A 47879-nucleotide genomic window follows, 5' to 3' on the forward strand; every position below is an offset into this window, starting at 1 on the left:
CCAACCGCAGCCGAACCCGAAGCCACACCAACCCCAGCCCGGCCGGCAGCCAGCGGCCAGCCGACGAACGGAACCACAACAACTCCAGCCCGGCCGGCGTTTGAGGCCACTCGGCCGAAGGCCGGCCCGTCAGCCAAACCAACCGCAGCCAAAACCCGAAGCCACACCAACTCCAGCCCGGCCGGCGTTTGAGGCCACCTCGGCCGGAGGCCGGTTCGGTCAAGGGGCGGGCGGGCGGGCAAACCCAACCCGCCCCGGCCAAGCCGATATTCGATGGCCCACCACCTCGCCGCCTCCTACAGTGACCAAGGCTCCCCGCACCAGCCACCAACCCCGACAACCGTCAACCCGAGCCCACCAGGGCCCGGCGGCCCCGAGCCATCGCCGACCCAAGCCACCACGGCCCTCGGCCCGGCACCGAAGCCCGAGGCCCCCGGAGGGGACATGCGAACGCACTACCCCCGCACACCACACCTCCCGTGGTCCCCCGGCGCCTCCCCCGACGACATCCGCACCGCCAACCTCACCCCCCTCCACGGCCTCGAGGTCGTCGTCACCGAAAAACTCGACGGCGAGAACACCACGCTCTATCGCGACGGCCTACACGCCCGCTCCCTCGACTCCCGGCACCACCCCTCCCGCACGTGGGTCAAGGGCCTCCAGGGCCGAATCGCCGCGCAGATCCCGCCCAACTGGCGAATCTGCGGCGAGAACATGTACGCCCGCCACTCGATCGCCTACCCCGAACTCGCCAGCTGGTTCTACGCCTTCTCGGTCTGGGCCGACGATCACTGCCTCCCGTGGGACGACACCACCCGCTTCCTGCGCCGCGTGGGCATCCCCACCCCACCGGTCCTGTGGCGCGGCCCGTTCGACGAACGCGCCCTACGCACGATCCGGCTCGATCCGGCCCGCCAGGAAGGCTTCGTGGTCCGCTCCGTCGACGGCTTCGAACGCGCCGAGTTCGCCCGCCGAGTCGCCAAATGGGTGCGCCGCGGACACGTACAGACCGACACCCACTGGATGCACGCCGCCGTCGTCCCGAACGACCTGGGCCCCGAAGCCGCCCTGTGGGCCGTACGTTCCGGCGCACCACCCGACCCACCCGCACTACTCGCCGCCATCGGCCGAAACCGACCCGAATCCCAACCCGAGCCCAAATCCCAACCCGAGCCCGCGCCCCACCCCCAACCCGAGCCCGAAACCCAACGCCAACCCGCCACCCGCATCGCCGAGGACACCCACACCGCCGAGGCGATGTCCGACGCGGCAGCCCGCCTCGACATCCTCGGCCGCACCGGCGACGCACGCCTCACCGGCATCCTGGCCGCCGCGCTGCACACCGAGCACCGCGCCGGCCTCGCCGCCGACCTGGCCGCGACCCTCGGCATGCCGACCGCGCGTCGCATCGCCGACCTGGTCGGCCTCCAGGCCCGCCTGCGCCGACCCTTCCCGGATCAGGAACGCCCGCTCGGCCTGGCCCGATTGGCGGTCGCCGCCGACCTCGGCGCCCTGCACGCCGTGGCCGCCGCGACGCTGGTCGGCCGTACCGACCCCGAGGCCGCCGCCGAACGCGAACTGGTCGAGTGGTCGGCCCTGATCGCCGCCGACGCGGGCCTGCTCGACGAAGCCCCGCTCGCCCGACTGCGCACCCGGGCCCGCGAGGCGTTCGCCGGTCTCGACCCGGACGCCGCCGACCGCTGCTGGGCCGAACTACGGGACGCACGGGCCAAGGGCTGGTCGATGCCGCCCGAGGCGACCCGCCGGCACTGGACCGGCGACTTCCCCCGCCTGATCCACCTGATCGGCCGCTCGGGCAGCGGGAAGAGTACCTTCGCCCACCAACTCCCGGACGTAGCGACCCACATCAGCCTGGACGCGCTCCGCGAGGCCCGCGGCGCCCGGTCCGACCAGTCCGCCAACGGCGACGTGCTGCGCGAGGCCCTGGCCGACCTCGACAAAGCCCTCGCCACCGGCGGCACGGTGGTGTGGGACGCCACGTCCCTCAACAACCACCAGCGCACCCCGATCACCACGATCGCCGAGCGCCGCAACGCGCTGCTCACCCACGCCGTACTCCTGGTCCCCGAGGCCGAGTTGGCCCACCGCAACACCACCCGCGAGCACCCGATCCCGGCGGCCGTGCTGCGCGCTCAGGCCCGCCGCTTCACCCCGCCCTACCCGGGCCGGGCGCACCGGACCTGGTACATCGGCGGCACCGGCACGGTCGAGGACATCGCCGGCTCGTTGACCGCGGCGGACGCGTGATGCGTACCAGCGAGGAGATCTACCACCGGGTGCGCTGGGATATCCGCTTCGACCCCGCGCGGTTCGTCGTCGAGGTCAGCCGCCGCGGCGCACCGCCCAAACGAATCCCGCTGCCCGCGTTCGTCCCGGGTGGCGAGATCCCCTGGCATCGGGTGTTGCGGATCGAGGCGGACGGCGAGGTGGTGTGGGACCGGGCCACCCGCCTGGACCGGATCGACACCTGCGCGGTCGGGCGGGCCCACGATCCCCGTCGCCTGCGCCCGCCGTTCTTCACCGCGCGCGAACCCCACACGTACGACCCGGCCCGCGCCGCCTGGCGCCCCGCACCGCCGCCGGGCGCCGGCGTCACGGTCGGCAACATCCGCGTGCTGACCTGGAACACGCTGTGGGACCGCTACGACGGCGAGCGGATCGACACCGCGCGCCGCCGTCCGTTGTTGCTCGCCGCGCTCGCCGCCGCCGATGCCGACGTGATCGCGCTCCAGGAGGTCGAGTCCGACCTGGTCGCGCTGCTCGCGGCCGAGCCGTGGGTGCGCGCGGCCTACACGATGGACACCGACCCCGCCGGCCACGACATCGCCGACAGCGGGCTGTTGTTGCTGAGCCGACTGCCGGTACGGGAGGCCGCGCGGCATGCGTTGGGGCCGTACAAGGCGCTCGCCGCGATCACCGTGACCACCGGCGCCGAGCCGCTCGTGCTCGCCGTCACACACCTGACCAGCGACCACGCAGCGGACGGACCGGGTCGCCGACGGGTCGAACTCGCGGCATTGGCCGACGGGTTGGCGGGTGTACCGGGCGACCTGGTCGTGGTCGGCGACTTCAACGACGGCACCAACGGCCCGTCGGGACCGGCCGCGGCGCTCGGCCTCGCCGACGCCTGGACGCACATCCACGGCGCCGCCGACGAAACGCCCACCTTCGACCCCACGGTCAACCCGCTGGCCGCGATCGGCTCCCGCACCGGTCGCGCCGCCCGACTGGATCGAATCCTGCTCCGCACCGGCGCCTGGCGCTCGAACACGGCAACGCTGTACGGCGACACCCCAACCCCCGACGGCCTATACATATCGGACCACTTCGGCGTGCAAACCGACCTGGTCCCGAGTACCGACCCGGCACCGGACACCGTCCTGGACGTAGCCCCCACCGCCCGCACCGCACTGGCCTGGCTGCCCCCGAAGCGGCTGTGGCCCGCACTCCAGGCGCTCCGCCACGCCCACGATCCCCAGGTCGACCGCTGGCCACCACACGTCAACATCCTCTTCGGCTTCGTCCCCGAGGCCGACTTCGACCGGGCCGCCCCACTGCTGGCCGCCGCGGCGACCCGGGCAACTGCGTTCACCGCCAGGCTCGATGGTGTACACACCTTCGGCCATCGCGAGGACGCCACCGTCTGGCTCGACCCCGCCGCCGCCGACCACAATGCCTGGGCCCGACTCCACCAGACCTTCGCCGACCACTTCCCCAACTGCGCCCGCCCGGACGGCTACACCCCCCACCTGACCCTGGGCCGCAGCAGCAACCCCCAGCACACCGCCGGCGACTGCGCCGCGCACCTGACCCCGATGTCCGCCCGGGTCAGCGAACTGACCCTGCTGTCCCGCCGCGCCGATGAACCCATGCGCCCCCGAGCCACGATCGACCTCACCACCGGCACGATCCACTGGCTCCGGGACCCATCGACCCACCTCGCCGACTCGGCGTGCGCAGCGGGCACTTCCCCGGACCGGGCGGCGCGAGCCGACACCGAGCCGGCGGCCGATGCGATCGGGCGGACCTCGGCTCGGTCCGAACTCGGGCCGAGCCGGGGGGAGATCGGCGCTGCGGGCCTCGTCCCCGCCGCCGAGGAGGAGGTCCTGGCCCGGCGAATCGCTCGGCGGATCGCCGGGGCGCTGGGCGACGGAGTCGTGTCGGTGGTCGGCTCGCGGCGGATGGGGTGCGCGCTCGCCGGCGCCGATCTCGACCTCGTGGCGGCACTGCCCGGAACGATCGACCTCGCCGATGTCGCGGCGCGCGTGGGCGCGGCATTGCCGGAGGCGGTCGGCCTGCGGCCGGTACTCGGGGCGCGGGTACCGGGGTTGCGGCTGGCCGTCGGCGAACTGGGCGTCGATCTTGTCCTCGTCGGCACCGGGCGGATCGCCCCGGCCGACGCGATGGCCCGGCGAACCGAGTCGACCGAGCCGGCCGCGATCGCGTTGAGCGCCGTCACCGACGCGGACACGATCCGGGCCGCGGTCGGCGCCGAGCACGAGCGGTTCGCCACGCTGGCCCGACAGGTCAAGGCCTGGGCCCGGGCGCGCGGCCTGGACTCCGCCCCGTTCGGCCAACTCCCCGGCGTGGCCTGGTCGATACTGGCCGCCCGCAGCACGATCGCGGCCACCGAACCAACCGACGCCGACCTGCTCCGCGACTTCTTCGCCACCTGGGCCGCCTGGGACTGGCGCAAGCCGGTGACCCTGGACCCACATGGCGGCCGGCCGATCGCGACCACCGGCACACCGGTGTCGATCCTGACCCCGACCACCCCGATGCGCTTGTGCACCGAACAGGTCGGCCCCGGCTCCCGCGACCTGCTGACCGAAGAGCTGTACCGCGCCTGGGAGATCCTGACCGTCGCCGAGGAAGCCGGCACCGACCCATGGCCCGACCTGGTCGCACCGCCTCCGCTGCACCGCCGCCACGCGGCCTGGGCCGTGCTGACCGTACTACCCGCCCCGGCCCAGGAGTTCGAGGCGACCATCGGCCGCCTCCGCGGTCGAATCCGGGCCCTGCTCACCCTCCTCCACGAGGCCGGCATCCCGGACGCCCACGCCTGGCCGCGCCCCTTCGAATCGGGCTCCCACGCACGCTACGCAATCGGCCTGGGCCAAACCCCACCATCCGCCGACACCCTCGAATCCCTCACCACCCGCTGGACCAAATCCCTCCCAGGCACCACCCTCACCCGAACCGAAGGCGGCGCGGTACCAACCCTGCGCTGAACCCACCCACCCACCCACCAAGCAAGCCAGTCCGGCGCGCCGACCGGACGACCCGCCGCACCGAGCCCGCAACCGTCGCCACCGCGAACGTCGGGATCAGCCCCGCGCGCCCGAGCCATCCTCGACCCCGAACCGCTCCCGAATCACCCACCGACGGCGACCGGACTCGGCTCAGCCCGGCCCGACGCACACCGGCAACAGCCCGACGCCGCATGCCCGTTCCGGGCGCGGGCCGCATCCCCCGCATCAGGCGTGCCGCCCGGCCCCACTCGCGCCACGCCCCCGACGCGCCACACCGAATCCGCGCCGAATCCGCGCCGACGCCGCCCCCGACACTGTTGTCTTGTTCCCGGTCGAGGCGTAGAAGGGAGAGGCACCGCCGCGCCACGCGCCACCCCCGCACGTTTCTCTCGACGGGAGTCAGGATGTCGGCGAACCCCGATCATCGGTGCCCGGTTCTCGATCCCACCGCGCGGGCCGCGCACGCCGAGGCCGCCGGGTTGCGGGCGCGGGGGCCGGCCGTGTGGGTCGAACTCCCGGGCGGCGTCCGGGCCTGGTCGATCACCCGGCACGCGGTGATCCGGGCGCTGACCACCGATCCCCGGGTCTCCCGGGACTTCCGGCGGCACTGGCCCGGGTTCGCCGACCTGCCGGAGGGCTGGCCGCCGGCCCCGGTCGCGTTCCAGCAGGGTTTCGTGAACACCTACGGCGAGGAGCACCGGCGGCGGCGCGCCCGGGTGGCGCCGTCCTTCGCGCCCAGGCGGGTCGAGCGGATGCGTCCGCAGGTACAGGCGACGGCGGATCGGCTGATCGACGTGCTGGCCGCCGTACCGCCGGGCGAACCCGTCGACATCCGGGCAGCCCTCGCCCTGCCGCTGACCATGACCGTCATCTGCGACCTGCTCGGCGTACCCGAACCACTGCGCCCGCGCCTCGGCCACGCGATCGACGCGATCGTCGACACCGGGGTCGAGCCCGCCGAGGCCGTCGCCCGAGGGCTCGAACTCCGGGCCCGGCTCGTCGAGTTGCTGCACCACAAGCAGCAATATCCGGGCGCCGACCTGACCAGCGACCTGCTCGCCCCGGTCGAGCCGGACCGGGAGCACGGCGCGGCACCCGCCACCGAACAGGAGCTCCTCGACGCGCTCTTCCTGATGCTCGGCGCCGGCTACGAAACCTCGGTCAATCTGATCACCAACGCGCTGTCCGAACTGCTGGCCCGTCCCGAGCACATCGAGCGACTCCGGACCACGGCCGTCGACTGGGACGACATCATCGAGGAGGCCCTTCGCCACCAGGGCCCGGTGACGTATCTGCCGTTGCGCTACGCGATCGAGGACATCGACCTGGGCGAGGGTGTGGTCATCCGTCGAGGCGAGCCGATCATGATCGCCTTCGGCGCGGCCGGTCGGGATCCCGAGTTGCACCCGGACGATCCGGACCTGTTCGACCCGACCCGCGCCGACAAGGCTCATCTCGCGTTCGGCTACGGTCCGCACTTCTGCCTGGGTGCGCATCTCGCCCGGCTGGAGACCCGGATCGCGCTGACCACCCTGTTCGACCGCCTCCCCCACCTGGCCCTCGCGCACCCCGAACAACCGCCGCCCCCGATCGCGTCGTTGATGATCAACGGGCTGACCCGGCTCGACATCGTCCCGACGCCGCTCGCCGTCGCCGGCTGACCGGTCCGGGGTCGGGAGTACCGCCAGCTACTTCACCCGAAGCAGTGGAACTGCCGAGGTTTACGCCCACGAGCTGATGACGTCATGTCAACGGCCGGTTACGGTGGGCTACATGTCGAACAGCCTCTCGCGGCGAGCCGCCGCCTCATTCGCCCTGTCGTTGTCGTTGTCCCTGCTCGCCCCGCAGTCGCAGATAGCAGCCGCCGAATCGGTCGCACCGGCACCGCCCATCGCCCCGGACGCCCCCACGCCCACGGGACATCGACCCATCGGCGGCAGGACGCTGCACCTGGTGGATTCCGGCCGCCACGACCCCTGGCACCCGCAGCCACCCGGGCCGCGCGAACTCATGGTCTCCGTGCGCTATCCGGCGCTGTCCGCCAGGGGCCCGAAGGCGCCATACGCGTCCGAGACGCTGTCCACCGCCCTGTTCGGCGATCCCGCGCCGGCCCGGCTCGGCACCCACACGATCCCCGACGCCTGGCCCGCCCCCGGCGCCCGGCCGTTGCTCCTGTTGTCCCCGGGCTTCGGCGCGAGCCGTGTCACGCTCACCGCGCTCGCCGAGGACCTGGCCTCGCGCGGCTATGTCGTGGCTGCCGTCGACCATACCCACGAGACCGCCGTGGAGTTCCCCGACGGGCGGATCGAGCCGTGCCTGCCGGGCGCGAGTCGGGATTGCCCGTCGATCCTGGACACCCGCTCGGCGGATCTGCGGTTCGTCCTCGACCGCTTGACCGGCCCCGACACCGGCTTGTTCGTCGACCGCGCCCGAATCGGCGTGGCGGGCCACTCGATCGGCGGCACGAGCGCGATCCGCACCATGCGCGACGACCCACGCATCACCGCCGCCGCAAACCTGGACGGCTCGTTCCACACCGAGTCCTACTCCGACTCCGACTCCGATACCGACGCCCCCGGCACCGGCACCAGCCCCGGCCGCGCCCCCGCCCCCGGCCCCGAACTCGACCGCCCCGTACTGCTCCTCGGCACCCGACAACTCCCCGGTACCGAGGGCGGCATCGACTGGGATCACGCCTGGCCGGGCTTCACGGGCTGGAAGCGCCGCCTGAACGTGACCGGCGCCGGCCACCTGTCCTTCGAGGACAAACCGTGGATCATCGACGGCTTCGGCGTCCGCGACCACATCCCACCGGATGAGGCCGCCCTCCAATACGGCACCCTCACCGGAGTCCGAGCCGCCACCATCACCCGCGCCTACGTCGCCGCCTTCTTCGACCGCCACCTACGCGCCACCCCCGACCCCCTCCTCGACGGCCCGAGCCCGATCTACCCGGAGGTCACCTTCGCGGCCTGACCCGAACCACCCCGCTCGCGGGAAAACACGCCGGCCGGCGGACGGCGGCCCGACCCTCGACCTCAGCCGCCGTCGCCGCGCCGGTCGTCGGCGGCGAAGTCGAAGCTCAGCCACCGATCCGGGCGGGCGGTGAACAGGGTGAACGTCCCCGTCGGGTCGGCGAGTTCGGCCTGCGCGAAGGCGTGCGCGTCGGCCTCGGGGAGGAAGCGGCCGGCGATCGTGGTCACCTCCTCGAACGTGGGCGAACGATCGGCCCGGAGCAGCGTGCACTCGACGGTGACGTACTTGTACGGGTAGTCGGTCTGCTGGACGCACAGGCTGAACGCGCGCGCCCGTTCGAGCAGTCGGGTCTTGCGCGCGGTACGCCCCTGCGTACCGGTGAAGAAGGTGACCTCACCGCCCGGTCGGTAGGCGTACCAGACCGGGACGGTGAGCGGCGGCCGAGCGCCGTCGGTGGCGACGCTCAACACGGCAACACGTGTCTCGGCCAGGAAGGACTCGGCTTCGACTGCGGTCAGCGTGCGGGCCATGGCTACTCCAAAGGGTCGAAGGAGGACGAACGACAAAGGGTTGGGGAAGTCGAACGGCCGGTCGGGCGACGGATCGAATCGACTCGACTCGACTCGAACAGCAGGGAGGTCGAGCAGACAGGGAACATCGGACAGAGGACATCGGACTTCGGACATCGGCCAAGCGCGCGGCTACCCGCACCCGACGCACCCGGCGCCGCCGCCCACCGGTGCGTACTCGTCGCGGACTCGCAGCCAACTCATCGTCGGGTCCTGCGGCCATCCCGTCGGCGAGTCCTCCCACGCCTCCTGCCGCCCGTACGGAGTCAGATCGAGGAGGTTGAAGTCCAAGCGCAGCCGGTCCACACCACGACCGTCGGTGTAGTACGTCCGAAACACCTCGTCACCGTCGCGCAGGAACACGCTCAATCCGAAGCCGTGCCCGAAGCCCAGTTCGTCCTCGAAGCCATTGCCTCCGGACGAGTACCACGGCACCGTCCAGCCCATCCGTCGCCGCACCGGCTCGATGTCCGCCTGCGGGGCACGCGCCAGCAGGATCAGCGTCGTGTCCCGGGCGTTCAGGTGCGACCGGTCGGCGATGTTGTCGGTGAAGGACGCACAACCCGGACACAACCGGGACTGCCCGGCGGCCAACATGAAGTGGTACACCACAAGTTGGCGCCGCCCGTCGAACAGGCCCGGCAGATCGGTCGCCGTGCCGTCGGGCGCCTCGAACCGATACGCGCCGTCGATCCGCACCATCGGCAACCGGCGGCGCTCGGCCGCGAGCGCGTCCAGTGCGCGGGTGAGCGCTTTCTCCCTGACGAGCAACGTTGCCCGCGCGTCCTGCCACTCCCCTGCCGAGACGACCTCGGGACGACTCATCACGACCTCCACACATCCATGCAGCCACACATCCATGCAGTCATGCAGGCACGCACCGCGCATCCGGGCATCCGGGCATCCGAGCGCCCCTACATTCCCTAAAGGAACTGACTCGTCAGACGCTAGCAGCACCCCGTTCCCTCAGGGAACCCTCTGGTCTAGACTCGTCCGATGCAACGCACGCAATTCGGTGGCATGGCCTGCTCGATCGCCCGCACCCTCGATGTCATCGGCGAACCCTGGTCGCCGCTGATCCTGCGCGACATCTACGTCGGCCTGACCCGCTTCGAGCAGCTCCAGCAGGACCTCGGCATCTCCCGCAAGGTGCTCGCCGAGCGCCTCAAGTGGCTGGTCGAGAGCGCCGTCCTGGAGCGCCGCGTCTACTCGGATCGACCGCTGCGCCACGAATACGTACTGACCGCCAAGGGCCTGGAACTGTGCGACCTGCTCCTGGTGATGGTGCGCTGGGGCGATCGCTGGACGGCGGGCGCGGCCGGCCCGCCGGTGCTCTATCGGCACCACGCCTGCGGCGAGATCGCCCAGGTCGACCTGCACTGCTCGCACTGCGACCGCCCGATGCACGCGGGCGACGTCGACGTCCTGCCCGGCCCGGGCTCGACCCCGCCACCGCCGACGCCGACGCCGACGCCCCCGACCTGAGCACCCCCGCCCCGTCCCGGGAACCGCCGGCACCGCCGACCACCACCCGCCACCACCCGCCACCCGCCACCCGCCACCCGCAGCGACGACCCTCGACGGCTACCGAAGCTCGTTCAGCACGACCTTCGGGTCCGCCACCGCCCCTGCCCCCGCCACCGCGCCCGTCCCCGCCGGGGTTCGGTGGTCGACCGCGATCAGCGGATCGCCCGTCAGCGGATGCTCCAGCACCACCGCGCGGATCCCGAAGACCTCGGCGAGCAGGTCCGGGGTCAGCACCTCGCGCGGTGTGCCGGATGCGCACAACCGGCCCTCGTGCAGGACGTGCAGCCGATCACACACCGACGCCGCCGCGTTGAGGTCGTGCAGCGCGATCAACGTGGTCCGATCCTGGGCGCGCAGCAGCGCCAGCAGCTCGACCTGATGCCGGACGTCGAGGTGGTTCGTCGGCTCGTCCAGCACCAGGACATCCGGCTCCTGGGCCAACGCCCGGGCCAGCAACACCCGTTGCCGCTCGCCGCCGGACAGCGTGGCGAACCGCCGCCCCTGGTGCGCCGCCACCCCGGCCTGGACCAGTGCGATCAGCACCGCCTCCCGGTCGGCCGCACTGTCCCCGGCGAACGCCTTCTGGTACGGCGTACGTCCCATCGCCACGACCTCGCGCACCGTGAAGTCGAAGTCGTTCTCCCGCTCCTGCGGCAACGCCGCCACATGCCGCGCCGCCGCCGCAGGCGTCATCGACCGCAGGTCCCGATCGCCGAGCAGGACCCGACCCGCCTGCGGCTTGAGGTGTCGGTACACCGTGCGCAGCAGCGTCGACTTGCCGCTGCCGTTCGGCCCGACCAGGCCGGTGATCTCGCCGCCGGCCGCGATCAGTTCGACCCCGGCCAGCACATCCCGACCGGACAGGGTGACCCGCAGCTCCTCGATGGTGATCCGGGTCGGATCCGCCGCCGACCCGCCCCGGCCGCTCATCGGGTCTCCAGTCGTCGGTCGAGCAGGAGCAGCAACACCGGTGCGCCGATCACCGCGGTGACCACGCCGATCGGCAGTTCCTGGGTGCTCACCGCGGTCCGGGCCACGGTATCCACCGCGACCAGCAACACCGCGCCGAACAGCGCGGACACCGGCAGCAGTCGGCGGTGATCGCCGCCGATCAGCAGCCGGCAGACATGCGGGACCATCAACCCGACGAACCCGATCGCCCCGGACACCGCGACCAGGACGCCGGTCAACACGCTGGTGACCGCGAACAGTTCGCGGCGCAGCCGGGCCACGTCCACCCCAAGGCCGGCGGCCGTCTCGTCGCCCATCAGCAGCGCGTTGAGCGCGCGCGCCCGGGCCTGCAAGCCGAGCAACCCGAGTACGACGGCGGCGGTGGGCAGCGCCAGTTGGTCCCACTGGGCCCCGCTGAGGCTGCCCATCAGCCAGAACAACACCCCGCGCGTCTGCTGCGCGTCGCCCGCCTGTAGGACCAGGAAGCTGGTGAACCCGGACAGGAACTGGCCCACCCCGATCCCGGCGAGCACCAGGCGCAGCGGCGAGAACCCGCCGCCGCGCCGGGCCATCGCCCACACCAGCGCGAAGGCCGCCAGCGCGCCGGCGAACGCCGACGCGGACAGGCCCAGGCCGAGCAGCCCGCCGGTGCTCGCGCCCAGCACGATCACCGCGATCGCACCGAGCGAGGCGCCGTGGGAGATGCCGAGCAGGTAGGGGTCGGCGAGCGGATTGCGTACCAGCGCCTGTACCGCGGTGCCGACCAGCCCGAGCCCGGCCCCCACCACCGCGGCCAACAGCGCGCGGGGCAGCCGCAGTTGCCAGACGATCAGGTCCCGCGTACCGGCCTCCGGCGGTGCACCGGTCAGCCGTCGCCCGACCACCGACCAGACCTCGCCGATCGGGATGTCCACCGACCCCAGCGACACCGCCGAGGTCAACGCGACGACCAGGAGCACGATCAGTACGGCGACCACCCAAGCGGTACGCACCGCACGCGGGCCGTGGACACCGTCCCCGCCGGCCGCAGCCGCCTCGGCGCCGCGCCGCCCGCTCCCCGGCTCGGATCGCTCGGATACCGAAACCATCCGGATCTACCCCGCCGCCGGCGTGGGCTTGACCAGGTCCGGGTGGATCGTACCGGCGATCTGCCGGACCGTATCGGCGTTGCGCACCCCGGCGATGGTGGTCCGCTCGGAGCCGATCCGGACGAACTTGCCGTCCTTGACCGCATTCAGCCCTTTGGTCGCGTCGAACGAACGCAGGAACTTCTCGGCCTCGTCGAACGCCTTCGCGTTGGCCTCCACGCTGCCCTTGTCCCGCACGCCTACCTGGATCCAGTCCGGGTTCTTGGCGACCACGTCCTCCCAGGGCACCGGCTTGTAGTCGCCGTCGCAGTCGGCGAACACGTTGCGCGCACCGGCCTGGGTGATCACCGCGTTGGCGACCTGCTTGCCGCAGATCGCGATCGGTTGTTTGGTACCGGCGTCGAAGTCGAAGAAGAAGTACGTCGGCCGCCGATCCTGCGGCACCCCGGCCAGCGCGGTCCGCACCGTACCCAGGGTCTGCTCCATGCCCGCGACCAGTTCCTCGGCCTTGGCGGAGGTCCCGGTCACCGCGCCGAGCTGCTTGATGTCCGCCTCGACCTCGGCCAGGTCCTGCCGGGCCCCGGAGCGTTTACTCGCGCACGCGGTCGACTTGAGGTAGATGTGCTTGATCCCGGCGGCGGCGAACTCCTTCGGCGAGGGACCCGCGCCCATCGCACCCATGCCGCCCATGTCGGCGAAGGTGTCGATGTACAGGTCGGCGCCCGAGCCGAGCAGCTGCTCCTTGGGGATCACCATGTCGCCCAGGACCTTGACCTTCTCCGCCTGGGCCGCGAACTGCGCGGGCATCGTGCCCTTGCCCGGCGGGAAGCCGGTGCCGATCACCCGGTCGCCGGCGCCGAGCCAGAACAACATCTCCAGGCTGGAGGCGTTGCTGGTGACCACCTTCTTCGGTGCCTGGGTGAACGTGATCTCGGCGCCCGCACAGTCGGTGACCTTCACCGGGAAGCCGGCCGTACCGGCGCCGGCCGGCCCCGAGGCCGCAGCGGTCGAGCCCGAGCCGGCGCCGGTCGTGTCGTCCGAGTCGCCCCCGCATCCCGCCGCGAACAGCGCCACCACGGCGACCACGCCGCACATCTTGCTCGCCCGCACAGTTTCGCTCCCCTTGAGTCCCGATGACCGGTCCGCAAACAACGGACCCGGGGAGTCAGTCGCGCCCAACGTCCCGGAAGTTCCCGCCGTGTCCGAGTCCGGGCCCGAGTCGGCGACGAAGGCCGACGCGCGACCGGCGGCCGGCGACCGGCGACGGGCGACGGCCGCCCGGCGACGCGCAGCGGCCGGCAGGCGACGCGCACCGCGTGACCTCAGCCCGCCGCGCGCTCCCACATCGGCCGCCGCCGGGCCGCGCTCCGCGCCAGGGCCGGGTGGACCCACGCGCCGTCCGGGTGGTAGACGTTCGTCCCCGGCGGCACGATCTCGTCGATCCGATCGAGCGCCGTGTCGTCCAGCACGAGCTCCGCGCCGCGCACCGCCGCCTCCAGTTGCTCCATCGTGCGCGGCCCGATGATCACCGAGGTGACCGCCGGGTGTGCGGCCGGGAAGGCGACCGCGAGTTCGGGCAACGTGCAGCCGATCTCGTCGGCCAGCCGGACCAGTTGCTCGACGATGTCCAGCTTGGTGGCGTTCACCGGCAGGGTCGGATCGAACCGGCCGGGGACGAGCGCGGCCCGGCCGCTGGTCAGGTCGATCGGGCCACCCTTGCGGTACTTCCCGGTCAGGAAGCCGGAGGCCAACGGGCTCCAGGTCAGTACGCCCATGCCGAGCCGCTCGCATACGGGCAGTACCGACGACTCGATGCCGCGGGCCAGGATCGAGTACGGCGGTTGCTCGGTCCGGAACCGCTGCAGGCCGCGCCGCTCGGCCACGTGATACGCCTCGACCACGTCCTCCGCCGGGAAGGTCGAGCAGCCGAACGCGCGGATCTTGCCCTGTCGCACCAGGTCGGTCAGGACCGACAGGGTCTCCTCGACGTCGGTCGACTCGTCGGGCCGGTGGACCTGGTAGAGGTCGATCCGGTCGGTGCGCAGCCGGCGCAGGCTGTCCTCGACCGCCGTCACGATCCAACGCCGCGAATTGCCGCCCCGGTTGACCCCCTCGGTCAACGGGAAGTGCACCTTGGTGGCCAGGACCACATCGTCGCGGCGGCCCTGCAACGCCTTGCCGACGATCTCCTCGGACTCGCCGGCCGAGTACATGTCGGCGGTGTCCACGAAGTTGATCCCGTGGTCGAGCGCGGCGTGCACGATCCGCACGCAGTCCTCGTGGTCGGGGTTGCCGACCGCCCCGAACATCATCGTGCCCAGGGCCTGCACGCTGACCTGGATCCCGGTACCACCCAGGGGGCGATAGCGCATGACGACGCTCCTTCTGTTCTGTACTTTGCGACGTTGCGGAACCGTGCGGATGTGCCGGGTCCCGGGCCGGATGGGCCGCGTCGGCAACCGGAACGCTACGAGCTGGACTCGACTCCAGGTCAAGTCCCATCCTGAGGCGCGTGACGGACAACCAGACAGACCACGACGGCACCGGCAGCACCGGAGGCAACGGCGACAACGGCGGCGATGGCGGCACCCGCGAGCTGAGCATCGGCGAGGTGGCCGCTCGGACCGGCCTGAGCATCGACACGCTGCGCTTCTACGAACGTGAGGGCATCCTGGCCAACCCGGTCCGCCGCGGCCCCGGCGGCCGACGGATCTACGCCGAACACGACATCCACTGGCTCAACCTGTGCGCGATCCTGCGCGCGTCGGACATGCCGATCCCGGCCATCCGCCGGCTCACCGACCTGGCCCGCGCGGGCGACGGCAACGAGCGCGAACGCCTGGCCCTGCTGCGCGAACACCAGTCGCGAATCGGCGAGCGGATCGCCGAGTTGCACCGCTGCCTGGACCTGATCAACCACAAAGTCGCCGTCTACGAGGACTACTTCGCCGAACACGAAGGGGACGCCGAGGCAAAGCCCGAGGTCGAGCCGGCCGGCTGCGATGCTATTCTCTGACTGACCAATCAGTTATGGAAAGGTGCCCCGGTGGCCCGAACCGTCGACCCCGAGCGGTCCGCCAGGCGCCGCGAGGCGATCACGCACGCCGCCGGCCGGTTGTTCGCAGAGCAGGGGTACGAGCCGACCACCGTCGCCGACATCGCCCGCGCGGCGGGCCTCAGTGCGGCGAGCGTCTTCTACTACTTCCCGGACAAACGTGCCGTCTTCCGAGCCGTCTTCGAACGGGACCTGCCGATATCCCGCGCGCTGATCGCCCGCTTCGCCGACGCCGAACACCCGGCGGACGCGATCGTCGACCTGGTCACCGAGCTGGCCGCGGACGCCCGCGAGCCGAGCGCGGCGGGCCTGCTCGTGGAGCTGCTGCGCCAGGTCGGCCGCGATCCCGAGCTGGTCGAGGTGATCACCGGGACCGCCCGGGTGGTACAGGAGGGTCTGGCCACGTTGATCGCGCGCGGGATCACCGCGGGCACCGTCGACGCGGCGCTCGACCCGAACGAGGCGGCCGGCTGGATCAGATCCGTGGTCGACGCCGTATACCTGAACGCCGATCCGGACCGCGACGACACACCCGCACTGCGCCGCACCGTCGCCCGCTATCTGGCACCCACTCCGAACGAAGCAGCATCCGCGCCGGACGAAGCACCCATATCGAGCAAAACGCCCGTACCGAACAGAACGAAGGGAACGAGGGGACACGATGGGCCCGAGCACCGCCGGCGATGAGCAGGCCGTCACGATCAGGATGCCGCGCGTGTGGCTGTGGCTGATCGGCGTCGGCACCGCGCTCGTCGGTTTCGGCGCGGGATTCGGAATCAGCCCGCTCGTCCGCCAACTGACCGACCTCAGCGGCTCCGCCCCGGCCCCGCTGCGCCTGGCCGCCCGGCTGCCGACGTTGTGGGCCGTACCGGTGCTGACCGGTCTCGGCGCCGCGGTCGGCGCGTGGATGGCGTCGGTCGCCCGCCGGGAAAGTCCCGTGGTGACCGTGACCCCGGGCCACTTCACCATCCGCCGAGACGGCGCCGGCCTGCAGGTGCGCCGGGATCGTGTGGACGCCGTGTTCACCGACGGCAAGGACCTGGTCGCGCTCGACACCGCCGAAATCGAACTCGTTCGCATTCGCGCGACCGACCTGCCGACCGAGCGACTGCGCGACGCCTTCACCCGGTTCGACTATCCCTGGTCCGGCACCACCGATCCACACGAGGCCGAGTTCACCCCGTGGGTGGACGGCACCCCCGACCTGGACGACGCCGAACACGCCCTGCTGCGCGCCCGTAAGCATGCACTGGCCGACAAGCAGCCCGGCGCGGCGGAGCAGGCCCGGGAGCATCTGCGCGCCGGCGGCATCGTGGTCCGGGACCGCAGGAAGACCCAGCAGTACCGCCGCTGCCGGCCACACCCGCCCGCCGCCGAGGACGACCGACCGGATCGGTCGTAGTCGCCCGCGCGTCGATCCTTGACAATCGGGCGCCCGATGACCGGTCCGCCCCCTTCAAGATCCCGCCCCGATCTGGATTCCGCGCCGAGCACCGGCTACCGTCGCACCGTGAAGGCTCATCCGAGCGGCCCGTACCGCGTGGAGTACACCGAGACCGCGGCCGCCGTCCGCGACTCGCTCCCGCCCGAGCGCCGCGAGCAACTCGCCAAGGCGCTCCGGGTCCTCGCCCGGGACCCCTACACCAAGGCGTCCGCCCCGATCGGCCCCGACGACGACACCCGGCAGGCGATGGTCGCACCCGCACTGTTGATCGAGTACGGCGTGCTGCGCGGGGTCATGGTGGTGGTCGTGGTCACCGTCCTGGACGGCATGGAATTCCTCGGCGAGGCCGACGAGTAGGACCCCGGCGGGTTGCCCTACGTCACGACGACGACGACGAACGGGCCGCGGCCGAATCGACAGGCTCCGCGAAACTTTTTTGCCGACCCCCGCTCTCCGTGACCGCACTCCGCGACCCGAACATCGACACTGTTGTGGGCCCGACCCCCAGCCCCAGGGCCCCAGGCACCCACTCGGGTTCGATGCGAGGAGTCACCATGCGGCCCGTCCAGGCAGTCACCGACCACCACCCCACCACCCGATGACCGAGGGCATCGACATCCCCGACCGGCGCGGCCGGACCGGTCTGGATCGTTACGGCCGCGACCTGACCGGCAACCCGAGGGTGCGGATCCGCGACGTCGAGGTGCTGTCCTGCGACTGGTACGTGCTGCGCAAGACCACGTTCGACTTCCGGCACGCCGACGGCCATTGGAGCCGTGAGCAGCGGGAGAACTACGATCGGGGCGACGGCGCGACGATCCTGCTCTACGCCGCCGAGCCCCGAACGGTACTGCTGACCCGCCAGTTCCGGCTGCCCGCCTACGTCAACGGCCATCCCGACGGACTCCTGATCGAGACCGCCGCCGGGCTGCTCGACGGGGACAGCCCCGAGGAGGCGATCCGCCGTGAGGCGGCCGAGGAGACCGGGCATGTGGTCGGGAAACCCGAGCACGTCTTCGACGTCTACATGAGCCCCGGTTCGGTCACCGAACGGGTGCACTTCTTCGCCGCCCCCTACGACCCGGGCACCGCCGCCACGGCCGGCGGCGGGATCGCCGCCGAGGGGGAGGACATCACCGTCCTCGAACTGTCGTTCGCCGAGGCGCTCGCGATGATCCGGGACGGCCGGATCGCCGACGCCAAGACGATCATGCTGCTGCAATGGGCGGCCCTGGACGGCCCGTTCCGAGCACCTCGGTAAGCAGCACGTCGGCGAGGGCGACCTGGGCGACATCGAGCGCGGCGTTGCCGTCCTCGATGTCCCACAGCGCGTTCTGCAGGATGCGGCCCAGCGTCCAGCCGGCGGCCCGCTGCCGGTCCAGGTCGAGCACCTCGGTCAGTTGGTCGAAGCGGCGCAACACCGTGCGGGTCACCCCGCCCGGGACCACCACCTCGGCCCAGCGGCTGTCCAGCGCGGGCCACAGGTCGAACCCCGGGTCGCCGGCCAGCGGTTCGGGGTCGATGGCCGGCCAGGGTTCGCGGGTGCCGGCCAGGATGTTGCCGTGGTGCAGGTCCCAGTGCAGCAGTCGGTCGCCGGGTTCGCCGATCAGCTCGGCCACGACGGACGCGCAGGTGCGCAGCAGCCGGCGATCGGCCGGATCGCGCAGCGCCGGTGCGGCGGCGGGGACCCGGTCGAGCATGGCCGAGGCGATGTCGGCCAGGTGCCGCAGCCCCACCGGGGCGGGTACGGCGACCAGCCGTGCCAGCAGCTCGGCCAGAATGCCGGTGGCGGCGGTGTCGTCGGTCAGCGATGACAACGGCCGGGCGGCGTCGAGCCGTTCCAGCAACACCGTGCCGGTGTCCGGGTCGTGGTCGAGCAGGCCGACCACGCCGTGGCCCTGCCAGGCGCGCAGCCCGAGTACGGTGCCGGCGTTGTCCTCGGTGGCCTGCTGGAGGCGCAACACCGCCGGGGTGCCGTCCGCGCGGGTCACCGGCACCACCAGGGCGGCCATGCCGTGTCCGGCGGCGCCGTCCGGTCGCAGCGCCCAGCGGTCCAGGAAGTCGGCGGCCTGTCGGGGCAGTTCGGCGAGCCAGGCACGGGCGGCCGGGCCGTTGCCGCCGTAGGAGGCGACAAGTTTGTCGGGTACGTGAAGGTGAGCAGGGTGGGACGCAGGCATCTGAGGTGTCTCCTTCGTGGGATCCGGTCCGGTTCGGGTCCGGTTCGGGTCCGGTTCGGGTCCGGCTCGGGTCCGGCTCGGGTCCGATTTCGGTCCGATTCCGGCCCGGTTCGGGTTCGACTCGGGTGCGAAGGAGAGTGTGGTGGCGCCCGGCCGCAGGGCCGCCGGCGGCGCGAGGGTCAACCCACGTCGCGCAACATGCGGCCGGCGAAGATATCGCTCACGTGTCCGCGCAGGTGCGCCCACACCGCGACGGAGCACGGGAATTCGCTGTCCCGGTAGGCGATGAAGACGGTCTCCTCGCGCCGGAACAGGCCGTGTTCGGCGTCCTGTGGCTCCGGCCAGTCGCGCACCACCGCGCGGGCGTGGTCGGCGTCGACGCAGCGCAGCGGGACCACGGCGAGTCGGTCGTACGCGCTGGGCACGGTGTGCGCGATGACCTGGACGTCGCTCATGTGCCGACCGAAGGCCCGCAGATGGTCGCCGCGTCCCCACGGCCGGTTCGACGCCCAGGTGCCGCACGAGCAACTCGCGCGGGTGGCGACGAAGCCGAGGGCGGTGTGGTCGCCGGGGTAGGGAGTGAACTCGATCCGGTGCCGGTCGAGACGAACCAGTGGGTCCTGGGTGTAGTTCGGCATGCTCATGTGGGGTTCCCCCGAGGTGAGGTCGCGTGGTATGGCACGAGCGTAGGCAAGCCCTCCGACAAGGGCGACCGGATTTTCCCGGACCACGCCGATCCGGCCGGCGCGCCACGCCCCCGGGCGGCCTCCCGCGCGACGCGCCGACCACGCCCTGCTCGACTCCGCAGTGCCCGGGGCCGGTAGCGTGACAGCGCTCCTGCCGCCGTAGCCGTAGCCGTAGCCGTAGCCGTAGCCGTAGCCACAGTTCACCCTCGCCCGGCCCGGATCGTGTTCCGCCGGGAACGATCTCGGGAGTTCGCATGTCCACCGCGTCCGATCTGCATGTGGTCCTCGGCGCCGGCGGTGCGGTCGGCCGCACCCTCGTCGACGAACTGCGCTCCCGCGGGCATCGGGTGCGCGCGGTCAATCGCGGCGGCGGACTCGAACTGCCGGACGGTGTCGAGGCGATGCGCGCCGATGTCGGCACGCCCGAGGGGGCGGGCACCGCGTGTGCCGGCGCCGCCGCCGTCTACCACTGCGCGGCACCGGCCTACACCCGCTGGCCGGCCGAGTTCCCGGCGCTGACCGAGGCGATCCGCCGGGGCGCGGCGGCGGCCGGAGCCAAGCTGGTGCTCGCGGACAACCTCTACATGTACGGCCCGGTCGACGCGCCGATGACCGAGGATCTGCCCTACGCGGCGACCAACCCCAAGGGCCGGGTCCGCGCCGAGATGGCCCGGTCGTTGCCGGCCGCACACGAGGCCGGCGAGGTGCGGGTGGCGATCGGCCGGGCGTCCGACTACTTCGGTCCGCGCGGGGCGAACAGCGTGGTGGGCGAGACCGTGTTCGGCGCCGCCGTGCGCGGCAAGGTCGTTCGCTGGGTGGGGCCGCTGGACCAGCCGCACTCGTTCAGCTATCTGCCGGACTTCGCCCGGGGGTTGGCGCTGCTCGGCGAGGACGCGCGCGCGGACGGGGGGGCCTGGCACATCCCCACCGCCGAGCCGATCACCGGCCGGCGCTTCCTCGACCTGGTGTTCGCCGAGCTCGGCCGGCCGGACCGGTCGGCCGCCGTGAGCCGCACCATGCAGCGGGTGCTGGGCCTGGTGAACCCGACGGTTCGCGCGCTCGGCGAGACCTGGTATCAGCGCGACCGCCCGTTCGTGGTCGACGCCACCGCGTTCACCGACACCTTCGGCCTGCTCCCGGCCACCCCGCACCCCGAGGCGATCGCGGCCACCCTGGCCTGGTTCGGCACCGCGCAGCGCGGCTGAGCCGGGGCCCGCCACCGGGCACCGCCGGACCGAGCCCGGACCCGCCGCCGGCCGCCCGCGCCGATCCCGCCCCGCGCGGCGGCGGGTGCGGGTCGGTGGCGCGGACGGCCGGGGAGTCGGCGGGCGACCTATCGAATCGCCTGCCGGGTGTTGGTCAGATGCGCGAAGACGACCACGTTCGCCGCGTATCCGGTCTTCTTGTCGTAGCGCCCCCCGCAGGTGATCACCCGTAGTTCCGCCGCCCGGGTGGGGCCGTAGACCAGCTCGTCCGGGAAGGCGTTCTTCGGGTAGGACCGGACCGCGTCGATCGTGAAGACCGCCGTCTGCCGGTCCCGCCGCTGTACCTCGATGCGATCGCCCACCCGCAGCAGGCCGAGCTTGAAGAACACGGCCGGGCCGGAGCGGGTGTCCGCGTGGCCGACCGTGACCGCGTTGCCCCGGGCCCCCGGGGCGACGCCGTCGCGATACCAGCCGACCAGGTTCCGGTTGTCCACCGGCGGCGGGCTCAGCCGCCGGTCCGGACCCGTACCGAGCCCGCTCATCGGCGCGTTCACCCCGATCGAGGGGATCCGGATCCTGGTCGGCACCGACGCCGACAGCGGAATGGCGTCCACCCGATTCGGCGCGTCGTTGGGGACCGCGGCGTGCGTCGCGGCCGAGGCCGCGACGGGGGCCGGCGGTCGCTCGACGTCGCCGTCCCCGGACCCGTCCCGGACCAGCCACAGTCCGGTGAGCAGCGCCAGCGCCGTCGCCCCGGCCACCAGCGGGCCGGAGCGACGCCGGCGCCGCGCCCGGGGTGGGCGCGGCGGACCGGGCGGGCGGGGCGGCGGGTGCCGGGGACGGGGCGGGATCCCCGGGCGCGGCGCCGGCGGAGGCTCAGGACGAGGCATCGCCCGCGGCACGGCGACGACGCATGAGGTAGTAGCCGAAGCCGCCGAGCGCCGCACCCGCGACCGCCACACCGGCCGTCACCTCACCCGCGTCGACGTGCGAACTCCCGCCGCCACCACCGGCATTCACGCTGCCCGCCGGACGCCCGCCGGTCGTACCGCCGGTGGTGCCGCCGGTCGAACCGCTCGTGGTGCCGCCGGTGGTACCACCCGTCGTACCGCCGGTCGTACCGCCGTTGGAGCAGTCGACCGTGAACAACTTCTGCTTGCCGAGCCCGACCTCGCCGACGAAGGTCCACACCAGCTTGTACTGGCCGTTGGGCAGCGAGAGGGTCGCGGTGGCCCCGATCCCGTTCAGCAGGTTGATGCTGCCGCCCAGCGTCGCGCCGTCGAGCGTGGGCGGTTGCGGAACGATCGTGTAGGTGACCAGTTGGAGCGTGTCGAAGCCGAGGGCCGACAGATTGAACTTGCAGACCGTGGTGTCGTCCTTGTCGCTGTTCGGCGACGTGGTGGTCAGGTGGATCTTGATGTCGCCGTTGTCTCCCGGCGCCGCCGGCAGCGCCTGCGCGACGCCGGTGCCGGCCATCGAGGCGGCACCCAGCGCGAGCGCTGCGAAGATCGGCCGCCGGAAGCGGGAGGGCGAACTGTGGCACGGATTTGGGGTCACGATGGGCACTCCACGAAGAGGGCGGGCGACATTGGTCGCATCACCTGAAGATGGGACATTCAGACCGTGACCGGCCGCGCGGCCGAGACTGTGCCGACACGCGACGACTCGTTATGTTTTCACCTGAATGTCGGAATAATGCTCTCGGCAACCCGCCCCTGGCCCGCGCGCCCGGAACTCCGGCGGGTCGGCGGCGCACGGCCGGTTTGACATCGGCCCCGAGCGGGCTTACTCCGAAACCATGTGCACGCAAGCAACGGAGCGGGCGCCGCGTCGCACGGTACGAGGAAGCATCGACCGCGGACGCGGGTGTCGCCGATGACCGGGACCACCCCGGGGCCCGAGTCCGACCCCTGTCGGGCGCAACATTCGCAGGCGCGGGCACCGGCGGGGGCACGGAACGGAGCCGACACCGACACCGACGCCGCCGAGCTCGACGCGGTCCTGGCCGACTGCGCGGCGTGTCTGGACGCCGCGGTCCGGGCCACCGGCGCCCACGCCGGCGTGGTCTACCTGCGCTCCCCCGACCGCCGCTCGCTGGTGTTGGCCAAGGTCGCCGGGCTGGCCGTGTCGCTGCTCGGCCCGTGGAGCCGGGTCCCGGTGACCGGCGCGCTGCCCGCCCCGGAGGCGTATCGCACCGGGCGCACCGTCTTCGTCGCCGACGACGGCGACGCGATGCGCCGCTTCCCGCAGCTGGCCCTGGGCACCCCGTACGCCTACGCGTCCGCATCCGCGCCGGTCCGCGCCGGCGCCGAGGTGTTCGGCGCGATGTCGCTGATCTGGCCCGCCTCCCCCGGCCCCGGCCTGCCCGGTGCCCGCCGGCGTCGGTTGCGGGCGGCGGCGCTGCGCCTGGGCAACGCCCTCGGCGCGCGGGCCGGGCGCGGCGTGGAGGTCGCCTACGACGGCCCGCCCACGGTGACCCTGCTGCCGGAGACCACGCTCCCGCTGATCCGGGTCGGTCTCTTCGACTGGAACGTGGCCACCGGCGACTTCGACGCCGACGACGAGTTGTGCGACCTGTTCGGGGTGGATCCGGCCGGGTTCGACAAACGTGCGGCCACGCTGGCCGCCCGGGTGGTCTCCGGCGGCGGGCGGGAGTTCCGCGAGGCGGCGCACCGGGCGGTGCAGACCGGCCGGGTACTGGCCTGGCGGCTCCAGGTGATCGGCCCGGACGGTGGTCGCCGGCCGCTGGAGGTGTGGGGCCGGGTCCCCGACGACGACGCGGGCGGCCGGTCGCGGCATCTGGTCGGCGCGGTGTTGGACCTGGGCGTGGGGGCCGCCGCGGCGGAGGCGGTGGAGCGGTTGCGGGACGGGCTGTTCGCGCTCGACCCCGAGGGCCGGATCACCTACGCCAGCCGGCATCTGGCCGACCTGCTCGACGTGCGGCCCGAGGATGTGATCGGCCGGACCCCGTGGGCCGCGCTGCCGTGGCTGGCCGACCCCTCCTACGAGGACCGCTACCGGGCCGCGATGCTCTCCCAGCGGCCCGCCTCGTTCCTGGCCCGCACCCCGCGCGATCGCTGGTTGGCCTTCTCGCTGTATCCGGACCCGTACGGCCTCACCGGCAAGGTGGTCCCGGTCGGTCCCCCGCCGGACGCGCCCGATCGGGCGACGCCCGCCGGCGCCGCGCGGGCCGCCGCCGGGGCCGCCGACGCGGTCGCGGACCTCCCCGTCGACGCCGCCCCGCCTCGACTCGGGGCGATCTACCACGTGTTGCAGATGGCCGGCGCGCTCACCGAGGCGGTCTCCGTCGGCGAGGTGTGCGAGGTGGTCGGCGACCAGATCCTGCCCGCGTTCGGCGGCCGGGAGTTGGCCGTCTACATCGTCCGCGCCGGCCACTTCCACCTGGCCCACCAGAGCGGCTACCCCGAGGGGTTCCTGGACCGGTTCGAGGGGGTGTCGCTGGATGCCTCGCTGCCCGGCGTCGAGGCGCTCACCCGCGGTGTGCCGATCTTCTTCGAGTCGCCGGAGGAACTGTCCTCGGCCTACCCGGGGATCCCGCTCGACGAGATGTCCTCGTGGGCGTTCCTCCCGCTGATCGCCTCGGACCGGCCGGTGGGCAGCTGCATTCTCGGCTTCGTGCCACGGCACGTGTTCACCGCCGAGGAACGTTCGGTGCTCACCGCGCTCAGCGGCCTGATCGCCCAGGCGCTGGAGCGGGCCCGGCTCTACGACGCGGAATTCACCCTCGCCCGCGGCCTCCAGGACGCGTTGTTGCCGCATCGCCTGCCGAACCTGCCCGGCCTGGAGGTGGTGGCCCGCTATCTGGCCGGCACCCAGGGCATGGAGATCGGCGGCGACTGGTACGACGTGATCGACACCGGGCGCGCGGTGGCCCTGGTGATCGGCGACGTCGAGGGCCACAGCGTGGCTGCGGCCGGCACGATGGGGCAACTGCGGAGCGCGGTACGGGCGTTCGCCGCCAGCGGGCAGCGGCCCGACGAGGTGGTGCGGGGTACCAACCGGCTCCTTGCCGACCTGGACCCGGGCCTGTTCGCGAGTTGCCTCTACCTCGAACTCGACCCGGCCACCGGCGTCGCCGAGGCGGTCCGGGCCGGCCATGTGCCTCCGCTGCTGCGCGGACCGGACGGGCGTACCCGGGTGCTCGACCTGGCCGGCGGCACCCTGCTCGGGGTGGACCGGGACGCCGAGTATCCGGTGACCCGGCTGGCCGTGCCGCCCGGCGCGGTGCTCGCGCTGTACACCGACGGCCTCGTCGAGGACGCCGGCGCCGACCTGGACCGGGGCATCGACCGGATGCGCGCGTCGTTGTCCGGCACCGCGGACGCGAGCCTGGCCGAGCTGGCCGACCGGATGTTGCGCGACGCGGGGCGACTGGCCGAGCGGGCCGACGACGTGGCCCTGCTGCTGACCCGCCGGTCGCCGCCCGCACCCGACGCGCCGCCGGCCGCTCCGCCCTGAGCGGCCGGCCCGCGCGCGGCGGCCGATTCACGGCCCGTGGTCGATCTGCGCCGGGCGGCAAACGCGCGACCATGGAAAGAGGCGAAAAGAGGAGGACAGGAGGGCTCGATGGGCACACCCGAGGACGCCGGCGCCGCCGGCGCCGGAGACGCCGCGTCCGCCGTGCCGTGGGGCGCGGATCGGGCGCTGCTCGACCACCTGCTCAACCGGGCGCCCATCGGCATGGCCGTGGTCGATCGTGAGCTGCGCTGCGTGTGGCTCAACGACCAGCTCGAACGCAACGGCGGCGTCCCGCGCGAACGGCGCCTGGGCCGGCGGCTCAGCGAGGTGTTGCCCGGGCTGCCCGCCGACACCATCGAGACGCTGATGCGCGAGGTTCTGGAGACCGGGACGCCGCTGATCGACCACGAGTACCAGGGCCGCACCGCGAGCGACCCGGAACACGTGCACGCCTACTCGACCTCCTTCTTCCGGCTGGAGGACACCGACGGGACCCCCGCCGGGGTCTGCTACCTGGTGATCGACGTGACCGATCGGTGGCGGGCCCGGCAGCGGCTCGCGCTGCTCAGCGACATCGGCGCGCGGATCGGCACCACCCTCGACGTCGCGCGCACCGCGCAGGAACTCGCCGACGTCGCCGTGCCCGACCTGGCCGACTTCGTCGCGGTCGACCTGCTCGAGCCGGTACTCGGCGGCGTCGAACCCGCACCCGGCCCGGTCCGCCGGGACAACCCCGAACTGATCCGACTCGGCCAGCGCTCGGTGCGCGAGGGCCGCAGCGGCGGCAACGGCGACGACCTGGTGGAGTCGATCGCCCGGATCGGCGAGCGGGCCCCGGTGGCCCCCAACTCCCCCGGGGCGCGCTGCCTGGTCGACGGCAAGGCGGTACTCGAACCGGTCCTGGATCCGGCGATCCTGCCCTGGCTGGCCCAGGACAAGGTCTCCACCGAGCGCTCGCGTACGGTCGGCCTGCACTCGCTGATGGTGGTCCCGATCCGGGCCCGCGGCACCATCCTGGGCGTGGCGCACTTCTTCCGCCGGGACACCCCCGACCCGTTCGAGGGCGACGACCTGATCCTGGCCGAGGAGTTCGTCTCCCGGGCCGCGGTGTGCATCGACAACGCGCGGCGCTTCACCCACGAACACGCCGCCGCGCTGGCCCTGCAACGCAGCCTGCTGCCGCACGGGCTGCCCCGGCAGACCGCGGTCGAGGTGGCCAGCCGCTACCTGCCCGCCGACGACCGGGCCGGGGTCGGCGGCGACTGGTTCGACGTGATCCCGCTGTCCGGCGCCCGGGTCGCGCTCGTGGTCGGCGACGTGGCCGGGCACGGCACGCATGCCGCGGCGACGATGGGCCGGCTGCGCGCGTCCGTACACACCCTGGCCGACCTGGACATGCCACCCGACGAGCTGCTCGCCCACCTGGACGACCTGGTCATCCGGTTCGTCGACGAGGAAGGCACGGGCGAGGGCGGCGTGGACACCACCGCGCTGGGCGCGAGCTGCCTGTACGCGGTCTACGACCCGGTCAGTCGGCTGTGCACGGTGGCCCGCGCCGGACATCCGCCGCCGGCCCTGGTCCGGCCCGGCGGCACGGTGGAATTCCTCGACCTGCCCGCCGGGCCGCCGCTCGGCCTGGGCGGGCTGCCGTTCGAATCGGCCGAGTTCGAACTGCCCGAGGGCAGCCTGCTGGTGCTGTACACGGACGGTCTGGTCGAGGCGCGCGATCGGGACGTGGAGTCGGGGATGAACCGGCTCAGCGCCTCGCTGGCCGACCCGGACCGGCCGCTGGACGAGTTGTGCCGGTCCGTACTGGGCATCCTGCCGCGCAACCCGCCGGCCGACGACGTCGCGCTCCTGATCGCCCGCACCCGAACCCTCGACTCGTCGAAGGTGGTGTCCTGGGACCTGCCCGCCGACCCCGCGTTCGTCGCCGAGGCGCGCACGCTGGCCGGCCGGCAGCTCGCCGAATGGGGCCTGGACGACCTCGCGTTCACCACCGAGCTGGTGGTCAGCGAATTGATCACGAACGCGATCCGCTACGCCTCCGGGCCGATCCGGCTGCGGCTGATCCGCGACGCCACGCTGATCTGCGAGGTCTCCGACGCGACCAGCACCAGCCCGCGGATGCGCCACGCGCGCACCTCGGACGAGGGCGGGCGCGGGTTGTTCCTGGTCGCCCAGTTCACCCAGCGCTGGGGCACCCGGTACACGGCGGAGGGCAAGACGATCTGGGCGGAGCAGGTGCTGCCGGCGGTTCCGGCCACGACGCAGTGACCCGGGGGTGGGCCGGCCGCCCCTGATAGCGTTCATCGCGTGTCAGGCGTGTCGGGAGGGTCGGGCGGCTCGGGAACCACCCAGGGTCAGGGATATCGCGGGCGCAACTCCACGGCGGACCGGGCCCTCGACATCCTGCTGCTGTTCGACGACGACCGACTCGCGCTGTCCGCGACCGGAGTCGCCGAGCATCTGGGCGTGGCCCGTTCCACGGCGTACCGCTACCTGCAGAGCCTGACCGCCAACGGCTTCCTGGAGGAGAACGACGGCGGCTCCGGCTTTCGGCTGGGCTCACGCGTACTGGACCTGGCCCGCCTGGCCCGCAAGGGTGTGGGGTTGTCCGAGCTGGCCCGGCCGGTGATGCGCGAGCTGGTACACGCGGTGGGCCAGCCGGTGTTGCTCACCCGGCGGGCCGGGGACACGATCGTCTGCCTCGAACGTGAGGAGGCCCGGCACACACTGCGCGTGTCCTACGAACGCGGCCAGGTGTTGCCGATCAACGCGGGCGCCGCCGCACTCACCCTGCTGGCCTGGACCCCGGCCGCCGAACTCGACCACCTGGTGGCCGGTTTCGCCAACCCGGACGACCTGCGCGGCCAACTGGCCGAGATCCGCGCCCGGGGCTACGCGGTGGCCCGAGGCGAACCGGACCCGGACGTCCTGGCCATCGCCGCCCCGGTACACCGCGAGGACGGCGCGGTCATCGCCGCGATCGGCATCGCCGCGTTGTCCCACCGAGTCCCCGACGAACAACTCCCCAACTACGCGGCGGCGGTACGCACGGCCGCCACCGAACTCACCACCCGCGTCACGCGGATGGGCCTGTAAGCGGGCCACCCCACCACCGAGCGCACGCGGGAGCACCGGTCGCGACGGAGCCGACCCCAGCCCCGCCCGCGCGGCCGGCCGCACCGGTTCCGCCGGAGGTCCCTCCCGGCGGAATCGGCAGCGGTCGGCGGGTCCGTCGGTGCGGCGGCCGGACCGGAGGTCGTATCGGATCAATCGGGCGCGCAGTGCGTGTTCGGCGCGGGAGCGATGGTGTCGATCAGGTAGCGGTCGGTCAGCGCCGCCGCGCACCGGCTCTTGTCGTAGACCAGGTGTCCCCAGCCCTCGGCGGTGACCAGGGTCGCGCTCGGGATCTGCCGGGCCGCGTGCTCCGCCCAGGACAGCGGGGTCTGCGGGTCGTGTCGGTTGTTGACCAGCAGGATCGGCGTCGTGGCCGGAATGCGGTAGGGCCGCGGCGGGTTGGTGACCGGCATCGGTCGGCCCAGACAGTACGTCATCGCGTCCCATGCCTGGACCGAGTGGCGCATGTGCGGAGCGATGGCCTTCGAGCGCCGATCCATCGCGGCGAGCGCGCCGGCGTCGGCGAAGTCAAGGCGCAGGTCGGTACAGAGCACCGCCTGTGAGGTGCGCCTGTCCAGGTCGGGCACGCGCGGGGGCGGCGGGGCCGGCAGCGGCGGCGACGCGTCCAGCGCCGCGAGCAGGTCGGCGACCCGATTTCGGGTGACGGTGAGCGTGTCGGTCGGCGCGTGTCGCAGGTAGGACATCCTGCCCTGGACGATCGTCAGCAGGAACTCCGGACTCCAGCCCTGGGTGGGGTCGCCGGGGGCGTAGAGGGTGCCCGCCTCGGCGCGGGCGTACAACCGCTCGAAGAGCGCGCCGACGTCGCGACCGTACAGCGGGCAATCACCGCTGCCGGCACACCAGTTCACGAACTCCGTGAAGGAGTCCTCGACGGTCGCGGCCTGGGTGTCCATGAACCGGTCGGCGCTCAGGCTGTGATCCATGTTGCTGTCCGCGACCAGTGCGCGAACCCGATGCGGGAATGCCTCGGCGTACTGCTGCGCCATCAGCGTGCCGTAGGACACGCCCCAGAAGGTCAGTCGCGCCTCGCCGAGGGCGGCCCGGAGCGCGTCGATGTCGCGGACCACATTCAGCGTGTCGAGTCGGTCGTACAGCGGCCCCGTGCCGGCCCGGCAGCCCTGGACCAACTTGCGGTTGTCGGCCACGAATGCGGCGAAGCCGGCCGGGGTGGTGGGGTCGGCGGTCGGGCGCGGGCCGGCCTGCGGACAGTTCGGCGCGGCACTGCGACCCCAGCCACGCGGGTCGAAGCCGATCCGGTCGAAGCGGGCCTTGATCTCCGGCGAGAAGAAGTCCCGGTAGTCGGTGAGCACGTCGTCGACGCCGAGCGAGCCGGGGCCGCCGAAGTTCAGTACGAGTGAGCCGATCCGCCGGGTGGGGTCGGTCGCCTTCCGCCGGGCGAGGGCCAGGTCGAAAGTGGCACCGCGGGGCCGGGTCCAGTCGACGGGCAGTTTCACCGAACCGCAGTCGGCGGTGGGGTCCTCGGCACAGGGATGCCAGTCGATGGGTCGGGCGATCGTGCTGGACGCGGCCTCCGGGGCCGGCGGGTCGGCCCGGGCGGGCCCGGCGACCACCCCGACCCCCACGACACTCGCACAGGCCACTAACCCGGCGATTGTTGTCGACCAAATACCCTGCCGTTGCGGCGAGTTCGCCCGATCACGGGCCACTCGCGGAACTGGTATGCGCATACCGCGAGGCTAGGAAGAGCCGCCCATCGGGCGCGTCGCTCGCGCGAAGTAGGCCGCAGGTAGGAGTAGCGTCGCGCCGGCGCCACCTGCGGGTGAGCCTGCGACTACGACCGCCCGCCCGGGTGTTCGCCGCGCCCGGCCCGAATCGGGCGGGCATCGATCAGTGCGAGCGTGTCCTGCACCGAGTCGGCCGGATCCGGCAGCGGGTGGCGCACGCCGCGCACCGTGCGGGTGTCGTCCAGGAGCGGACCCGGGGAAAACCGGGTGACCGCGGGGAGGTTGGCGATCTACCTTGGTCCCATGGATGTGACGCGCAGGCAGATCGGGGCGCGGCGCCACGCGTTCGGCACCCGTCCGCGCAGCGCCGTCCGTCCGACGACGAACCGGGAGCCGTGGAAGGGCCGTTGGCCCGATCGCTCCGGATCGGCTCGCGGCTGAACCGCCGCCCGTAGGGGCGTGACGACGACCGTCGTCCCGCCTCTGGGGCGTATCTTCAAGCGCCCGCCCTGCGGTCGCAGCACCGCCGCCTCGTCGATCCGAAGGCCGCCGCCCCGCGCTGATGCGCGGACCGCGCACGCCGATTCCCATCGTACGAACCCGCGAACCCGCGAACCCGCGACGCCGCGCGCCGCGCCGGTTCGGCCCGCCGCCATGCCGGTTTCACCGGCCTGCCCCGGTGTCGTCGACCGCTGCCGTGCGCCGTGTCGGTGGGTTGACGGGGCGATGGCGCGTGCGCTGATCCCTGATCCGGCGGTCCCTCGCGCCACCGCCCGCCGGCGGGCGAAATCCGTTTGTTTCCAGTGGTGTTCACCCGCCCGCGCGGCTTCGCCGGGCGCCGGGTCGGGCACCGGGGGCGACGGATCGCGGCCCGCTGCCCGGATTCGTGGTGATTTGCCCATCCCATCGGGGACTTCGACCACCGAGAGAGAAGACCGAAGCGTCATGACCAGAACCGCACGCGATCTCGGCACCGTCCGCAACATCGGCATCATGGCCCACATCGACGCCGGCAAGACCACCACCACCGAGCGGATCCTGTTCTACACGGGTGTCTCCTACAAGATCGGCGAGGTGCACGACGGCGCCGCCACGATGGACTGGATGCCCCAGGAGCGCGATCGCGGCATCACCATCACCTCCGCCGCGATCACCTGTGACTGGACGCTCGACCACGTCGGTCACCGGATCAACATCATCGACACGCCCGGCCACGTCGATTTCACCGTCGAGGTCGAGCGCTGCCTGCGCGTCCTGGACGGCGCGGTGACCGTGTTCGACGGCGTCGCGGGTGTCGAGCCGCAGTCCGAGACGGTGTGGCGCCAGGCGGACCGCTACCGCGTACCCCGGATCTGCTTCGTCAACAAACTCGACCGCACCGGCGCCGAGTTCCACCGCTGCGTCGAGATGATCGGCGAACGCCTGGGCGCGGTAACCCTGGTCGTCCAGTTGCCGATCGGCGCCGAGGCCGCGTTCCGGGGTGTGCTGGACCTGGTCCGGATGCGCGCGCTGGTCTGGTCCGCCGAGACCGGGCTTGGCGAGGCGTACGAGGACGTGGAGATCCCGGCCGAACACCGGGCCGCCGCCGTGCAGTGGCGCGGTCGGCTGATCGAGACGGTCGCCGAGCACGACGAGGAGATGCTGGAGCTGTATCTGGCGGGCGAGGAACCCACCGAGGCGCAGTTGCACGCCGCGATCCGTCGGCTCACGATCACCTCCGGGCCGGCCGACGTCGGTCCCACCATCACTCCGGTGGTGTGCGGAACGGCCTTCAAGAACAAGGGAGTTCAACCACTGCTCGACGCCATCGTGCGCTACCTTCCGTCGCCGCTCGACGTGCCGGAGGTCGAGGGCCACGCGGTCGGGGACCCGCAGACGGTCGTCGTGCGCACACCCTCGGCCGAACAGCCGCTCGCGGCCCTGGCGTTCAAGATCGCCAGTGATCCGCACCTGGGCAGGCTGACCTTCATCCGGCTGTACTCCGGCCGGCTGGCCGGCGGCGACCAGGTGCTCAATCCGACCAGGGGCCGGCGGGAGCGCGTCGGCAAGATCTACCGAATGCACGCCAACAAACGAGAGGAGATCGCGACCGCGCGCGCCGGCGACATCGTCGCGGTGATGGGGCTGCGCCGGACCGCCACCGGAGAAACCCTGTGCGACCCGGCGGAGCCGGTGATCCTGGAGTCGATGGACTTCCCCGTCCCGGTGATCGAGGTGGCCATCGAACCCGCTTCGCAGGCCGATCAGGAGAAGCTCGGCGACGCCATCCGACGGCTGGCCGAGGAGGATCCCTCGTTCCGGGTCAAGACCGACCGGGAGACCGGGCAGACCATCGTCTCGGGCATGGGCGAACTGCACCTGGAGGTGCTGGTCGACCGGATGCGCCTCGAATTCGGCGTGGTGGCCGACGTCGGGCGCCCCCGGGTCGCCTATCGCGAGACGGTGCGCGGGACGGTGGCCGGGCACGACTTCACCTATCGCAAGCAGAACGGCGGCAAGGGCCAGTTCGCCAGGGTCCGGATCGCCGTCGAACCACTGGAGGGAGGCGGCTACGAGTTTGTGGACAAGGTCACCGGCGGGCGGAGCCCGAGGGAGTTCATCCCGTCCGTGGACGCGGGTTGCCGGGCGGCGATGGAGTTCGGCGTATTGGCCGGCTACCCGCTCACCGGACTGCGGGTCACCCTGCTCGACGGCGACTACCACGAGATCGACTCGTCCGAGTCGGCCTTCCGGATCGCCGGTTCGCTGGCCTTCAAGGAGGCCGCGCGGCTCGCCTCGCCGGCCCTGTTGGAGCCGATGATGGCGGTCGAGGTGACCACGCCCGAGGACTACCTGGGCGAGGTCATCGGCAACCTCAACGCCCGGCGGGCGCAGGTGCGTTCGATGGCCGAACGCTCCGGCGCCAAGGTGGTCGCCGCCGTGGTGCCGCTCGCGGAGATGTTCGGCTACGTGGGCGACCTACGCAGCAGAACCTCGGGCCGGGCGGGCTACACGATGGAGTTCGCCGCATACGCCCAGGTCCCACGCCACCTCGCCGAGGCGATCGTGGCCAAGGGCGGCACGGCGTAGGCCCGATCGGGGGCGCGGAGTCGTCGACTTCGCGCCCCCGGCCGGTCCGGCGGACCGGGCGGCGGGTTCGAGGTGCTCGGGACCGAGGGCGGCGCGGAGCAAGTACCGCTCGGGGGCGTCGAGTTCCCTGCCGTTGCGCCCGGTCAGTCCCGAGTGGCCGGCCGGGCGCGGTAGGCAAAACCCGTGCGGTAGGCCCAGACCACGGCCTGGGTGCGGTCGCGTACCTCCAGCTTGCCGAGGATGTGTTTGACGTGCGTCTTCACCGTCTCCACGGACAGGTGCAACGAGCGGGCGATCTCGGGGTTGGATCGGCCCGCGGCCATCCCCCGCAGTACGTCCGCCTCCCGATCGGTCAGCCGCGCCGCGCGGGTATGGTCCGGCCCGACCCGCGCGGCGTGCGACGCGAACAGCCGACGGGCCACCGCCGGCGACACCACCGCGTCGCCGGCCGCGACCGCGCGGATCGCCGCGACCAGTTCCTCGGGCGTGGCCCGCTTGAGCAAAAACCCGTCCGCCCCGGCGCCGATCGCATCGTCCACCACCTCGTCCAGATCGAACGTGGTGAGCACGAGCACGCGCGGCCGGTCCGGCCCGCCGGCGAGCAGTTCGCGGGTGGCCGAGACGCCGTCCCGGACCGGCATCCGGATGTCCATCACCACCACATCCGGCCGCAGTTCGCGCGCCACCCGCACCGCCTCGGCCCCATCCGCCGCCTCCCCCACGACGGTGATCCCGGGCTCGGCCCGCAACAACGCCTTCAGCCCACTGCGCACCAACGCGTCGTCGTCGGCGAGCAGTACGCCGATCATGGCCACCTCGGAAGCCCACTCCACACCCGACCACCTTCCACCTCGCCACCGCCCAACCGGGCTTGCCCACGCAGCCCGGCCGGGCCGGCCCGTCCACACCCGATCACGGTTGCGCCGGCAGCGTCGCGCGCACTCGGAAGCCGTCGTGGACCGGGCCGGCCTCCACCTCGCCGCCGACCCGGCGGGCCCGCTCGTGCATGTTGGCCAGGCCGCGGCCGGGTCGCTCGACCCGGAGGTGCCCGCCCTCGTTGCGGACCTCGACCACCACCGTGTCGCCCACCTGCGCCACGTCCAGGTCGATCCGGCCGGTGTCGGTGTGTCGCAACGCATTGGTCAGCGCCTCCTGGACGATCCGGTGCAGTGCCTGGGCCACGCCCTCGCTCATCCGGACCTCCCCCGTGTTCAGCCGCAACTCGCGCCCGGCGGCCCGGACCCGATCGACCAGCGCGGACAGGTCGGCGGTGGGCCGATCGGTGTGCATCACCCGGACCAGGCGATCCAGTTCGCCCAGCGCGTCCCGGCCCACGCTCTCGATATTGCCCAGCGCCTCACGCGCGAAGGTCGGGTCGGCCGCGAACACCCGGCGCCCGACCCCCGCCTGCATCACCATCACGTTGACCGAGTGCCCGATCGAATCGTGCAGTTCGCGGGCCAGCTCGCTGCGCTCCTCGGCCCGGAGCCGGGCATACTCCGCATCCGCCGCCACCCGCCGACTGTGCGCCGCCTCCCCCGCCACCGTGGCCAGCAGGAAGCACACCAGCACACCGAACACATCCGCCGCACCGACCGGCCCCCGATCCAACAACACATATCCCCCCACCGCCGCCAACTCGACCAACGCACCCACCACCCGGGCCACCCGGCCGCGCAGCGAGAAGAGGGTGAACAGGGAGATCCACGCCGGCCACTGGGTCACGGTGGTGGAGTAGCCGGCCGCCGCGTTGACCACCACCAGCGCCGACGTGGCGCACACCACCGAAACCGGCGCCACCCGACGCCAGAGCAGACACAGCGCGGACGCCAGCGCCAGGCCCAGGCCGAGGGCGTCCGCCTCCCGATAGGGCGGCCCGGCCGGGGCAAGCGCGGTCACCGAGTGCGCACCGGCCAGGAAGCCCAGGGTCAGCCAGATGTCGGATCGGCGCATGGCCCATTGTGCACGGGGCAGGGTCGGCCCGGTCCACCTCCCTCGGATGGAGAGCCCACTCCCTCGCAGGAGGGAGGTGGTACACCGGTCCCGAGGGACGAGCGCGACACCCCCTGCTGCCTAGCGTTGCCGGCATGCAACGAAAGAACGCACGGACATGACCGCTGTGCACGTGCCCGGCCCCACCCGACGCCGCACGGCCGGACTCTGGTGGCTCGCCCTCACCGCCCTGGCGATCGCCGTATTCGCCCCGCTCCCCTACCTGACCCATTCGCTCACCCAACTCGCCGACGACAACGGCGAACTGGCGGCGAACTACGCATATCGACCGCACTGGGTCCAGGCGTTCCTCTACACCCACATCGTCGCCGCCGGCCTGGCCCTGCTCCTGTCCCCCGCCCAGCTCTCCACCCGCCTGCGCGCCCGCGCCCCCCGGCTGCACCGCGGCACCGGCCGCGTCGTCCTGGCCTGCATCACCGTCGGCGGGATCGCCGGCCTGGTGATCGCCCCGGTGAACCTGGCCGGCCGGATCGGCACCGCCGGGTTCGGGATGCTCGCCGTCCTGTGGGTGACCTGTGCGTTCCTCGGCCTGCGGACGATCCGGCGCGGCGCGATCGCCGAGCACCGGCGCTGGATGTACCGGGCCTTCGCATTCACCTACGCGGCGGTGACGTTGCGCCTGTGGCTGGTCGTGCTGACCCCGCTGACCGGCGACTTCGACCGCGCGTACAAGATCGTCCCGTTCCTGTGCTGGGTGCCCAACCTGATCGTGGTCGAGCTGGTGCTGCGCTCGCACCGACACCCGAAGATCATCCCGCACGTCACGTGAACCGGGGACGGTTGTCACCCGTACGCCACCTTTGCGTCGTAGCGTCTGGCGCGGCATCCGCCCACGCCCTCCGAACGCAAGGAACCACAGAGATGGCGACCGAGGATCACATACACCGGCCCGATCAGCCCGCCCCGCAGTTGCCGGAGTGGGCCGACCCGGAGGTCACCGAGGACCGGCTCGACGCACAGGGCGTGTCCCGTCGCGGTCTGATCGGGCGGGCCGGGTTGTTCGGGGCCGGATTCCTGGGCGCCACCGCGCTCGGCTCGGTGGCCGGTGCCACCCCCGCCGCCGCGGCCGAGTCGGACGACACGATCCAGGCGAGTTCACGGCCCGGCCAGGACGGTCCGCCGGCGAAGTTCGTCTACCTGGTCGGCGACCACCACGTACACACCGTCTACAGCCACGACGCCAAGTACGGCTTCGCCCAATCCGCGGCGCAGGGACGGCAGTTCGGCCTCGACTGGATCGTCTACACGGAGCATGCCAACTTCGGCCACGCCAACGCGGGCGGCGCCGAGCGCGAGCACGCGGAGATCCTCAAGGCGCGCCAGGAGAACCCTCGGGTGCTGATCTTCCAGGGCCTGGAGTGGTACGTCCCCGCCGCCGAGCACGCCACCGTGATGGTCGCGCCGGGCAGGAACGAGGTGGAGCTGCTCCGCCAGTTCGAGCTGACCTTCGACGCCAAGCTCAACCACTTCGACGTGGGCGCCGTGGGCGACCCCAAGACCGCCGCCAACGAGGCCAAGGCGGTCGAGGCGATCCGCTGGCTCGGGCAGCGCCGCCGAGAGGGCTTCGTCGAGGACGTCCTGGTCCTGGCCAACCACCCCAGCCGGCTCGGCATCGTCTCGCCGCACGAGCTGCGCGCCTGGCAGGACGCGGACCCGTCGATCTTCCTGGGCTTCGAGGGCGCGCCAGGCTCGCAGGCCAACGCCGACCCGGCCTGGGTCAAGTACCGCGAGGGCCAGTCGGGTCCGGGTACCTTCCAGCGCGGCGAGTACCAGAACGCGCCGTCGCCGCAGAGCTGGCCGCGTTACCCGGCCGAGAGCTACCGCGTGCACGGCGGCTTCGACTGGATGACCGCGACCGTCGGCGGCATGTGGGACGCGCTGCTCGCCGAGGGCCGGATGTGGTCGGTCACCTCGAACTCGGACAACCACCGCACCATGTTCGACACGTACGCGGACGGCACCTACCCGGCGGGCAAGGGCTTCGACGACCTCGGCTCCAAGCCGCTGCCCGTGGACACCGGTGTCCCGCAGCCCGGCAGCGACTTCTGGCCCGGCCAGTTCAGCCGCACCCACGTGGGCGTCGAGCGGTTCGGCTACCGCGACGTGATGGCCGGCCTGCGGGCGGGCCGGGTGTGGGTGGACCACGGTCAGCTGCTCGACGGCCTGGACGTCTGGCTGGTCCCGGAGCACGGCCGCGCCGAGCCGGTCACCCTGGGCGGCCGACTGCCGTTGTCGGCCAACCGCGGCGCGACCCTGTACATCCGGGTCACCACCGCCAGCCGGCCCAACTACCACGGCGTGGTGCCCACCCTCGCCCACGTCGACGTGATCACCGGCACGGTCACCGGGAAGTCCCGCGACGCCGACGCGTGGCAGGCCCCGGACACCCGGGTGACCAAGCGGATCGACGTGGCCGGCCGGACCGGCACCTACACGCTGAAGGTGGAACTGCCGCGCCGGAACAAGCCGTACTACGTGCGCCTGCGCGGCAGCGACGGAAACCGGCACGGCGTGGGCCCGTTCGGCCCGAAGGTCGACCCGGCCGGCCCGATCCAGCACCCGAACAACGACGGCGACCCGTGGCGCGACATCTGGTTCTACAGCAACCCGATCTTCGTCGACGTCAAGAACAACCGCTGGGACGACTGACGAGCTGGGACGACTGACGACTGGTCGAACCCGGGCCGGGACCGGGATCAGTCCCCGGCCCGGCCCGGCTCGCTCGCCGACCGGCTTCCGGTCCGCATCAGGATCGGGCCGAGCATGTTCTTGCCCGTACCGGTGGTGCCGCGTCCCCAGTAGTGGTCGGTGGTGGTGTCCTCGACCAGCTGCCGGGTACCGGTGAGTCGGTGCGGCAGGCCGTCGGGCAACGGACGGCGTCCCCGGGCATGATGGCCCGCCGCCGGCCACGCGCGCCGGCAAATAACCGGCGGCCGGGGCCAGTTCAGCCGCCGAGCTCGTACTTGGCCACCGCCTCCTCGTCGTACTCGACCCCGATCCCGGGGCGATCGGGCGGCAGGACGGTGTTGTCCCGGTAGCGCAGCCGGGTCGCCGGCGTGAGCAGGAGTTCGAAGTTGTAGATCCCCTTCTCCGCCGCGAAGTACTCGACCGCCAGGGCGTTCGCCACCGCCGCGGTCAGGTGCACGTGCAGGTTGTGGTGCCAGTGCGGGGCCATCTCCAGGCCGAAGCTGTCCGCGGTGTGCGCCACCCGCAACCATTCGGTGACGCCGCCGACCACACCCGCGTCGGTCTGCAGGATCGCGCCCGCGCCGGCCTGGATCAGGCCGCGGAACTCCCAGCGGGTCTGGTGGATCTCACCGACGGCGATCGGGGTGCGCACCCGGCGGCCGAGTTCGGCGTGACCCTCGATCGCCTCCGGGGACAGCGGTTCCTCGAACCACCACAGCGCGCCGTCCCCGGCCGCGCGCTCGAACGCCTCGATGGCGACCCGGGCCTCGCGTACCGAGCGATAGGCGTTGTTGGCGTCCAGGGCCAACCGCCCGCCGGCACCGATCGCCTCGACCGCCGCGGCGACCCGGCGGGCATCCTCGGCCACCGACAGGCCGCCGACCTTGATCTTGTGATCGGTGAAGCCCTGCGCGGTGTTGAACACGATCTCGGCGCGCAACGCGTCGCACCACTCGCCCTCGTCCGGCCGGTAGTAGCCGCCCGAGGCGTACGCGGGCTGCGCCGCCGGCGAGCCGCCGAGCAACACCGCGAGCGGTTGGCCGGCCCGCTTGGCCTTGAGGTCCCACAGCGCGATGTCGAGCGCGGACAGCGCGCGCAGCAGCGCCCCGCGCCGCCCGGAGAGCAGCGTCTCCTGGTACGCGCGGCCCCACAGCCCCACGATGTCGTCCTGATCGGCGCCCAGGTACACCGGCGCGAGCAGCTCGTCGACCGCACTCCTGGTCAGCGGCCCGCCGGCGGTCCCGGCGTAGGTGTATCCGGTGCCGGTGCGGCCGGTGTCGTCGGTGACCTCGACCAACACGTAGTGCCGGTCCTGGAGTTCGCGGTTGGACATCCGGGTGGGCCGGCTCACCGGGATGGCGACGGCGCGGGCGCGGATGGTGCTGATCGTCATGAGGTGCTCCGCACTGATCGGGCCGGACGGGCGGCGGTACGGTCGGCGGCGGTTCGGGCCGGGGCGGTTCCGGCGGGGGCGAGGTGCGCGGGGGCGATCCGGACGGCTTGCACGTTGGCGAACTCGACGGCGCCGTACTCGGCCAACTCGCGGCCGAACCCGCTGGCCTTGACCCCGCCGACGGGCAGCCGCGGGTCCGACTCGGAGATACGATTGACGAACACCGACCCGGCCGCGATCCCCTCGGCCAGTCGCCCGGCATGCTCCGGATCACCACTCCAGATCGAGCAACTCAGGCCGTACACCGAGTCGTTCGCGGCCTCGACGGCAGCCGCGGCGGAGTCGACGGCGTACACCGCGCCGAGCGGGCCGAACGTCTCGTCCCGAAACGCGGTGTTCCCGGTGTCGAAGACCTCGACCAGGGTGGGGGTGAACCACGCGCCGGGCCGGTCGATCGGCGCACCGCCGGCAAGCAGCCGGGCACCGCCCGCCAGCGTCGCGGCAAGCTGTTCGCGCAGCCGATCACGCAGGTCGATCCGGGCCATCGGGCCCACGTCGGTGCCGGCCGCGGCCGGCGCGCCGAGCACGAGGGTGTCCAGTTCGGCCACCGCGGCGTCGACGAACTCGTCCCGCACCGCGCGCTCGACGATCAGCCGTTTCGCCGCGATGCAGCTCTGCCCGGTGTTCAGGAACCGGGAGCGGATCGCGGCCCGGGCGGCGGCCCGTACATCGGCGTCGGCGAGCACCACGAACGGGTCGGAGCCGCCGAGTTCGAGTACCGCCTTCTTCACCGCGGCGCCCGCGCGTGCACCGACGAGCGCGCCGACCCGATTGCTCCCGGTGAACGCGACGGCCGCAATCCGGGGATCGTCGATCAGCGGGCCGATCCGCTCGGCCGGCAGCACCACGGCGTCGAGCACCCCCGGTCCGAACGCCTGGTAAAACAACGCCCGCACGGCGAGCGCACTGCCGGTGACCGAATCGGCATGCTTGAGCAGTACGGAGTTCCCGATCGCCACGGCCGGCAACATCGACCGGAACACCTGCCAGAACGGGTAGTTCCAGGGCATGATCGCCAACACCACGCCCAGCGGCAACAGTCGCACCCGCGCGGCATCCGGCGCCACCTCCACCGGGCGCGGTTCGAGCAGTCCCGCGACCCGGTCCGCGTAGTACTCGCAGGCCGTCGCGCACTTGTCCAACTCGCTCCGCGCCTGGTCCACCGGCTTGCCCATCTCGGTGGCGATCAGCAGCGCGAACTCCGGTGCGCCGGACCGCAATCGCCCGGCCAACGCGCGCAGCCGATCGGCCCGCTCGGCAGCCGGCCCGGCCCGCCGGCGGGCCACCGCGTCGACGGCGCGATCCAACATCGCGGTCGACTCGCGCGGCGTGGTGACCGGGTGGTCGGCGATGCGGGCGCCGGTGGCGGGGTCGACCGTGGTGATCGTGGCCATTTTGGAGGTCCCGGTCATCGCGCACCCCCGGGCACCGTACGCGCGGGGTCGGTCCGTACGGCCAGCCAGTCCCGGAATCGCCGCCCCAGGACCACCGGGTCGGCGAGCAGTTTGGGCACCTCGCCCGCGTTGCCGACGGCGATCCGGACGTGCAGGAACACCGGGCCGTCCAGTGCCAGGGCCGCGGCCAACTCGCCGCGCAGCCCGACCGGATCGGCCGCCCGACGCACCGTCCAGCCGGCCGCCGCGGCCAACTCGCCCAGGTCCACCCGGCCGGCGTGGGTGGGCAGATCGGCGGTGGCGCCGTAGACGCCGTTGTCGAGCAGCACCAGGAGCAACTTCGCCGGGCGCAGATACCCGCCGGTGGGCAGCACGTTGGGGTTCATCAGCAACGATCCGTCGCCCTCGATCGCCACCACGCGCGGGATCGGCGCGTCCGCCACGGCCAGCGCAAGCCCGGTGGCCACCGATCCGGCCAGGCCCATCGCGTCGAGCAGGTACAGGTGATTGGGCCGATCCGCGACGGCGGCCAGCTCGCGACCGGACGCCGCGCAGGTCACCACCACGGGCAGGTCGGCCGTCTGTTCGGCCACGATCGCCAGGGCCTCGATCCGTCGCACGGCTACGCCGCCTTTCCGTCGGTCGCCCAGAAGTGCGCCAGCACCACGACGGGGCGGAAGGTCATCCGGGCGTGGGTGCCGGCTTCGGCGATCACCGCCGTCCAGTCGCCGGGGTCGCTGCGCCGGTCGAGTTCGAAGACCCGCAGGCCCACCCGATCCAGCAGGTCGGGTACGTACTGGGACAGCGTGTGGATCATCGAGTTGTACTCGCCGAGACCGCCCCGGGTGTTCGCCACGATCAGCAGCGGCAGGTGGTAGGCGAGATTGAAGGTGGTCAGCGCGGTCAGCGCGTTGCCGAAGCCGTTGTCCTGCATGACGATCGCGCCGAACCGCCCGGCGAGCGGCAATGCGCCGAGCACACCCATCGCCTCCTCCTCGCGGGAGAGCGGGAACACCCGGGCCGAGGCCCCGTCTACGCCGCCGTCGGCCGCGACCAGTGCGGCGATCACCGGCGCGACGCTGACCGAGGGGACGTAGCCGACCAGATCGGCGCCGGCGGCCCGAATGCCTTCGGCGACGGCACTCGCGTACGGAGTCGGGGGCGAGGTCGCGGGTGGAGTCGGGGGCGGAAAGGAAGGTGGAGTCAACGCGGTTCCCCTCTCGAATGAACCGGCCCGGGTCGCATGTCCCAGCCGACCACCGGTTGGCTGTAACGTACTATCAGGCTTCAGTAGCATGCAACTGATGCTCACACTTCTCCCCGGCACGAGGCACCGGCGGCGATCCGAGCGGCCCGGAGAACGGAGGGCGCCGCGCAGCCCCGCGGCCCCTCCTCCGGTCAGCCGACCGGGTACTCCCCCGTGGTCCCGGCGATGCCCACCCAGCGCCGCCACTCGGCGACCAACCCCCAGCTGTCCTCGCTGCTGTTGGCCACCAGCAACTCGCCGGAGCGCACGATGTGTTTGCGCATGGCGCGCTCCGCGGCCACCCCGTCGCGGCGGCGCAGCGCCTCGACGATGTCGGTGTGGTCCTGCAACGCGGTCTCCACCGACTGGTACTCGGGCACGCTCAACCGCCCGTCCAGGGCCAGCGTCTGGCGCAACTCGCCGACGAACTTGGCCAGTCGCAGGTTTCCGGCGGCCCGCAGGATCACGTCGTGCAGCTTCTCGTCGGCCGCGAAGTACTCGGGGCCGGCGTCCGGATGCTCGGCCATGATCGCCAACTGGGCGGCCAACTCCGCGTCGTCCCGGGCGGTCATCACGGCGGCGGCGCTACGGCAGGCGGGTGGCTCCAGAAGCACCCGCAGGCTGCACAGTTCGACCACGCCGCGCCCGTCCGGACCGAGCACCCGCGCGCCGCGGTTGCGCTCGATCCGGACCAGGCCCAGGTCGGCCAGCTTGAGCAACGCCTCGCGTACCGGGGTCCGGGACGCGCCGAATCGCTCGCCCAGTTCGCGCGACGAGTAGAGCGTCCCGCGCTGCAGCGTCCCGAGCCGGATCGCGTCGCGGATCTCGGCGGCGATCTGCTCGGACTTGTTGTCCGACCTGCGCTCGGCCGTGCTGTCGGACCTGCTCTCGGACCTGCTGTCCGATCCGCTGTCGGAGGGCGGTTGTGACGACAAGGAGTTCCCCAGACCGGCCGAGCGCCCGGACGAAGCCCCGGCCCGCTCGACCGGAGACCGGGGCGGCCAGGATAGCCGCCGCCGGCTACCGTCCGGGTGGTGGGCCGCCCGCCTCGGCGGCGGTCGCGCCGGGCTCGGCAACCACCGCCTGCTCCGGTGTACGCCCGGTTTCCGGCGGCTCGTCCGGGGTCCGCCCGCCCCGCCCGCGCGCGACCCACCACAACCCGGCGATCACCGCCATGGCCAGCAGATTGGCCAGGATCATCACCGTCATCGACAGGCCCACGTTGCCCCCGGAGGCGTCCTGGATCCAGCCCACCGCGAACGGGCTGAGGAAACCGGCGGCGTTGCCCAGCGAGTTGATCAGCGCGATGCCGCTGGCCGCACCCGCGCCGGCGAGGAACGCGGTGGGCAACGACCAGAACAGCGGCTTCGCCGTCTGCGCGCCCATGGTGGCGACGGTGATCGCGACGAAGGCGAGTCCCGGGGTGCCCAGGCTCACCGCCGTGACGGTGAAGGTCACCACGGACACCCCGAGTGCGATCATCACCGGCTTGGCCGAGCGCTCGTCGGTGATCAGCCTGCCGGTGAGGTACATGCAGATCGCCGCCATCAGAAACGGCACCGCGGACACCCAGCCGACCTGGACGCCGCTGAGCGATCCACCCACTCCCTTGACCACCGACGGCAGCCAATACGTCAGCGGGTAGGCGCCGCACTGGAGCAGGAAGTAGACCGTGCACAGGGCCAGTACCCGGCGATCGCGGAACACCGCACGATGCCCGGCGGGCGACTCGGCCGCCCGCTCGCGCTCCTCGGCGGCCAGCGTCGTGATCAACCACTCCCGCTGCTCGGCGGTCAACCACTTGGCCTCGACCGGCCGCTCGGTGACGGTCAGGAAGAACACCACGCCCAGGATGATCGCGGGCAGCCCGCCGGTCAGGAAGATCCACCGCCAGCCGGCCAGGCCGAGCGTGCCGTCCAGGGTGTCCAGGATCCAGCCGTCGAGCGGGTTACCGATCACGCCGGCCAGCGGGATGGCCATCATGACGGTGGAAACCACCTTCGTCCGCTGCCGGTTCGGATACCAGCGGGTCAGATACAGCAGGATCCCGGGGAAGAAGCCGGCCTCGGCGACGCCGAGCACGAAGCGCAGCACGTAGATGGATTCCAGGTTCGGTACGAACGCGGTCCCGGCCGCGACGATCCCCCACGACACCATGATCCGGCTGAGCCAGATCCGCGCCCCGACCCGGACCATCACGATGTTGCTGGGCACCTCGGCGAGCACGTAGCCGACGAAGAAGATCCCCGCCGCGAACCCGTACTGGGTGCCGCTCATCCCGAAGCTGTCCTCGATGCCGAACTTGGCGAAGCCGATGTTGATCCGGTCGAGATAGCTCACCCCGTAACTCACCATCAGCAGCGGCACGACCCGGAACGTCACCTTGCGCATGGTGCGCACCTGTAGCTGTAGCGCCTCGTCGGGGGCGGGAACGGGAGCGGGGCCGAGCACACGCGTCATGTTGACCTCCGGTCGACGGCGACAAAGTGAGTGGTGGGCCGGCGTTCACCCTTTACATGCCATCACTTTGAAGTGGCATGCTACTTAGCAGCCCAAGACCCCACAAGGCCACCGCACCCCGTATCCGCGGCCGATCTGCGGCCGATCCGCGAAAAAGCGCCCGCTCCGGCGGGTGGGCCGGAACGGGCGCTCTCTCGGGCTGTGTTGGCGGGCCGGCGGACCGGCGTGGGGCCTACCCGTGCCGTAGGCGGACCGCCAGGCCGTCGAGGACACGCTGGAGGCCGTAGTCGAAGTTGGCGTCGCGGACCTGCTCGGGATCCTTGCCGCGCAGCGCCGTCTGGGTCTCCTGGAGTCGGGGGTGGTCGCGCATCGCCGCCTCGGCGCTGGGCTGGAGGCTCTCCATCCACTCCGCCTCGGTCCGGCCGCTGCGCGCGATCATCGACAGGAACGCGGCCTCGCTGGTGGCCATCCCGATCACGTAGGCCAGGATCGTACTCATCGCCTGATCGGTCTCGCTCATCTCGAACCCGGCCCGTTCGACCACGGCGAGCATGCGCTCGGACAGCCGGATCACATTGGGACCCAGCTGGACCAGGCCCACCTGGCCAAGCACCGAGGCGACCCACGGGTGGCTCAGCATCATCGCCCGCAGGCTGTACGCGCAGCGCTCCATCGCCGCGCGCCACTGCGTCGGATCGTCGATGTCCGGTACCTCGAGTTCGCCGTACACCTCGTCGACGACCAGTTCGATCAGCTCGTCCTTGTTGGCCACGTGCCGGTACAGCGACGTGGCGCCCGCGTCCAGGCGGGTGCCCAGGCGCCGCATGCTCAGCGCCTCCAACCCGTCGGCATCCAAGAGCCGTACGGCCTCGGCCACGATCTGCTCCCGGCTCAGCTGCTCCCGCTGCCGACGCGGGCGGGTCCATACCGATTCGATCGGCTTCTCGTCGGCTGACACATCGGGCTCCTCGTCTTCCGCCATCACGACTTTCCTGCTCTCCCCCGCTCTCCGAATCACCGTAGCGCACACCGTACGCATTCTGCGTACACCCGCTCCCATCTCCGATGCGCACGACGTACGCAGCTTGCGCACACTGATCCTTCATGCGTACAGTGTTCGCAAGAAGAGCACGACGTACGCAACACCATCACCGAAGACCGAAACTCGAGGGGTCCACCATGGAAAACGCCCGCCACCCGCGCCGCTGGCTCATCCTGATCGTGTTGTGCCTGAGCACCCTGGTGCTGGTCATCGACAACATGGTGCTGACCGTCTCGGTCCCGCCGATCGCCACCGACCTGGGCGCGAACGCCCAGGAGATCCAATGGATCATCGAGTCCTATGTATTGGTCTTCGCCGGCCTGCTGTTGACCGCGGGCAGCCTGTCCGACCGGTTCGGCAGAAGGCGAGTGATGATCATCGGGTTGACCGTCTTCGGCGTCGCGTCACTCGCGGCCACGTTCGCCGCCGATCCGGAACAGCTGATCGCCGGGCGGGTGTTGATGGGCATCGGCGGCGCGCTGATCATGCCGAGCACACTGTCCATCCTGATCACCGTCTTCGACGACGAGGAGCGGCGCAAGGCGATCACCGCGTGGAGCGCGGTGGCCATGGTCGGTCTGGTCGGCGGTCCGGTGGTCGGCGGCGTGCTGATCGCGCACTTCTGGTGGGGCGCGGTGTTCCTGATGAACGTACCGATCGCGATCGTCGCGATCATCGCCGCGCTCCTGCTGATGCCCGAGTCCAAGGGCCCGTGGACCAAGTCGGACCCGCTGGGCATGTTGCTCTCGATGGTCGGGATGACCGCGCTGGTGTGGACGATCATCGAGTCGGCCAAGGGCGGCCTGTCGCACCCGAGTACGCAGCTCTCGCTGGGCCTGGCCGTGGTGTGCCTGGTGTCGTTCGGCATCTGGGAGACCCGTACGGCACACCCGATGGTCCCGCTGGCCCTGTTCCGCAACCGCGTGTTCACCGGCGCCAGCTTCTCGCTCGTGCTGCTGACCTTCGCCAACGGCGGCCTGATGTTGATCCTGACCCAGTACCTCCAGTTCGTGCTCGGCTACTCGCCCAGCAAGACCGGTCTGGCCTTCGCGCCGCTGGCGGTCGCCTCGCTGCTGTTCAACGGGATCGGCGCGACGCTCGGCAACAAGATCGGCAACCGGCCGATGACGGCGATCGGCCTGGTGATCATCGCGGCGGGCTTCGGCGCACTGGCGAGCCTGCCCTCCGACGCGGGCTTCGGACTGCTCTCCGCGGCCATGGTGGTGATCGGGATCGGCGGCGGTCTGGCGATGCCGGCGGCGACCGGCGCGCTGATGGGCGCGGTACCGGCCGAGCACGCCGGCGTCGGCTCGGCGCTCAACGACACGGTCCAGCAGGCGGGTGCGGCGCTGGGGGTGGCGGTCCTGGGCAGCATCCTGTCCGGCACCTACACCGGCGCGATGCCGAACTCGGCACCCGAGCAGGCCAGGCAGTCCGTCGCCGACGCACTCACGCTGGCCGACGCCACGCACAACCACCAACTCCTCGACACCGCCCGGGAAGCCTTCACCAGCGCGATGTCGGCCTCCTTCTGGGCGGGCGCCGCCGGCGTCCTGGCCGCGGCGGCCCTGGCCCTGATCCTCATCCGCGACACCAAGCCCACCCTTTCGGAGCCCGAGACCCCCGACCCCCAGCCCGAACCGACCCTTACGGCAGCCACCAACTAACCCACCCCCACCAGCCCCTCCGAACGACCCCGACGGCCAACCGGCCGTCGGGGTCGTTCGGCACTGGGCCGCGGGGTCGTTCGGCACTGGGCCGCGGGGTCGTTCGGCACTGGGCCGCAGCGCGGGGATGGAGGGAGCCGGTGCGGGCAGTGGGCTGCGGCGACCGGGTGGGCGGAGGCCGTTCGGGAAGCGGGCCGCAGTAGCCGCATACACGTAGCCCGTTCGAGCAGTGGGGCGCAGCACGCGGGTGAGCGGGGCCGTTCGCGCAGTGGGCTGCCGCGCCCAGGTGAGCACAGGCGGTCCGGGAAGCGGGCCGCAGCGCCCGAACGGACCCGGCGGTTCCGACACCGGGTCGCAACACCCGGGTAGGCACCGGCCGTTCGGGCAGACGACCGCAGCGCCCACGTGAGCGCAAGCCGTTCGGGAAGCCAGCCGCAGCACCCGAACGCACCGGGCCGTTCCGACGCCGGGCCGTAACACCCCGGTAGGCGCGGGCCGTTCGGGCAGACGACCGCAGCGCCCACGTGAGCGCAAGCCGTTCGGGAAGCCAGCCGCAGCACCCGAACGCACCGGGCCGTTCCGACGCCG

The 47879-nt window shown here is 72.2% G+C and carries 39 protein-coding genes; 18 read left to right on the forward strand and 21 right to left on the reverse strand.

Annotation, left to right across the window (positions count from 1 at the left end):
* Positions 1–444 precede the first annotated feature (444 nt).
* The 4 genes from ABIA38_RS43295 (at position 445) to ABIA38_RS43310 (ending at position 8249) form a co-directional block, all read left to right on the forward strand.
* The gene (locus ABIA38_RS43295) at positions 445–2268 is read left to right on the forward strand and encodes an RNA ligase family protein (protein WP_424644535.1); all 1824 of its coding nucleotides are present in this window, start codon (positions 445–447) and stop codon (positions 2266–2268) included.
* The gene (locus ABIA38_RS43300) at positions 2268–5252 is read left to right on the forward strand and encodes a poly(A) polymerase (RefSeq protein ID WP_424644536.1); all 2985 of its coding nucleotides are present in this window, start codon (positions 2268–2270) and stop codon (positions 5250–5252) included. Before ABIA38_RS43295 ends, ABIA38_RS43300 begins: the two co-directional genes overlap by 1 nt.
* A gap of 425 nt (positions 5253–5677) precedes the next feature.
* Complete coding sequence (locus ABIA38_RS43305) at positions 5678–6934, forward strand: cytochrome P450 family protein (RefSeq protein ID WP_424644537.1); 1257 nt, start codon at positions 5678–5680, stop codon at positions 6932–6934.
* 112 nt (positions 6935–7046) lie between these two features.
* Complete coding sequence (locus ABIA38_RS43310) at positions 7047–8249, forward strand: alpha/beta hydrolase family protein (protein ID WP_424644538.1); 1203 nt, start codon at positions 7047–7049, stop codon at positions 8247–8249.
* Between the two features lie 62 nt (positions 8250–8311).
* Here ABIA38_RS43310 and ABIA38_RS43315 read toward each other — a convergent pair whose 3' ends face one another.
* Positions 8312–8779 (reverse strand): pyridoxamine 5'-phosphate oxidase family protein, encoded by a 468-nt coding sequence (locus ABIA38_RS43315; protein WP_424644539.1) that lies wholly within the window; start codon positions 8777–8779, stop codon positions 8312–8314.
* A 171-nt stretch (positions 8780–8950) separates the two neighbouring features.
* Complete coding sequence (locus ABIA38_RS43320) at positions 8951–9643, reverse strand: DUF899 domain-containing protein (RefSeq protein WP_424644540.1); 693 nt, start codon at positions 9641–9643, stop codon at positions 8951–8953.
* A gap of 171 nt (positions 9644–9814) precedes the next feature.
* Here ABIA38_RS43320 and ABIA38_RS43325 point away from each other — a divergent pair, with 171 nt between their 5' ends.
* The gene (locus ABIA38_RS43325) at positions 9815–10303 is read left to right on the forward strand and encodes a winged helix-turn-helix transcriptional regulator (RefSeq protein ID WP_424644541.1); all 489 of its coding nucleotides are present in this window, start codon (positions 9815–9817) and stop codon (positions 10301–10303) included.
* A 99-nt stretch (positions 10304–10402) separates the two neighbouring features.
* Here ABIA38_RS43325 and ABIA38_RS43330 read toward each other — a convergent pair whose 3' ends face one another.
* The 4 genes from ABIA38_RS43330 to ABIA38_RS43345 form a co-directional block, all read right to left on the reverse strand.
* Positions 10403–11275, reverse strand: a complete 873-nt coding sequence (locus tag ABIA38_RS43330; protein WP_424644542.1) for an ABC transporter ATP-binding protein — start codon at positions 11273–11275, stop codon at positions 10403–10405.
* Positions 11272–12384 carry a FecCD family ABC transporter permease gene (locus ABIA38_RS43335; protein ID WP_424644543.1) on the reverse strand — a complete coding sequence of 371 codons (1113 nt, stop codon included), beginning with the start codon at positions 12382–12384 and terminating at the stop codon, positions 11272–11274. Before ABIA38_RS43335 ends, ABIA38_RS43330 begins: the two co-directional genes overlap by 4 nt.
* Positions 12385–12390: 6 nt before the next feature.
* Positions 12391–13479: an ABC transporter substrate-binding protein gene (locus ABIA38_RS43340; protein ID WP_424644572.1), complete on the reverse strand. Its 1089-nt coding sequence runs from the start codon at positions 13477–13479 to the stop codon at positions 12391–12393.
* Between the two features lie 227 nt (positions 13480–13706).
* Positions 13707–14756, reverse strand: a complete 1050-nt coding sequence (locus ABIA38_RS43345; RefSeq protein WP_424644544.1) for an aldo/keto reductase — start codon at positions 14754–14756, stop codon at positions 13707–13709.
* 140 nt (positions 14757–14896) lie between these two features.
* On the opposite strand from ABIA38_RS43345, the gene ABIA38_RS43350 reads away from it, so the two are divergent.
* The 5 genes from ABIA38_RS43350 (at position 14897) to ABIA38_RS43370 (ending at position 18144) form a co-directional block, all read left to right on the forward strand.
* Positions 14897–15400, forward strand: a complete 504-nt coding sequence (locus ABIA38_RS43350; RefSeq protein ID WP_424644545.1) for a MerR family transcriptional regulator — start codon at positions 14897–14899, stop codon at positions 15398–15400.
* 30 nt (positions 15401–15430) lie between these two features.
* Positions 15431–16126 (forward strand): TetR/AcrR family transcriptional regulator, encoded by a 696-nt coding sequence (locus ABIA38_RS43355; RefSeq protein ID WP_424644546.1) that lies wholly within the window; start codon positions 15431–15433, stop codon positions 16124–16126.
* Positions 16101–16841, forward strand: coding sequence for a YqeB family protein (locus ABIA38_RS43360; RefSeq protein WP_424644547.1), 741 nt, complete (start codon positions 16101–16103; stop codon positions 16839–16841). Before ABIA38_RS43355 ends, ABIA38_RS43360 begins: the two co-directional genes overlap by 26 nt.
* Before the next feature lie 108 nt (positions 16842–16949).
* Positions 16950–17240 carry a type II toxin-antitoxin system RelE family toxin gene (locus tag ABIA38_RS43365; protein WP_424644548.1) on the forward strand — a complete coding sequence of 97 codons (291 nt, stop codon included), beginning with the start codon at positions 16950–16952 and terminating at the stop codon, positions 17238–17240.
* Positions 17241–17481: 241 nt separating this feature from the next.
* Entirely contained in the window at positions 17482–18144 is a 663-nt protein-coding gene (locus ABIA38_RS43370) for an NUDIX domain-containing protein (RefSeq protein WP_424644549.1), read from the forward strand.
* Here ABIA38_RS43370 and ABIA38_RS43375 read toward each other — a convergent pair.
* Together ABIA38_RS43375 and ABIA38_RS43380 are read right to left on the reverse strand one after the other, a co-directional pair.
* Positions 18092–19060, reverse strand: a complete 969-nt coding sequence (locus ABIA38_RS43375) for an aminoglycoside phosphotransferase family protein (RefSeq protein WP_424644550.1) — start codon at positions 19058–19060, stop codon at positions 18092–18094. The genes ABIA38_RS43370 and ABIA38_RS43375 overlap by 53 nt on opposite strands.
* A gap of 179 nt (positions 19061–19239) precedes the next feature.
* Entirely contained in the window at positions 19240–19704 is a 465-nt protein-coding gene (locus tag ABIA38_RS43380; protein ID WP_424644551.1) for a hypothetical protein, read from the reverse strand.
* Positions 19705–20000: 296 nt separating this feature from the next.
* On the opposite strand from ABIA38_RS43380, the gene ABIA38_RS43385 reads away from it, so the two are divergent.
* Positions 20001–20951 carry an NAD-dependent epimerase/dehydratase family protein gene (locus tag ABIA38_RS43385; protein WP_424644552.1) on the forward strand — a complete coding sequence of 317 codons (951 nt, stop codon included), beginning with the start codon at positions 20001–20003 and terminating at the stop codon, positions 20949–20951.
* A gap of 128 nt (positions 20952–21079) precedes the next feature.
* Here the strand turns inward: ABIA38_RS43385 and ABIA38_RS43390 are convergent, their stop codons facing one another.
* Both ABIA38_RS43390 and ABIA38_RS43395 read right to left on the reverse strand, forming a co-directional pair.
* Positions 21080–21712, reverse strand: a complete 633-nt coding sequence (locus ABIA38_RS43390) for a class F sortase (protein WP_424644553.1) — start codon at positions 21710–21712, stop codon at positions 21080–21082.
* A gap of 115 nt (positions 21713–21827) precedes the next feature.
* A complete protein-coding gene (locus ABIA38_RS43395; protein ID WP_424644554.1) occupies positions 21828–22508 on the reverse strand; it encodes a hypothetical protein in 681 nt (226 codons plus the stop codon).
* Between the two features lie 318 nt (positions 22509–22826).
* Between ABIA38_RS43395 and ABIA38_RS43400 the strand changes: the two genes are divergently transcribed.
* The 3 genes from ABIA38_RS43400 to ABIA38_RS43410 all read left to right on the forward strand — a co-directional run bounded on the left by ABIA38_RS43400 (position 22827) and on the right by ABIA38_RS43410 (position 28535).
* Positions 22827–25430, forward strand: a complete 2604-nt coding sequence (locus ABIA38_RS43400) for a SpoIIE family protein phosphatase (protein WP_424644555.1) — start codon at positions 22827–22829, stop codon at positions 25428–25430.
* A gap of 108 nt (positions 25431–25538) precedes the next feature.
* Positions 25539–27707: a SpoIIE family protein phosphatase gene (locus tag ABIA38_RS43405; protein WP_424644556.1), complete on the forward strand. Its 2169-nt coding sequence runs from the start codon at positions 25539–25541 to the stop codon at positions 27705–27707.
* A 39-nt stretch (positions 27708–27746) separates the two neighbouring features.
* Positions 27747–28535, forward strand: a complete 789-nt coding sequence (locus ABIA38_RS43410) for an IclR family transcriptional regulator (protein WP_424644557.1) — start codon at positions 27747–27749, stop codon at positions 28533–28535.
* Between the two features lie 170 nt (positions 28536–28705).
* Here ABIA38_RS43410 and ABIA38_RS43415 read toward each other — a convergent pair whose 3' ends face one another.
* Positions 28706–30175, reverse strand: coding sequence for an alpha/beta hydrolase (locus ABIA38_RS43415; RefSeq protein WP_424644558.1), 1470 nt, complete (start codon positions 30173–30175; stop codon positions 28706–28708).
* A 1029-nt stretch (positions 30176–31204) separates the two neighbouring features.
* On the opposite strand from ABIA38_RS43415, the gene fusA reads away from it, so the two are divergent.
* Positions 31205–33328 (forward strand): elongation factor G, encoded by a 2124-nt coding sequence (fusA, locus tag ABIA38_RS43420; RefSeq protein WP_424644559.1) that lies wholly within the window; start codon positions 31205–31207, stop codon positions 33326–33328.
* A gap of 143 nt (positions 33329–33471) precedes the next feature.
* Here fusA and ABIA38_RS43425 read toward each other — a convergent pair whose 3' ends face one another.
* Entirely contained in the window at positions 33472–34137 is a 666-nt protein-coding gene (locus ABIA38_RS43425) for a response regulator (protein ID WP_424644573.1), read from the reverse strand.
* A gap of 103 nt (positions 34138–34240) precedes the next feature.
* A complete protein-coding gene (locus tag ABIA38_RS43430; RefSeq protein ID WP_424644560.1) occupies positions 34241–35281 on the reverse strand; it encodes a sensor histidine kinase in 1041 nt (346 codons plus the stop codon).
* 157 nt (positions 35282–35438) lie between these two features.
* On the opposite strand from ABIA38_RS43430, the gene ABIA38_RS43435 reads away from it, so the two are divergent.
* Both ABIA38_RS43435 and ABIA38_RS43440 read left to right on the forward strand, forming a co-directional pair.
* Complete coding sequence (locus ABIA38_RS43435) at positions 35439–36110, forward strand: DUF2306 domain-containing protein (RefSeq protein WP_424644561.1); 672 nt, start codon at positions 35439–35441, stop codon at positions 36108–36110.
* A gap of 92 nt (positions 36111–36202) precedes the next feature.
* A complete protein-coding gene (locus tag ABIA38_RS43440; protein ID WP_424644562.1) occupies positions 36203–37990 on the forward strand; it encodes a histidinol-phosphatase in 1788 nt (595 codons plus the stop codon).
* A gap of 47 nt (positions 37991–38037) precedes the next feature.
* Here the strand turns inward: ABIA38_RS43440 and ABIA38_RS43445 are convergent, their stop codons facing one another.
* The 8 genes from ABIA38_RS43445 to ABIA38_RS43480 all read right to left on the reverse strand — a co-directional run bounded on the left by ABIA38_RS43445 (position 38038) and on the right by ABIA38_RS43480 (position 45540).
* Positions 38038–38211: a hypothetical protein gene (locus ABIA38_RS43445; RefSeq protein WP_424644563.1), complete on the reverse strand. Its 174-nt coding sequence runs from the start codon at positions 38209–38211 to the stop codon at positions 38038–38040.
* 74 nt (positions 38212–38285) lie between these two features.
* The gene (locus tag ABIA38_RS43450) at positions 38286–39422 is read right to left on the reverse strand and encodes a mandelate racemase/muconate lactonizing enzyme family protein (RefSeq protein WP_424644564.1); all 1137 of its coding nucleotides are present in this window, start codon (positions 39420–39422) and stop codon (positions 38286–38288) included.
* The gene (locus ABIA38_RS43455; protein WP_424644565.1) at positions 39419–40894 is read right to left on the reverse strand and encodes an aldehyde dehydrogenase family protein; all 1476 of its coding nucleotides are present in this window, start codon (positions 40892–40894) and stop codon (positions 39419–39421) included. The genes ABIA38_RS43450 and ABIA38_RS43455 overlap by 4 nt, the downstream gene beginning before the upstream one ends.
* A complete protein-coding gene (locus tag ABIA38_RS43460; RefSeq protein ID WP_424644566.1) occupies positions 40891–41496 on the reverse strand; it encodes a thiamine pyrophosphate-dependent enzyme in 606 nt (201 codons plus the stop codon). The genes ABIA38_RS43455 and ABIA38_RS43460 overlap by 4 nt, the downstream gene beginning before the upstream one ends.
* 2 nt (positions 41497–41498) lie before the next feature.
* Complete coding sequence (locus ABIA38_RS43465) at positions 41499–42083, reverse strand: hypothetical protein (RefSeq protein ID WP_424644567.1); 585 nt, start codon at positions 42081–42083, stop codon at positions 41499–41501.
* Between the two features lie 191 nt (positions 42084–42274).
* Positions 42275–43057 (reverse strand): GntR family transcriptional regulator, encoded by a 783-nt coding sequence (locus ABIA38_RS43470; RefSeq protein WP_424644568.1) that lies wholly within the window; start codon positions 43055–43057, stop codon positions 42275–42277.
* Positions 43058–43142: 85 nt separating this feature from the next.
* Positions 43143–44582 carry an MFS transporter gene (locus ABIA38_RS43475; RefSeq protein WP_424644569.1) on the reverse strand — a complete coding sequence of 480 codons (1440 nt, stop codon included), beginning with the start codon at positions 44580–44582 and terminating at the stop codon, positions 43143–43145.
* Between the two features lie 232 nt (positions 44583–44814).
* Positions 44815–45540: a TetR/AcrR family transcriptional regulator gene (locus tag ABIA38_RS43480; protein ID WP_424644570.1), complete on the reverse strand. Its 726-nt coding sequence runs from the start codon at positions 45538–45540 to the stop codon at positions 44815–44817.
* A 221-nt stretch (positions 45541–45761) separates the two neighbouring features.
* Here ABIA38_RS43480 and ABIA38_RS43485 point away from each other — a divergent pair, with 221 nt between their 5' ends.
* Positions 45762–47291 (forward strand): MFS transporter, encoded by a 1530-nt coding sequence (locus tag ABIA38_RS43485; RefSeq protein WP_424644571.1) that lies wholly within the window; start codon positions 45762–45764, stop codon positions 47289–47291.
* Positions 47292–47879: the final 588 nt, after the last annotated feature.

Source organism: Embleya sp. AB8 (genome assembly GCF_049739465.1).
Taxonomy (GTDB): Bacteria; Actinomycetota; Actinomycetes; order Streptomycetales; family Streptomycetaceae; genus Embleya.

Coding starts and splice junctions, on each gene's coding strand:
- ABIA38_RS43295 (WP_424644535.1), top strand. CDS start 445: ATGCGAACGCACTACCCCCGCACACCACACCTCCCGTGGTCCCCCGGC.
- ABIA38_RS43300 (WP_424644536.1), top strand. CDS start 2,268: ATGCGTACCAGCGAGGAGATCTACCACCGGGTGCGCTGGGATATCCGC.
- ABIA38_RS43305 (WP_424644537.1), top strand. CDS start 5,678: ATGTCGGCGAACCCCGATCATCGGTGCCCGGTTCTCGATCCCACCGCG.
- ABIA38_RS43310 (WP_424644538.1), top strand. CDS start 7,047: ATGTCGAACAGCCTCTCGCGGCGAGCCGCCGCCTCATTCGCCCTGTCG.
- ABIA38_RS43315 (WP_424644539.1), bottom strand. CDS start 8,779: ATGGCCCGCACGCTGACCGCAGTCGAAGCCGAGTCCTTCCTGGCCGAG.
- ABIA38_RS43320 (WP_424644540.1), bottom strand. CDS start 9,643: ATGAGTCGTCCCGAGGTCGTCTCGGCAGGGGAGTGGCAGGACGCGCGG.
- ABIA38_RS43325 (WP_424644541.1), top strand. CDS start 9,815: ATGCAACGCACGCAATTCGGTGGCATGGCCTGCTCGATCGCCCGCACC.
- ABIA38_RS43330 (WP_424644542.1), bottom strand. CDS start 11,275: ATGAGCGGCCGGGGCGGGTCGGCGGCGGATCCGACCCGGATCACCATC.
- ABIA38_RS43335 (WP_424644543.1), bottom strand. CDS start 12,384: ATGGTTTCGGTATCCGAGCGATCCGAGCCGGGGAGCGGGCGGCGCGGC.
- ABIA38_RS43340 (WP_424644572.1), bottom strand. CDS start 13,479: ATGTGCGGCGTGGTCGCCGTGGTGGCGCTGTTCGCGGCGGGATGCGGG.
- ABIA38_RS43345 (WP_424644544.1), bottom strand. CDS start 14,756: ATGCGCTATCGCCCCCTGGGTGGTACCGGGATCCAGGTCAGCGTGCAG.
- ABIA38_RS43360 (WP_424644547.1), top strand. CDS start 16,101: ATGGGCCCGAGCACCGCCGGCGATGAGCAGGCCGTCACGATCAGGATG.
- ABIA38_RS43370 (WP_424644549.1), top strand. CDS start 17,482: ATGACCGAGGGCATCGACATCCCCGACCGGCGCGGCCGGACCGGTCTG.
- ABIA38_RS43375 (WP_424644550.1), bottom strand. CDS start 19,060: ATGCCTGCGTCCCACCCTGCTCACCTTCACGTACCCGACAAACTTGTC.
- ABIA38_RS43380 (WP_424644551.1), bottom strand. CDS start 19,704: ATGAGCATGCCGAACTACACCCAGGACCCACTGGTTCGTCTCGACCGG.
- ABIA38_RS43385 (WP_424644552.1), top strand. CDS start 20,001: ATGTCCACCGCGTCCGATCTGCATGTGGTCCTCGGCGCCGGCGGTGCG.
- ABIA38_RS43400 (WP_424644555.1), top strand. CDS start 22,827: ATGACCGGGACCACCCCGGGGCCCGAGTCCGACCCCTGTCGGGCGCAA.
- ABIA38_RS43405 (WP_424644556.1), top strand. CDS start 25,539: ATGGGCACACCCGAGGACGCCGGCGCCGCCGGCGCCGGAGACGCCGCG.
- fusA (WP_424644559.1), top strand. CDS start 31,205: ATGACCAGAACCGCACGCGATCTCGGCACCGTCCGCAACATCGGCATC.
- ABIA38_RS43425 (WP_424644573.1), bottom strand. CDS start 34,137: ATGATCGGCGTACTGCTCGCCGACGACGACGCGTTGGTGCGCAGTGGG.
- ABIA38_RS43430 (WP_424644560.1), bottom strand. CDS start 35,281: ATGCGCCGATCCGACATCTGGCTGACCCTGGGCTTCCTGGCCGGTGCG.
- ABIA38_RS43435 (WP_424644561.1), top strand. CDS start 35,439: ATGACCGCTGTGCACGTGCCCGGCCCCACCCGACGCCGCACGGCCGGA.
- ABIA38_RS43440 (WP_424644562.1), top strand. CDS start 36,203: ATGGCGACCGAGGATCACATACACCGGCCCGATCAGCCCGCCCCGCAG.
- ABIA38_RS43450 (WP_424644564.1), bottom strand. CDS start 39,422: ATGACGATCAGCACCATCCGCGCCCGCGCCGTCGCCATCCCGGTGAGC.
- ABIA38_RS43455 (WP_424644565.1), bottom strand. CDS start 40,894: ATGACCGGGACCTCCAAAATGGCCACGATCACCACGGTCGACCCCGCC.
- ABIA38_RS43475 (WP_424644569.1), bottom strand. CDS start 44,582: ATGACGCGTGTGCTCGGCCCCGCTCCCGTTCCCGCCCCCGACGAGGCG.
- ABIA38_RS43485 (WP_424644571.1), top strand. CDS start 45,762: ATGGAAAACGCCCGCCACCCGCGCCGCTGGCTCATCCTGATCGTGTTG.